Genomic DNA, 57,671 nt, shown 5'->3' on the forward strand with positions numbered 1-57,671 from the left:
CGAATGCGGTGTGTCAGTCAAAGTTTATGTCGACTGACACACCGCATTCGCGAGCAAGCCCGCTCCCACATTGATTTTGTATGATCTGAAGAGTGGGTTTAGAGCCCCTCCACATCCTCGGCCTGCAAGCCCTTCTCGCCCGTCACCACGGCATATTCAACCTGCTGGCCTTCAGCCAACGAACGGTGACCTTCGCCGCGAATCGCGCGGTAGTGCACGAACACGTCCACCCCGTCCTCGCGCTGAATGAAGCCGTAGCCCTTGGCGTCGTTGAACCACTTCACATTGCCGGTTTCGCGCGTTGCCATGTCAGTACCCCCTTGTTTTTATTTTGAACGGCCGAGTATATGACAGCCGCCAAAACTCTCAACTCAACTTTACTTAGCCGCTTTTTTGCCGATTTTCGACGAATACGGCACACTATCGGCCGCCCGAGCAAACGCTCGGTTTTTTCCATTCACGCAGAAGCCGTATGACCCGTTCCCCGTTCCGCCGTCTTGTGTTTGGCACCCTGCGCCGACTGTTGTACCTCTGGGTTCGCTCGGAGACGATCAACCAGTCGTCGTTCACCCTTGACCTCGACCGCAGCCGTCCGGTGTTCTACGTCCTGCAAAACCCTTCGCTGACCGATCTGGCTGTGGTCGACACCGAATGCAGCAAGGCCGGCCTTCCCCGTCCGGTGCTGCCTGTGTCGGTGGGTAACCTGGTGGAACCCGCCGCATTTTTCTACCTGACGCCGGAACCCGACTGGCTCGGCCGTCAGGACAAACGCGGCGCGCCGCCGACCCTGACCCGCCTGGTCAGTGCCCTGAGCCAGAACGCCGCCGAAGACGCGCAGATCATTCCGGTCAGCGTGTTCTGGGGCCAGTCGCCGGACAGCGAGTCGAGCCCGTGGAAACTGCTCTTCGCCGACAGCTGGGCGGTCACCGGGCGCCTGCGCCGGTTGCTGAGCATCATTGTGCTGGGGCGCAAAACCCGCGTGCAGTTCTCCGCGCCGATCCATTTGCGCGAGCTGATCGATCACAACAAGGGCCACGAGCGCACCGTGCGCATGGCCCAGCGGATTCTGCGGGTGCACTTCCGCAACCTGAAAGCAGCGGTGATCGGTCCGGACATTTCCCACCGTCGCAACCTGGTCAAAGGCCTGCTCAATCAGCCACTGGTCAAGCAAGCGATCCTCGACGAAGCCGAGCGTGAAAACATCTCCCCGGAGAAAGCCAAGGCCCAGGCCCTGCGCTATGGCAACGAGATCGCCTCCGACTACACCTACACCGCGATCCGCTTTCTGGAAGTGGTGCTGAGCTGGTTCTGGAACAAGATCTACGACGGGATCAAGGTCAACCACATCGAAGGCGTGCAGAAGGTCGCTCAGGGTCACGAAGTGATCTACGTGCCGTGCCATCGCAGCCACATCGACTATCTGCTGCTGTCCTATTTGCTGTTCCGCAACGGCCTGACCCCGCCGCACATCGCCGCCGGGATCAACCTCAACATGCCAGTAATCGGCAGCCTGCTGCGGCGCGGCGGTGCGTTTTTCATGCGCCGCACCTTCAAGGGCAACCCGCTCTACACGTCGGTGTTCAACGAATATCTGCATACCCTGTTTACCAAAGGCTTCCCGGTGGAGTACTTCGTCGAGGGTGGCCGTTCGCGCACCGGGCGCATGCTGCAACCAAAAACCGGAATGCTCGCCATCACCCTGCGCAGCTTCTTGCGTTCGTCGCGGATGCCGATCGTTTTCATCCCGGTCTACATCGGTTACGAGCGTGTGCTGGAAGGCCGGACTTACCTCGGCGAATTGCGTGGCGCAAGCAAGAAGAAAGAATCGATCTTCGACATCTTCAAAGTCATCGGCGCGCTCAAGCAGCGTTTCGGTCAGGTGGCGGTGAACTTCGGCGAACCGATCAAACTGGCGGAATTCCTCGACAACGAACAACCGGACTGGCGCCAGCAGGAACTCGGTCCGCAGTTCAAACCGGCCTGGCTCAACGAAACCACCCAGCGCCTCGGTGAGAAAGTCGCGCAGCATCTGAACGAGGCGGCGGCGATCAACCCGGTCAACCTTGTGGCCCTGGCATTGCTGTCCACCAGCCGACTGGCCCTGGACGATCGTGCGATGGCACGGGTGCTCGATCTGTATCTGGCGCTGTTGCGCAAGGTCCCGTACTCGCCGCACACCACGCTGCCGGACGGAGACGGCCGGGCACTGATCGAGCATGTGAAGGACATGGACCTGCTTTCCGAGCAGAGCGATGCCCTGGGCAAGATTCTGTATCTTGACGAGCAGAACGCCGTCCTAATGACCTACTACCGCAACAACGTTTTGCACATCTTCGCCCTGCCGGCGTTGCTGGCGAGCTTCTTCCAGAGCGCCTCGCGCATGAGCCGCGAACAGATCCTGCGCTACACCCGAGCGCTCTATCCGTACCTGCAATCGGAGCTGTTCATTCGCTGGTCGCTGGAGGAACTGGATGCGGTGATCGACCAATGGCTCGAAGCGTTCGTCGAGCGAGGTCTGCTGCGTTTTGAGAATGATGTCTACCTGCGCCCGGCGCCGAGCTCGCGGCATTTCGTATTGCTGACCCTGCTGTCGAAAAGCATCGCCCAGACCCTGCAACGTTTCTACATGACCGTTTCCCTGCTGCTCAACAGCGGCCAGAACAGCATCAGTGCCGAAGAGCTGGAAGACCTGTGCACGGTCATGGCCCAGCGCCTGTCGATCCTCCATGGCCTCAACGCCCCGGAGTTCTTCGACAAGAGCCTGTTCCGCCATTTCATCCAGACGATGCTGGATCTGGATGTGCTCAAGCGCGACGAGGCCGGCAAGCTGAGCTACCACGAACTGCTCGGCGAACTGGCCGAAGGCGCGGCCAAGCGGGTGTTGCCGGCGGAGATTCGTTTGTCTATCCGTCAGGTGGCGTTGCATCGCAGTGAAGATGCGGCGGATCAGGCTTAGTTGGAGTCAGTTGTAACTTTCTGACAATAACTATAAGAACAAGGATGTTCTTATAACCTGTCAATTATGGATTAATAGAGACCCACTTGAATCCCGATACGGATATCGCGATGAACCCATTAGAAAACACCAGCAACTACGTCACTCTAACTTTCAGTTTGCCTGAAGACTTTCTACCCCCAGATGATGGCGAAGGCGAAACCTATATAAGCGTGCAAACTGCCAACTCAACCACTCCCATCAAAGTTGCGCAATCCCGCAAACCGGAACTGTATAGCGGGCGTTGGAATTTCTCATTCATGCACAACTATTCCGATGTCAGCGTCAAATACCTTGTCACGATCAGCATGACCCACAACGGCGTTCCACTGCTGATTGACCTGGATTACTTCGTGATTGTCCATCGTGCGCCGCACCGACAAACCCTGCATCTCAGCCCTGTTGGCCGCCTCTACCTGCAGGCGCAAGCGCCTCAAGCGGTTCAACCTGAACACGCAGTCACTGTTGTCGCCCACGAGCACGACGATACGACTGCGCAACTGACGCCAATACATATCAGCGAAGAAATGGCCGAGGCGTTCTATCTGGAATACGACCCGGAGACTGTCGTCCCTGGCAAACGCTATACGCTGACAGCCACTGAAAATGAATACCACAATTCAATTGCGGTATATCCCGGGTCCGTTGTATTGAAACCCTTTAGTAGAATTTGAAAAAAGCGCATATCAAAAGATCCATGGGGCGAAATCACCGGAAAAATCCGTTAAATTGTCGTCGGCGTTCATCTACTTCGGGCGCCAACGACAGGGATTCAACTCATGAAAAAACTCTCGCTTCTGGGGCTTACTGCCTTGCTCGGAGCCTGCCAGACCCTACAACCTGCCGCCAAAACCAGCCTCGATGGCGAAGTCTTCTACCTGCAACGCATCGCTCTGCCGCCCAGCGCCATCTTAAGCGTCAGCTTGCAGGACGTGTCCCTGGCTGATGCGCCTGCCGTGGTCCTCGACGAACAGAAAGACCCGGTCAAAGGCCAGGTGCCGCTGCCGTTTCATCTGAGTTACGATCCAGCGCAGGTCAAACCGGGCCATCGTTATTCAGTCAGCGCACGGATCGAAGTCAACGGAGAGCTGATGTTCATCACCACCGAACATCACGCCGTGCAGCTGGATGGCAGCGACCCGCAGCCATTGAAAGTCCGCGTCGACGCCCCCGCTAATTCTCTATATTGAACAAGGAAGCTGCCATGCTCCGTCCTACCCTTCGCTTCGCCGGCCTGTGCGCAGGCTTGATGATCTCCGCCAGCGCACTGGCGCTGTCACTCAGCGACCTGTCACAAAAAGACGCCACCGGCGGTCTCAAGGATGCCCTGACCCAAGGCGCGCAACTGGCCGTGAAACAACTGGGCACGCCGGGCGGCTTCAGCAACAACCCGGATGTGAAAATCGAACTGCCGGGCAAACTGGGTAAAGTCGCCAGCAAGATGAAGCAGTTCGGCATGGGCGACCAGGTTGATCAGCTGGAAACCAGCATGAACAAAGCGGCTGAAACCGCCGTGACGCAAGCCCAGCCCATCCTGGTGGACGCGGTGAAGAAGATGAGCGTGGAGGATGCCAAGGGCATTCTCAGCGGCGGCAAGGACTCGGCCACTCAGTACCTGAGCAAAACCAGCCGCGAACAGATCCGCGTCAAGTTCCTGCCCATCGTCAAGCAAGCTACCGACCAGGTGGGCCTGGCCAAGCAATACAACTCATTCGCCGGACAAGCCGCGACGCTGGGTGTGGTGGACGCGAAGAACGCCAACATCGAAAGCTACGTGACCGAGCAGGCGCTGAACGGTCTGTTCGAGATGATTGGTAAACAGGAAGAAGCCATTCGACAGAATCCCGCGGCGGCAGCGACGAGTTTGGCGAAGAAGGTGTTTGGGACGTTGTAATTTCGAGCGTCTGAAAGCCGCAAAAAAGCCCGCTGACCTTTACCGGTTCAGCGGGCTTTTTCCGTTTGCGCTATTGCTGCTGCGATCCTTTGATCCTGATCGTGGAACTCAAGCTCAAAAGCTCGCAGCCTTTGGTCGTTACTACAGCGTGTTCAAGCTGATTCCTTTTTTACTCGGAACCACGCCGCATACAGCGCCGGCAAAAACAGCAACGTCAGCGCCGTCGCGACAATCAACCCGCCCATGATCGCCACCGCCATCGGCCCGAAAAACACACTGCGTGATAGCGGAATCATCGCCAGCACCGCCGCGAGGGCAGTCAACACAATCGGCCGGAAACGCCGCACTGTGGCTTCAATAATCGCCTGCCAAGGCTTGAGCCCGGAAGCAATGTCCTGCTCGATCTGGTCCACCAGAATCACCGAGTTACGCATGATCATCCCAGACAGCGCGATGGTGCCGAGCATGGCGACGAAACCGAACGGCTGACGGAACAGCATCAGGAACAAGGTCACACCGATCAAACCCAAAGGCGCCGTCAGAAACACCATTACCGTGCGTGAGAAACTGCGCAATTGCAGCATCAGTAACGTCAGCACCACCACGATGAAAAGCGGCACACCGGCCTTCACCGAATTCTGCCCGCGAGCCGAGTCCTCTACAGTGCCGCCGACTTCCAGCAAGTAGCCGTCCGGCAGTTCGGCGCGGATCGGATCGAGGGTCGGCATGATCTGCTGCACCAGCGTCGCCGGTTGCTCCTTACCGTAAATGTCGGCGCGGACCGTCACGTTCGGCAAGCGGTTGCGGTGCCAGATGATGCCTTCTTCAAAGCCGTATTCCAGCGTCGCGATTTGCGACAGCGCCACGCTGCGACCGTTGTCAGTCGGCACCGCCAGGCTTGGCAGCAATGACAGTTCGGTACGTTCATGCAACGTGCCGCGCAATAGAATCTCGATCAACTCGTTGTCTTCACGGTACTGGCTGACGCTGGAACCGGTCAGAGAGCTTTGCAGGAACTTCGACAGGTTCGCGGTGCTCACTCCAAGCGCCCGGGCGCGGTCCTGATCGACGTTCAGATAAACGACTTTGCTCGGTTCTTCCCAATCCAGATGGACGTTGACCACATGCGGGTTCTCGCGAACCTTGGCGGCCACTTTACGGGCCAGCGCGCGGACTTCCTCGATGTGCTCACCGGTGACCCGGAACTGCATCGGATAGCCAACCGGTGGCCCGTTCTCCAGACGTGTCACCCGCGCACGCAGGGCCGGGAATTGTTCCTTGAGGGCTTCGATCAGCCAGGTGCGCAGGGTTTCGCGCTCTTCGATGGTTTTGGCCAGGACTACAAACTGCGCGAAGCTCGCTGCAGGAAGTTGTTGATCCAGCGGCAGGTAAAAACGTGGCGAACCGGTGCCAACGTAAGCGACATAGTTGTCGATACCGGCGTGATCCTTCAGCAGTGCTTCGAGGCGTTTGACCTCATCTCGGGTGTTGCTCAACGAGGCACCTTCCGCCAGTTTCAGATCGACCATCAACTCCAGACGACCCGATGCCGGGAAGAACTGTTGCGGCACAAAGCGAAACAGGATGACAGAACCGATAAACAACACGGCCGTCAGGACAATGACCGTCTTGCGCCGCCGTACGCACCACTCCACCAGGCGTCTGACGCGCTGATAGAACGGCGTGCCGTAAGGGTCGGGCTGGCCGTCGCCGGTGCCATGTTTGGCTGCATGAATATTCGCCAGATCCGGCAGGAGTTTTTCCCCCAGATAAGGCACAAACACAACAGCGGCCACCCACGAGGCCAGCAACGCGATGGTCACCACCTGGAAGATCGAACGGGTGTATTCGCCCGTACCCGATTGCGCAGTGGCAATTGGCAGGAAGCCGGCAGCGGTGATCAGCGTGCCGGTGAGCATCGGGAATGCGGTGCTGGTCCAGGCGTAACTGGCCGCCTTGATCCGGTCGAAGCCCTGCTCCATTTTGATCGCCATCATTTCCACGGCGATGATCGCGTCGTCCACCAACAACCCCAGCGCCAGTACCAACGCCCCGAGGGAAATCTTGTGCAGGCCGATTCCCAGGTAATACATGCAGGCGAATGTCATCGCCAAAACCAAAGGAATCGCCAGCGCTACCACCATGCCGGTGCGCACGCCGAGGGAGAAGAAACTCACCAGCAGGACGATTGCCAGCGCTTCCACCAGCACCTGAACAAATTCACCGACACTGCTTTTCACGGCGGCGGGCTGGTCGGAGACCTTGCGCAGCTGCATACCGGCAGGGAGATTGTTCTGAATCCGGTCGAACTCGATTTCCAACGCCTTGCCCAGCACCAGAATGTCGCCACCGTCCTTCATGGCCACGGCCAGACCGATGGCGTTTTCCGCCATGAAGCGCATGCTCGGCGCTGGCGGATCGTTGAAACCCCGACGCACATCCGCCACATCGGCGATGCGGAACGTACGATCGCCGACGCGGATCGGGAAGCTCTTGATCTCTTCGACCGTCTGAAAATTCCCCGAGACGCGTAGCTGCAATCGCTCGCTGGAGGTCTCGAAGAACCCGGCGGTGGACACCGCGTTCTGCTCTTCAAGGGCCTGCTGCACCGCCGACAGAGGTAGACCCAGGGTGGCGAGTTTGACGTTGGAGAGTTCGATCCAGATCTTCTCGTCCTGTAACCCGAGCAGATCGACCTTGCCGACATCCTTGACCCGTTGCAGCTGAATCTGCACGCGGTCGGCGTAGTCCTTGAGCACCGCGTAATCAAAACCTTCGCCGGTCAGGGCGTAGATATTGCCAAACGTTGTGCCGAACTCATCATTGAAGAATGGCCCCTGGATGCCCGGTGGCAGGGTCTGACGAATGTCGCTGATCTTCTTGCGAACCTGGTACCAGAGGTCCGGGATTTCCACCGAGTGCATGGAATCGCGGGCGACGAACGTCACTTGGGATTCGCCCGGACGGGAGAACGAAACGATGCGTTCGTACTCGCCGGTTTCCATCAGCTTCTTTTCAATGCGCTCGGTGACTTGACGCGACACTTCCTGCGCCGTGGCCCCTGGCCAGTTGGTCCGAATCACCATGGCCTTGAAGGTGAACGGCGGGTCTTCACTTTGTCCAAGCTTGGTGTAGGACAGTGCGCCGACAATGGCCAGCAAGAGCATCAGGAACAGTACGATCTGGCGATTACGCAGCGCCCATTCGGAAAGATTGAAACCCATCGGGGATTACTCCTTGTCCGCCAGATTGACCACGCGGTTGGAGCGATCCACCGGGCGCACTTGCTGCCCTTCAAGAAGCACATGGACGCCAGCGGCCACCACCCAGTCGCTAGTGTTCAGGCCTTCGAGCACCGGTACGGTTTTCTCGCCGAAGGCACCGACCCGTACCGGGGTTTTCTTCAAGGTATTGTTGGCACTGACGACCCAGACGTAGGTCGCGCCGTTTTCCGCGGTGACGGCCGACAGCGGTACCGACAGCGACACCACGTCGGCGGTCTGGATAAACACCCGGGCGCTCTGGCCGAGTTCAGCGGGGACCTTGCCGGCAGTGAACGCGATGCGGGCGGCAAAGGTGCGCGATTTTGGATCGGCAGCGGGCGACAGCTCACGGATGCGCCCGGCGAAACGTTGGTCGGGTTGGGTCCAGAGTTCGACTGACACTGGCTGACCGACCTTGAAGCGGCCAAAGCTCTGCTCCGGCAAGCTGATCAACACTTCGCGCTCGCCATCGGTCGCAAGGGTAAATACGGTTTGCCCGGCCGCCACCACTTGTCCGACTTCAACCGCGCGCTTAGCCACCACGCCATCCTGAGGCGCACGCAGCACGGCGTAACTGGCCTGATTGGTCGAAACGTTGAATTCGGCTTTGATTTGCTTGAGGCGTGCTTCACCGGATCGGTAAAGGTTTTCGGAATTGTCGTACTGCGAACGGCTAACCATCTGACGGTCCATCAGGGTCTTGTAGCGATCACGTTCGGCACGCACCAGGTTCAGGTTGGCCTCGGCAGCGGCGACCTGCGCACGGGTGGCTTCCAGTTGCAGGCGTACATCCTGAGGATCGAGTTCGGCCAGGGGTTGATCGGCCTTGACCCGCTGCCCCTCTTCGACCAGTCGTCGACTGACTTTACCGCCAATGCGAAACGCCAACTCCGGCTCATAGCGAGCGCGGACTTCACCGGGAAAACTTTCCATCGCCTGGGCCGAAGGCTCTGGCTGCACGACCATGGCCGGGCGAACGGTGACTTGAGGCGCCTCTTCGTGACCACACGCAGACAATAAAAACGCCAGACTAACTGGCAATGCGAGGGGCAAGGCATAGCGGAACATGGTGAAGGACCTTTCGCTAATGGTGCTTGGAATAATTATACTGAGCAGTATGTTATTAATAGCAAACTCACCAGTCCAGTAATAAAAGCGCATATGCCTAACAATCTTTCAGTACCCAACGGCCCGGGCCGTCCCAAGGATCTGGCAAAGCGCCAGGCGATCCTCGATGCGGCGAAAATTCTGTTTCTGAGCAAGGGTTATGCGAACACCAGCATGGACGCCGTCGCGGCCGAGGCCGGTGTGTCGAAGCTGACGGTCTACAGCCATTTCAACGACAAGGAGACGCTGTTCTCCGCCGCCGTGATGGCCAAGTGCGAAGAGCAATTGCCGACGCTGTTTTTCGAATTGCCGGACGGCACTGCCGTAGAAACAGTGCTGTTGAACATCGCGCGTGGCTTTCATCAACTGATCAACAGCGACGAATCGGTGAACCTGCACCGGCTGATGATGACGCTGGGCAGCCAGGACCCGAAACTCTCGCTGATCTTCTTCGAGGCCGGGCCTGAGCGCATGTTGCATGGCATGGAGCGGTTGCTGACCAAGGTTGATCACAGCGGCGCGTTGAGCATCGACAAACCGCGCAATGCGGCCGAGCATTTCTTCTGCTTGCTCAAGGGTGCGGGGAATTTCAGGCTGCTTTATGGCTGCGGCGAACCGCTGACCGGGGATGCGGCCGAGAGCCATGTGCAGGAAGTGGTGGAGTTGTTTATGCGGGCGTATCGGCCTTAGCGATGATCGTTCCCACGCAGAACGCGGGAGTGATCAGTGTTGAGTCAGGGCTTGAGCGCTTTCTTCGGGTAAATGTCATACCGGCTGGATTTACCGTCCAGCGCATGACTTGGCTTCGGCCCTTCGATACACGGCGCCTTGCGCGGGCGCTTGACCACCACCCGGTGGCTGGCCAACGCCAATGCCGCTTCGAGCAGTGCAGGCGCATCCGGGTCATCGCCTACCAGCGGCCTGAACAGGCGCATTTCCTTCTTCACCAAGGCTGTTTTCTCACGATGGGGAAACATCGGGTCGAGGTAGATCACCTGCGGCGGCTCGCCGTCCCAATTGCGCATCACCTCGATCGAATTACCCTTGAGCAAGCGCATCCGCGCCACGATCGGCGCCACGTCAAAGTCTTCCGCGCCGCGTGCCAGGCCATCTTCAAGCAACGCGCCAATCAGCGGCTGACGCTCGATCAGGCTCATCTCGCAGCCCAGGCTCGCCAACACGAACGCATCTTTGCCCAGCCCCGCCGTGGCGTCCAGCACACGCGGACGCACGCCTTGGGCAACCCCGACAGCCTTGGCGATCATCTGACCGCTACCACCGCCGTACAAGCGGCGATGGGCCGCACCGCCCTCGACAAAGTCCACCCGCACCGGCCCCGGCGCGTCCGGGCCCAGTTGTTGAAGCTGCAAACCCTGGTCGCCGACCTGCAAGGCGAACTCACCGTCATCCACCTGCATCGGCAAACCCAGGCGCTCGGCCCATTGTTCGGCCTGTGGCTGAAAAGTCGCGGCCAGGGCCTCGACATGGATGCGGCAGGCCGCAGGTTGCTCAATCATGGGAAAACACGCTCAAAAAATTAATGATCGGCAAAAACGGCCGATAACAAAACTATCGAGCATTTTGCCAGAGCTGAGCGTCGACCGAGAGAAATGTCAGACATTCAACGCACATCGATAGGCTACATCTCGCCCCACGGCGATTTTGGCCTACGAAACTCCCAAGCACTGAGCGGCGTCAGTCACCTGTGGCAGGATTTCTTTGCCCAGGCCCTGGCCGATCAGTCGGGCGATGTCGTACCGGCTTCTCTCAACTTTCCACCGGTCGATCTCGACAGCCCGGTCGAACCCACCGTTGGCAGCGAACTGCTGGCTCATATCATTTCCCAGCGCGAATGCGATGTGAAAGAAACCGAGGTCCGCCCTCCCGAGCCACTGTTCCTGCCGATTGCCGAGTTCGAAATGGACCTGGCCGACAAACCTTTCCCACCGTTCCCGGCACAAGAAATCGTCGCTCAACAGAAACAACAGGACTTCGAAAGTCGCTGGGTCCGCCCGATCGTGCTCACCGCAGGTCAGCCTGTGCCGGAAGCAGGTCCGGCACCGCAACCGCGTCCGCTGCACCTGCCGATCGCCGAATTCGAACTCGATCTGCTGGACAAGCCATTCCCGCCGTTCTCGCCCGAAGAGCTGGTGGAACAACAGAAACAACTCGACTTCGATAACGGCTGGGCTCGCCCGATCGTCCTGCAAAACCTGCGCATCGCCGCCTGACTTTCAATAACAGGCCCTCAGCGACACACCCACCACAACCGCATCGTCAGTCTTTGAACAATTGATTGGCCTGGGCGTACGGCATGGACCGCGACGTGAACCCGAACGTGCCCGACGTCTTGATCTCTTCGGCAGCGCGGAAAAACTCGCCATACGCCGCCAGCGCCAGAGCCGATCCGACGCTAATCCGCTTGACGCCCATTTCGCGCAACTGCTCGACCGTCAGTTTGAGCCCACCGGACATCAGCACGTTGACTGGCTTGGGCGCCACGGCACGGACCACCGCCAACACGTCTTCAGCACTGCGCAGACCCGGCGCATAAAGCACGTCGGCCCCCGCCTCGGCAAACGCCTGCAAGCGGCGAATGGTGTCGGCGAGATCAGGATTGCCGTGCAGAAAGTTTTCCGCGCGGGCGGTCAACATAAAGGCAAACGGCAAGCTGCGAGCGGCTGCCACGGCAGCCTCGATGCGTGCGACAGCATGCTCGAAGCAGTAGATCGGCGCTTCTTCACGGCCGGTCGCATCTTCGATCGAGCCGCCGACAGCGCCGGCCTCTGCCGCACGCAAAATACTCTGTGCGCATTCGGCTGGATCGTCAGCGAAGCCGTTTTCTAGGTCGACGGCTACGGGCAGATCGGTTGCCGCAACAATCGCCCGAACGTTTGCCAGAGTGTCGTCCAGCGTCAGCGCGCCATCGGGGCGGGCGTTGGAAAAGGCGTAACCGGCACTGGTGGTCGCCAGCGCTTCGAAACCAAGGCTGGCGAGCATTTTCGTCGAGCCGGCATCCCACGGGTTAGGAATGACAAAAGCCCCCGCGCGTTCGTGCAGTGCTTTAAACGCTTGGGCTCGAAGGGTTTGCGCATCCATTGGCAGGCTCCTGAAAAGTGCAAGAAATCCGCTTCAGAGCAGGCCAAGTTGCTCGGCAGCGGGCTCTCTGTATAGCTCAGGTAGCGGCGGCAGGCCAGGTAAACGCAGCATCAGTTTTGCGTGGAAACGTTGCGCCAATTTGGCGGCCAGCAGGTTGTCGGCGGTGTGCAGGAAGATATAAGGCGTACGACCCTCTTCGATCCACACGGCGATTTTCTCGACCCACGGCATCAGGAACGGGTCGTTAGCCTCAAGCTGCGGATGGCCAATGAAGCGCACCTGCGGACATTGCGTGAAGGCTGCCGGACGGGGCGGCACCCTGGGCTTTTTCGATTGGGCGTGAAGGACCGAGGGATCGGTCGATGTGCAGCTGAACAGCGCGCGGGGATCGAGGCAGATACGCTCGACACCGCGATCCAGTAGCAGGCGATTGAGCATTCTCTCGGCATCGCCCTTGGCGAAGAAGTCGTCATGCCGCACTTCAACCGCCAGAGGCCGCTCCACAGCATCAATAAAACCGGCAAGCTCCGACAGTCGCTGCGGTGTAAAGCTTTTGGACAGTTGCAGCCACAGCGGTGAAACCCGTTCGCCGAGGGGGCTGAGCAATTGCAGGAAGGTTTCGGCAGCGGTCAATTGTTCGCGCAGGTCACCGCTGTGACTGATGTCACCGGGGAACTTGGCAGTGAAGCGAAAGTGTTCGGGCATGGTCTCGGCCCAACGTTGCACAGTAGTCGCAGCCGGGCTCGCGTAGAAGGTCGTATTGCCTTCCACGGCGTTAAACACTTGGGAATAGAGATTCAGAAACTCAGCGGGTTTGGCGTCTGACGGATAAAGATAATCGCGCCAGGCGTTTTCACTCCAGGACGGACAGCCCAGGTAGTAAGGCAGCATTAGATGTACAGGTCGAGGCCCAGCACATCCGAATCCCAATCGACAAAACCGGCGGTGCTCAGGTAGCTGGCCAGGGCCTTCGCGACACTGCTGCTCATGGCACGGTGATAAAGCATGTCTTGTTGACGGGCGGGGAGATTACTCAAACGTTGCGCAGAGGCTTTGGCAGCGCGGGCAGCCATTTGCTCTTCGGATGGAATTTCCAGCTCGCCGTCAATATCGACGTAGTCGTCATCCGCCACAGGGCCTTTGCGAGGCTTGCGTTTGATGGGGTAGGACTGAGAGGGAACGCCGTCTATACGCATGAGTACATGTCCGGAATCAATGATGGCAGTTTAGTGGCGCAAAACCTACTACGCAAACCGCCGAGTGATAACTAGAACACAGAAAATGGAAAAGGTTTAAAAGCTGGGGATATAAAACGACGATTGGCTGCGTTGCGTAATCCGCCATCGCGGGCAACCCCGCTCCCACAGGGGTTAGCGTAAACCCTGTGGGAGCGAGCTTGCTCGCGATGGGGCCAACTCGGTGCAATGAATTAACGAGCCTTCGGGGTCGCAACCTTATCCCGCAAATAAACCGGCTGAGCCTCATCAGCCACGATCGCCTCACCACGCGCCCAGGCAAAACGCGCCAGGGTCAGCAGGTCCTCAGCGTGAGGCAACATGCCCGCATCCTGCCCGGTCAGGCTGACGGCGATTCGCTCGACATAACCCCAGCCAGTGCCGGCGCCAAACCACTCACCGCTGGCGTCAGCCGGCAACGCGGCCACTTCCGGCGGCAGCACGGCTTCATTGCCAACCAGCCGCATCTCCCCCGCCGTTTCGCGGTAGCAACCCCAATACACTTCGTCCATGCGCGCATCGATGGCGGCCGCCACCTGGCTCACGCCGTGTTCGCGATAAGCCCGCTGCGCCAGCACGGCCAGGTTCGATACTGGTAACACCGGACGATCCAGCGCAAACGCCAGCCCCTGCACCACGCCGATGGCGATCCGCACGCCGGTGAACGCACCCGGACCACGGCCGAAAGCGATGGCATCGACCGCTTGCAGGTTGGTCCCGGCATCCGCCAGCAGTTGCTGAATCATCGGCAGCAGCTTCTGCGCATGCAGGCGCGGGATCACCTCGTAATGGCTCGTGACTTTTCCGTCATGCAGCAAGGCAACGGAGCAAGCTTCAGTCGCGGTGTCCAGGGCCAGCAAGGTGCTCATCGATGTTTCCGTAAGAGAGGTCAGAAAAAGTGCGCCAGTATAAACAACTACGGCCCGCAAGCGGGCCGTAGAAGATGAAGCGATTCAGACTTTTCAGCTCAGTGCTTCAAGCACCTTGCCGGTGATCACTTCAACCGAGCCGACGCCCGCAATGTGGCTGTACTTCGGCTTGCCATCAGTAGCAGCAGACAGCGTCTGGTAGAACTCGACCAGAGGCTTGGTCTGGGAATGGTAGACGGACAGGCGATGACGCACGGTTTCTTCGGTGTCGTCCTTGCGCTGCACCAGTGCTTCACCGGTGATGTCGTCCTTGCCGGCGATTTTCGGCGGGTTGTAGACGGTGTGGTACACGCGGCCGCTGGCCTCGTGAACGCGACGACCAGCGATACGCTGAACGATTTCTTCGTCGTCGACGGCGATTTCGACCACGTGATCCAGCTCCACGCCGGCTTTCACCAGGGCTTCAGCCTGAGGAATGGTGCGCGGGAAACCGTCGAACAGGAAACCGTTGGCGCAATCGGCCTGGCTGATGCGTTCCTTAACCAGATTGATGATCAGGTCATCGGAAACCAGACCACCGCTGTCCATGACGCTCTTGGCGATCAGGCCCAGCTCGGTGCCGGCCTTGACCGCGGCACGCAGCATGTCGCCGGTGGAGATTTGCGGGATACCGAATTTTTCGGTGATGAACTTAGCCTGAGTACCTTTACCGGCCCCGGGAGCTCCCAGCAGAATGACGCGCATCGATGTGCTCCTCAATTTTTTATATAGATAACGTCAGATTCGCCTCGTGGGGCCAATCTCAATAAAAGGGTCGTGACCGCCCAAACGGTCAAAGGCTGATCAAGATACACAGCAGGCCCGGAGCACACAAGCCGCCGAAAGTCGGAGAAACCCGCGCCTGATGTGGCCTTTCGTCGGGGTAACCCTAGTCGCAACCCCATCACTAACTGTCGCCTGGCAGCACTTTTCAAGCCCTCGCCCACAGGCAACTCGACGCTCGCGCCGAGTGCCTTGCCCCACGACGAAAACCTTAGCCGGTATTACGCAAACCGGCGGCAATCCCCGCCACAGACACCAGTAGCGCCTGTTCTACCGGACTGCCCTGTGCCACTTCCTGTTGTCGCGAACGCGCCAACAACTCAGCCTGCAATAGATGAAGAGGGTCGAGGTAAGTGTTGCGCAAGCGGATGAATTCAAGCGTGGCTGGGCTATGTGCCAGTAGCTGCGACTGACCGGTCAGCCCCAAAACCACCGAGCACGCCTGCGACAATAGGTCGCGTAAATGCGCACCCAAAGGGAGCAGATCCGGCTCGACCAATCGCTCATCGTAAGACCGGGCGATATCGGCATCGGCCTTGGCCAACACCATTTCCAGCATATCGATGCGCGTGCGGAAGAACGGCCACTGTTCGCGCATCTGCCCCAGCAGCTCGCCTTCGCCGCGCTCCAGCGCCTTGCTCAGCGCCGCTTCCCAGCCGAGCCACGCCGGCAACATCAGACGCGTCTGGGTCCAGCCGAAGATCCACGGGATCGCCCGCAGGGTTTCAATCCCGCCAGCGCGGCGCTTGGCCGGGCGACTGCCCAGCGGCAAGCGTCCCAGTTCCTGCTCTGGAGTGGACTGTCGGAAATACTCGACGAACTGCGGATTTTCCCGCACCACGGCGCGATAAGCGCTGACACCGTCAGCGGCCAATTCGTCCATCAGATTGCGCCAGGCTGGCTCCGGCGGCGGCGGCGGTAGCAAGGTCGCTTCCAGTACCGCTGCCAGGTACAGATTGAGGTTCTGCTCGGCGATGTCCGGCAGGCCAAATTTGAAACGAATCATTTCCCCCTGCTCGGTGGTACGGAAACGCCCCGCCACCGACCCCGGCGGCTGCGACAGAATCGCCGCGTGTGCCGGGCCGCCGCCGCGACCCACGGTGCCACCGCGACCGTGGAACAACAGCAGTTCCACTTGCTGCTCGCGGCAGATGTCGACCAAGCGCTCCTGCGCCCGATACTGCGCCCAGGCCGCTGCTGTCGTGCCGGCGTCCTTGGCCGAGTCGGAGTAGCCAATCATCACTTCCTGCGGCCCTTGCAGGCGCGAGCGATAACCGGGCAGCAGCAACAGCTTTTCGATTACCGGGCCGGCGTTGTCGAGGTCGGCAAGGGTCTCGAACAGCGGCACCACGCGCATCGGCCGCAACACGCCAGACTCTTTGAGCAGCAGTTGCACGGCCAACACGTCGGAAGCGGCGCCAGCCATGGAGATCACATAAGAACCGAGCGATGCGCCCGGTGCGGCAGCGATTTCCCGGCAGGTCGCCAGCACTTCGGCGGTGTCGGCCGATGGCTTGAAGTACGCCGGCAGTAACGGCCGGCGGTTGTTCAGTTCGCGCATCAAGAAGGTGATGCGCTCTTCCTCGCTCCAGTCCTCGTAGCGCCCCAGGCCCAGGTAATCGGTGATCTCGTTCATGGCCGCTGTATGTCGCGTCGAGTCCTGACGCACATCGAGCCGCACCAGGAACAGCCCGAACGTCACCGCCCGACGCAGGCAATCGAGCAGCGGACCATCAGCGATCACGCCCATGCCGCACTCATGCAGCGAGTGGAAGCACAGCTCCAGCGGATCAAGCAGCTCGCGGTTGTTTTGCAACACATCGGCGGGTGCCGGCGTGGTCTTCGTCAAGGAGGCGTGAGCCCAGCTACGCGTCGCGCGCAGGCGGTCACGCAGCTGTTTAAGCACCGCGCGGTAAGGTTCGGCGCTGTCCCCGGCCTTGGCCTTCAAGTCATCGCTGGCCTGTTGCATCGACAACTCGGCCGCCAGGTGATCGATATCGCGCAGGTACAAGTCCGCGGCCATCCACCGCGCCAGCAGCAAGACTTCTCGGGTCACGGCGGCGGTCACGTTGGGGTTGCCGTCGCGGTCACCGCCCATCCACGAGGCAAAGCGAATCGGCGCTGCCTCCAGTGGGAGGTGCAGGCCAGTGGCGTCATGCAGGGCTTTATCGGCCTTGCGCAAATAGTTGGGGATCGCCTGCCACAGCGAATGCTCGATCACCGCGAAGCCCCATTTGGCTTCATCCACCGGCGTAGGTCGGGTGCGGCGGATTTCTTCGGTGTGCCAGGCTTCGGCGATCAGGCGCTGCAACTTGGTCTGAATCTGCTCGCGTTCGGCAGTGGTCAGATCGCGATGGTCCTGAGCGGCCAGTTGCGCGGCAATGGCGTCGTACTTCTGGATCAGCGTGCGGCGCGCCACTTCGGTCGGGTGCGCGGTGAGGACCAACTCAATCTCCAGCCGACCCAGTTGCCGGGCCAGGGATTCGGCGCCATGACCTTCAGCACTCAGGCGGGCGAGCAGTTCCGGCAGTACCCGCGCCTCGAACGGTGCAGGCTGCGACTCTTCGCGACGGTGAATCAGCTGATATTGCTCGGCGATATTGGCCAGGTTGAGAAACTGGTTGAACGCCCGCGCCACCGGCAGCAACTCTGCTTCGCTCAATTGATTGAGGCTGGCGCTCAGTTCAGCGTCCATCGAACCGCGACGGTCGGCCTTGGCGCCCTTGCGGATTTGCTCGATCTTGTCGAGAAAACCGTCCCCGTACTGTTCACGAATGGTGTTGCCCAACAGCTCACCCAACAGGTGAACATCCTCGCGCAAGCGTGCATCAATATCGGTCATCAGCAGTTCTCCAGCGTAAATCCGGGTGACTTGGTGTCCATGCTCTTGAGTTAGAGAGTGCCGCTGTAAAGCGGTTCTTACAAGCAGACGACGAAGGGAATGCTGTTCGCCCGAGAAAGTTTTGGGATTGGTGGGGGTACATATCCGTTTCTTCGGTAACGGCCGCTAATGGTTCCGCCCTTACGGCGGGTCACTTGGAAAAGCCCCAAGTAACCAAGGGCTCTTGCCCCGCCATTCGGTGCCTCGCCCAGGCTCGGCATGCCCTCACTCCGGCATTGCTCCGGGGGCCCGCCGCCATCGGCCATCCATGGCCGGGGGCGGCTACCGCGGCATCCTTGCCGCGGTGCCCCCTGCGCAACGCCTGCGTTCGGCCTCTGGGAAAGGGGCGGCAGATCTGAAGCCAAAGCAACGGCAACGGCAACGGCAACGGCAACGGCAAAATCAACAGCTTCGCGAGCAAGCCCGCTCCCACATAAAGCAGATCGGCGCACATCTTTTGCTTCTCACCACTCAACAGGCCGAGCGTTAGCTCGCCTGCAGCTTTTGATCTTGATGCACCGCCCCCTCGAGAGGCCGAGTGGAGGTTCTGCGCAGTGGGCAACCCGGCATGGATGGCCGATGGCGGCGGACCCACGGAGCAGGACCGGAGCGAGGGCATGCCGAGCCTAGGCGAGGCACCGAACGAAAGGGGCAAGAGCGTTTGGTTACTTTGCGCTCTTCAAAGTGACTCGCTGTAAAAGCGAAACCGCCAGCAGCCATCACCGAAGCAACGGATATACACCCAAACGTTCACCATAAGACGACGAAGGGACTTTAAACCTTGGGCGTTAAAGCTAGTCTGAAGAGTAAGCCCTACAACGGCTGCCGCCGGCGTTTGCCGGACACTGACAGTGCCTGCCACGAGCAGGTGCGCATTGAGGTCACTATGAAAATCCGCGAGCTTGCCCATCACTGGGAAGAAAACGCCAAGGGTCGCCTGACCGACACCGGATACTCGATTCATCTGGATGTGGAGGCCGCCGCACGGCTGGCGGCCATTATCGATATGTACCCCAAACGACACCCCGAAGAACTGCTCGGCGAGCTGATCGGCGCCGCCCTGGAAGAGCTCGAAAAGAGCTTTCCGTATGTGAAGGGCTCGACCGTCGTGGCCACCGACGAAGAAGGTGATCCGCTGTACGAAGACGTCGGTCCGACTCCGCGTTTTCTCGCCTTGTCCCGTCGTCATTTGCACGATTTGTCGGCCATCGACGACAAACAGAAACACTGATTACCGCACTTCTTTCCCCCTCCCAAAATGCGTACTCCTGGCCCCCTACAGGGCCGGGAATACTGCTGCTTGCGGTAAAAATACCCGGTTTAGAGCATTGTCCGCCCGGTCAAAGTTTTTTGGGCAATGAGCCATATTCTCTGAACTTTCGAAAAACGCCTCGGGTCACACCCATTAACCACGCCTGGGACGGCCGTTTCAAAACACCCCCGGAAATTGAAGGTTGCGGCTCCTTGCCCAGGATGGATTTTTAAGTTTTTCAGGAGTTTTTCCAATGGAGTTGAAGACCATGAAGACCCGAACTGCCAAATCCGCGTTCCCCCCTCTGCGTAGCCTGAAACTGGCTGCACTGGCCATCGGCAGCAGCTTCGTCCTGGCCGGTTGTGCCGGTAACCCGCCAAGCGAGCAATTCGCCGTGACGGAATCGGCGGTCAACAGCGCCGTCAGTGCTGGCGGTACCGAATTCGCGGCAGTGGAAATGAAGTCCGCGCAGGACAAGCTCAAACAAGCCGAAATCGCCATGCACGACAAAAAGTATGACGAAGCCAAAGTCCTGGCCGAACAGGCCGAGTGGGACGCTCGCGTGGCTGAGCGCAAAGCCCAGGCTATCAAAGCTGAACAGGCTGTGAAGGACTCTCAGAAAGGTGTTCAAGAACTGCGTCAGGAAAGCCAGCACACCGTTCAATAAGCGGCCGACACGACGCACTTCTTACTCGACTAAAAGGACGAAACCACCATGCGTAAACAATTGATGATCCCTGCCCTGCTGGCCGCAAGCGTTGCACTGGCCGCCTGCTCCACGCCGCCGAACGCGAACCTGGAACAGGCCCGCACCAACTACACCGGCCTGCAAACCAACCCGCAAGCCAGCAAAGTCGCGGCGCTGGAAACCAAAGAAGCCAGCGATTACCTGGACAAGGCTGACAAGGCTTATCAGGACAAAGAGGACCAGGCCAAGGTCGATCAACTGGCTTACCTGACCAATCAACGTGTTGAAGTGGCGAAGCAGACCATCGCCCTGCGCAACGCCGAAGCCAATCTGAAAAATGCTTCCGCGCAGCGTGCCCAGGCTCGTCTGGATGCCCGCGACGCGCAGATCAAACAATTGCAGGACAGCCTGAACGCCAAGCAGACCGATCGCGGCACCTTGGTGACATTCGGTGATGTGTTGTTTGCCACTGACAGGGCTGATCTGAAGTCCAGCGGTCTGGTGAATATCAACAAACTGGCGCAATTCCTCTCGGAAAACCCTGATCGCAAAGTGATCGTCGAGGGCTACACCGACAGCACGGGCACCGCGAACCACAACCAGTCGCTGTCCGAGCGTCGTGCCGGTTCCGTGCGAACGGCGCTGGTGAAAATGGGCGTTGATCCAGCGCGTATCGTGTCGCAGGGTTATGGCAAAGAATACCCGGTGGCCGAGAACAGCAGCGTCTCGGGTCGTGCAATGAACCGTCGGGTGGAAGTGACCATTTCCAACGACAACCAGCCGGTGATCCCGCGTTCTGCGGTCAGCTCGAACTGAGTTGAACCTGCTGTAACGCAAAAGCCCCGCCTGATCTGATCAGGCGGGGCTTTTGTTTTTAAGATCAAAAGATCGCAGCCTCGTTTCACTCGACAGCTCCTACATAGACCGCGTGCTTTTGTAGGAGCTGTCGAGTGAAACGAGGCTGCGATCTTTTCGGGCGCGCTACGGTTGCAGCTTCTGCGGGGATTCCTCACCCATGCAGCGCACGGCTTTTTTCTTGTTGTTGACCAACACGCCGCTCAGGCCTTTCTGTTCGGTGTCGAACATCACCAACACGCCATCGATGCATTGCGCGACTTGCGGGGCCGGTTCCAGGGAGACTTTGTAGTCTTCACCCGGCACCGTCTTGAGCATGGTGAAGTCGCTGAGCAGCAGCGCATCTTCGGGTTTGGCGAAGTGCAGGAAGCCGTAGAACCACAGGGCCCCAACGGTGCCGAGGATGCTGCAGATACCGGTGATGATCAGCGGGATGGCGTTACGTTCTTCACTCATTGCGGACTCTCTGGTGGTTCATCTTCAGAATTTTTCGGCGCCGGGTAATTCGGGACTTCGCCCAGGCGGCGCAGACCATTGAAATGCTGCGGGTCGTCGAGAAAACGCAACATGACTTTGCGCCAGACCGGGTCGGCGAACGTCTGCACATGACCGCCACGGGTCAGTTGCAGCACCCGCGGCGGCGGCGCAGCTTGATACAGACCGATGCCGTTGGAAAGGGGCACGATCGGATCGTCGATGCTGTGGTAGATCAGTTTTGGCACGCCATTGAGCTGCGCCATGGAATGGATCGCGCTGTCGCCGTCCGGCACCAGCCAGGACAGTGGCACCTGAAACAGCCAGGTCATCCAGGATTGACTCAGAGCAAATTGACCGATACTGCGGTAACTGGCGGGCACGCCGTCGAGGACGAAGGCCTTGAGTTGTTTCTGGCGTTCGGGGTGCTGAACCAGGTAGTGCACGGCCATCGAACCGCCAAGGCTTTGACCCAGCAGGATCAGCGGCTTGCCCTTGACCTCCGGCGCCTGATCGAGCCATTTGAACGCGGCGTCGATGTCCTGGTAGATCTCCGGCAGCGTCGGTTCACCCTCGGACAATCCATAACCGCGATAGTCCAGCAGCAGCACTTGATACCCTTCTTTGGGTAACCACCAGCTCCCCCCAAGGTGCATGGGCAGATTGCCGCCGTTACCGTGCAGATGCAGTACGGTGCCTTTGACCTCGACACCTTTTTTTGCCGGCAACCACCAGCCGTGCAGCTTGAGGCCGTCGGCGGTGGTGAGGGTGACGTCGCGGTATTCGAGTTTGGCTTTTTCCGGGGTAAACAGCTGGCCGGGCTCAGGGTAGAACAGCAGCGAGCTGCAGCCGCTCAAGGTCAGGAGAAGGCAGAAGAAGCCGAGGATTCTCATCCGATGAAACCTCGTGAAGTTTGGTTGGAATACGGACCAAATGTGGGAGCGGGCTTGCTCGCGAATGCGGTTGAACATTCAACATTAATGTCGACTGACACACCGTATTCGCGAGCAAGCCCGCTCCCACATTTGGACGGCGTACACGTTAGAGGATATTGGAGTAATCCGCTTCGATCCGGTCCAGGCTCAAGTGGTTGAGGAAGTTGGAGAAGCACATCCACGCCGACAGCGCGTTCAGGTCACGGAACTGATCCGGCAAATACTTCGGTGGCACCACCAGCCCTTCATCCACCAACTGGCGCAAGGTCCGCATGTCTTCCAGCGTGGTCTTGCCGCAAAACAGCAGCGGTATCTGCTCAAGCTTGCCTTTACGCACGGCCAACTGAATGTAGTTGTAAACCATGATAAAGCCCTTGAGGTAGGACAAGTCTTTGGTAAATGGCAGACCTGTCGGCACCGAACCACGGAAAACCCGACTGGCGTTGCCGTAGCTTTCCGCCATTTCAAAACCTTGCTCGCGGAAGAACTCAAAGATCTGCAGGAAGTCCGCGCCCTCCTCCACCATGTGAATGGCACGGGTGCGGTTGGTCAGTTTGCGCAGGCGGCTCGGGTACGAGGCAAAGGTGATGATTTCCATCAGGATCGCCAGGCCTTCCTGAGTCACCGTCGACGACGGCGGACCTTTGGAGAGGAAGGTGCAGATCGGCTGGTTCAGACCATTGAGCGTGGTGCCCACATGCACCAGCCCTTCATGGACTTCCAGAGCGCGCACGTCTCGGTCGTTGAACATCGCGTCGGCGCGGATCTTGATGTAGTCGGCGCCAGCCGCCGCATCGGCGACGATCCCGTCGGACTCGAATACGCGAATGGTTTCCTCGGCCTCGCCGAATACCTTGTTCAGGCGGGTTTGCAGCAGGTGGACGGCTTCCTTGGCGGTGAGGATTTTCGGTTCGTCCTTCAGGTCGCCACGGCCATCGATATTGTTCAGGTAATCCGAGAGCATCAGGCCCAGGTCGGAAAGGGTCGGATCGCCGGCGTGGAACGCGTCGGAAGCGGCACCGTAAAGCTCCTGTGAAATCAGCCCGAAATCCTCGGTGCCGCGCGCTTCGAGCATGCGCACCACCATGCGGTATTCCTTGCACATGCGGCGCATGATCTGGCCAACCGGGTTGAACTGACCAAGCTGACGGGTGATGTCGCGCTCGATGTTCTGGAATTCCAGCTTCACCTTGCTGGAGTCGAACGCCAGCGGCCGGTTCAGGTAGTAATCGCGGTCCACCGCCGGCATTTCCTTGCCCTTGGCCTTGAGGAAACCCTTGCGGATGTTGTCGTCCCACTTGACTGCATCGAGGACGCGAATCGGCGTCTGCGCCAGCACAATGCGATCGGACAAAATGCGTATCGACTGCTGGTAATCGTCCACCCGAAACTCCTGTAGAAAAACCGTTTACGTGCTGGGTTTATTTGGCTTTGGCCAGGCGCTGATAGCGCACGGCCTCGACGAACACATCGGAATTGGCCGGGTCGTCAAGGTACGCGAAGACCTGGTCCAGATTGTTGTTGATCAACACGCCGTCGCCGTCGTCGGTCTGGAAGCCTTCGCCGCTGAGGACTTTTTGCCTCAGGGCCTGGTTGATCTGCTCGAGGTCGAGGTTATAGACCACCAGCTCATGCTTATCGGTGAGTTCAAAACCCAAGAGAGTGAAATGCCCGCCGAATTGCGCCGGCACCTTCGTCGACAGGTACCAGCGACTGCCATGGCGGGTCACCGTGAAGGGATAGGCTTCACGCTCCTTGGGTTTAGCCTTGAAGTAGCTGACGGCCTGATAGTGATTGTCGCCCAGGCGCGTCAGCTCCAGATTCAGCGGCTCGCCCCAGGCGTTGGTGCTGGTCCATTTGCCGAGCAACCCTTTAGGCGCGGGCTCGCTCGAGGGCAGCGGCTCCTTGAAGGTCACCAGACAGCCGCTGAGCAGCAGGAACGACAAGGCGATCACAACGACACGCCAGGCTTTCATTCAACACTCCCTTTGAACACACGCGGACCTCAAGTGAACACCGCTCCCACAGGGGTGTGGGTTCCTTCAGGGTTACACCGACGCCAATACCAAATGCATGTAGCGAGTCAGGATGCCGAGCATTTCGGCTTCGGCGACAGGCTCGGCATCGTTGAGCAGGCCCTGATATTCCATCCGTCCGATAATCGCCGTCAACACTTTGGCATCCTGTTGTGGCTCGCGGGAACCCAACACCTCGAAAAAATGGCAGGTGCCTTGCAGAAGAATTTGCTGATGCGAGCGCACCAACTCCGCCAGGCGTGGGTTCAACAGGGCCTCCTGACGGAACGCCTGCTCGGCCATCAAGTGTTCGCGACGGTTGTGCAATTGGCGCTGCACATAATCGGCGGTCAGGCGTGCGATATCGTCGGCCAGCTGGGAACGCGACTCGGGGCTGCCATCGCCATAGGCGACCATCTCGCGCAGCAGGCCCTCATTGCTGGCCCACAACTTGGCCATGAACGCCGCGCTGCGTTCCACGTATTGGGCAAAGGTATCGGTGAGCAGGTCATCGATATCCTTGAAATAGTAAGTGGTGGCCGACAGCGGCACACCGGCCTCGGCGGCCACCGCGCGGTGACGCACGGCCCGCACGCCATCGCGCACGACAATGCGCATCGCCGCATCGAGAATGTCCTGTCGACGCTGCTCACTGCCCTGTCGGCTGGCCTTGCGACCCTGGTACTGAACACTTTCAGCGACCGCAGTGGCGACGTCCGCTGCACCCTCTTGAGCAATTGCACGGTTCACGACAGGTATTCCTCTCTTACTTCAAAAGTAACCAATTGATACGTTTGTACCAGACAGGCAATAAAAAGCCGCCTGTTTTAGGCGGCTTTTTTATTGAAACACTTACGCTTGTGGCCGCATGTGCGGGAACAGGATCACGTCGCGGATCGACGGGGAGTTGGTCAGCAGCATCACCAGACGGTCGATGCCGATACCTTCACCGGCCGTTGGCGGCATGCCGTACTCCAGCGCGCGAACGAAGTCGGCGTCGTAATGCATGGCTTCATCGTCGCCGGCGTCCTTGTCGGCCACCTGAGCCATGAAGCGCTCGGCCTGGTCTTCCGCGTCGTTCAACTCGGAGTAGGCGTTGGCGATTTCGCGGCCACCGATGAACAGCTCAAAACGGTCGGTGACATTCGGGTTCTCGTCGTTACGACGGGCCAGCGGCGACACTTCGAACGGGTACTGAGTGATGAAGTGCGGCTGCTCCAGCTTATGCTCGACCAGCTCTTCGAAAATCATCACCTGCAGTTTGCCCAGACCTTCGAAGCCCAGCACCTTGGCGCCGGCCTTCTTGGCGATGGCGCGGGCCTTGTCGATGTCGGTCAGGTCGTCAGCGGTCAGCTCAGGGTTGTACTTGAGGATCGAGTCGAACACCGACAGACGCACGAACGGTTCGCCGAAGTGGAACACTTTGTCGCCGTAAGGCACGTCGGTGCTGCCCAGAACCAGCTGTGCCAGTTCGCGGAACAGCTCTTCGGTCAGGTCCATGTTGTCTTCGTAGTCGGCGTAAGCCTGGTAGAACTCCAACATGGTGAATTCAGGGTTGTGACGAGTCGAAACGCCTTCGTTACGGAAGTTGCGGTTGATCTCGAAGACTTTTTCGAAGCCGCCGACAACGAGGCGCTTGAGGTACAGCTCAGGCGCGATACGCAGGAACATTTCCATGTCCAGCGCGTTGTGGTGAGTCTCGAACGGCTTGGCTGCCGCACCACCCGGGATGGTTTGCAGCATCGGCGTTTCCACTTCCAGGAAGTCACGCTGCATCAGGAAACTGCGGATGTGCGCAATCACTTGCGAACGTACGCGGAAGGTCTGGCGCACGTCTTCGTTGACGATCAGGTCAACGTAACGCTGGCGATAGCGCTGTTCGGTGTCGGTCAGGCCGTGGTGTTTGTCCGGCAGCGGACGCAGGGACTTGGTCAGCAGGCGCACTTCCGTCATTTCGACGTACAGGTCGCCCTTGCCGGAACGCGCCAGGGTGCCAACGGCTGCGATGATGTCGCCCATGTCCCAGGTTTTCACCGAGGCCAGGGTTTCTTCGGACAGGGTTTTACGGTTGACGTAGACCTGAATGCGACCGGTCATGTCCTGGATCACCATGAACGAGCCACGGTTGAGCATGATGCGACCGGCAACCTTGACCGGAATCGCAGCCTCTGCCAGCTCTTCCTTGGTCTTGTCCGCGTACTGTTTCTGCAAGTCTTCGCAGTAGTTGTCGCGGCGGAAGTCGTTCGGGAAGGCATTGCCCTTGGCGCGCTCGGCAGCCAGCTTTTCCTTGCGCAGGGCGATCAGGGAGTTTTCTTCCTGTTGCAGGGCTTGCGGGTCGAGTTCTAGGTCGCTCATGTCTTTAAAAATTCCATCACAGGTTCGTTGCCCCCACCGATGGCAGGGGACTTAAGGTCTTGACTGGCGGTTTACAGGCCTTGCTTCAGGCTGGCCACCAGGTATTCGTCGATATCGCCGTCGAGCACCTTGTCGCAGTCACTGCGTTCGATGTTAGTGCGCAAATCCTTGATTCGCGACGCATCGAGCACGTAAGAGCGGATCTGGTGACCCCAGCCGATGTCCGACTTGGTGTCTTCCAGGGCCTGGGAGGCGGCATTGCGTTTCTGTACTTCCTGCTCATACAAGCGCGCCCGCAACATTTTCATCGCGGTGTCTTTGTTGGCGTGCTGGGAGCGTTCGTTCTGGCAGCTGACCACGGTGTTGGTCGGTACGTGCGTAATACGGACGGCCGAGTCGGTGGTGTTTACGTGCTGACCACCGGCACCGGAGGAGCGGTAGGTATCGATGCGCAGGTCCGACGGGTTGATGTCGATTTCGATGTTGTCATCGATTTCCGGCGACACGAACACGGCCGAGAACGAGGTGTGGCGGCGGTTACCGGAGTCGTACGGGCTCTTGCGCACCAGACGGTGCACGCCGATTTCGGTACGCAACCAGCCAAAGGCGTATTCGCCCTTGATGTGGATTGTGGCGCCCTTGATCCCGGCGACTTCACCGGCCGACAGCTCCATGATGGTCGCGTCGAAACCGCGTTTGTCGGCCCAGCGCAGGTACATGCGCAGCAGGATGTTGGCCCAGTCCTGGGCCTCGGTACCGCCGGAGCCGGCCTGGATGTCCAGGTAAGCGTTGTTGGCGTCCATCTCACCGCTGAACATGCGACGGAATTCGAGTTTTTCCAGGGACTCGCGCAGACGCTCGACTTCGGCAGCGACGTCATCGACGGCAGCCTGGTCTTCTTCTTCGGCGGACATCAGCAGCAGGTCTTTGGCGTCGGCCAGGCCTGTGTGCATTTCGTCGAGGGTTTCGACGATCTGAGCCAGCAGCGACCGCTCGCGGCCCAGCTCCTGAGCGTACGTCGGGTTGTTCCAGACATTCGGATCTTCAAGCTCGCGATTGACTTCAGTCAGACGCTCATGCTTTTGATCGTAGTCAAAGATACCCCCGAATAGTTTCGGAGCGCTCGGACAGGTCCTTGATACTGTTAAGGATCGGGTTGATTTCCATGGCGGGCAGCACTCGTTGGCGAACTTTTGAAAGCCGGCGAGTATAACGTAATCAGGCTGTCACGGCAGCCCGCCTGGCGGCTTTAGGGGCGAATGGTTTTCGCGGTGCTGAGCACTTGTAGCAGCTGCCGAGCCCGCGAGGCTGCGTTCGGCTGCGAAGCAGTCGTAAAGCCGGACAACGCGGTCATTCAGGCAAACCGCGTGTACAGGGTTTGCGAGGACTTCGTCCTCGAACGCAGCCTCGCGGGCTCGGCAGCTGCTACGGGTATCGTGCGTCAGTGGGTTACTCAATCCCCACCTGATTACGCCCATTGTTCTTAGCCAGATACAGCCCCTTGTCCGCCGCCGAGATCAATTGACGGCAATCGCCGCCCGGTTGCGGGGTCATGGTCGACAGGCCGATGCTGATGGTCAGGCTCGAACCTTCTGCCGGGAAAACATGTGGAATCTTTAGCGAAGCCACGGTCTGGCGAAGTTTTTCCGCCACCAGTCGCGCGCCGCCCGGCGAAGTATTGGGCAACACCAGGGCGAATTCTTCGCCGCCATAACGGGCCGGCAGGTCCGAAGGTCGCGCGCTGGCATCACGAATCGCCGTGGACACTTTGCGCAGGGCTTCATCGCCTTCAAGGTGGCCGAAGCTGTCGTTGTAGGACTTGAAGTAGTCGACATCGATCATCAGCAGCGACAGTTGACTCTGGTCACGCAGCGAACGGCGCCACTCAAGCTCCAGGTATTCGTCGAAATGCCGGCGGTTCGACAGCCCGGTCAGGCCGTCTGAGTTCATCAAGCGTTGCAGCACCAGGTTGGTGTCGAGCAACTGCTGCTGGCTGACCCGCAACGCGCGATACGCTGCGTCACGCTGTAGCAACGTCATGTAGGAGCGCGAGTGATAGCGGATGCGTGCCACAAGTTCGATGTTGTCCGGCAACTTGACCAGGTAATCATTGGCCCCGGCCGCAAACGCCGCGCTCTTGATCAGCGGGTCTTCCTTGGTCGACAGGACAATGATCGGGATGTCCTTGGTCGCCGGATGGTTGCGGTACTCGCGCACCAGACTCAAGCCATCAAGACCGGGCATCACCAGATCCTGGAGGATCACCGTCGGTTTGATGCGGATCGCCTGGGCGATGGCCTGGTGCGGGTCGGCGCAGAAGTGGAAGTCGATGTTGCTTTCGTTCGACAACCCGCGGCGCACCGCTTCGCCGATCATTGCCTGATCGTCCACCAACAACACCATGGCGGCGTTTTCGTCGGTTTTAAAGTCGTCGAGCTGTAAATCATTCATGGGCAGTCACCTGAGTACTACTTGGGCCAGATTGCTGTGAAAAGCCTTCATTTTGGGAAAATCTCCAGCAATCGTGGCGCTATCTTTTCCAGTGGGCGAATCTCCACCGCTGCGTCGATGGCCGCTGCCGCCTTCGGCATTCCGTACACCGCGCTGCTGTTCTGATCCTGAGCGATGGTCAGGTAGCCCTGTTGGCGCATGAGTTTAAGCCCCTGTGCGCCATCGCGTCCCATGCCGGTGAGCAAAACACCCACGGCATCGCCGTTCCAGTAATTGGCCACGCTCTCGAAGAACACATCGATCGAGGGCCGGTAGATCTCGTTGACCGGTTCGGCGGTGTAGGCCAGCGTACCGTTTTTCAACAAGCGAATATGATGATTGGTACCCGCCAGCAACACCGTGCCGGCCTGCGGAGGCTCGCCTTCCTGGGCCAGGCGCACATTCAGGCCGCTGGCGCTGCTGAGCCATTCGGCCATGCCGGCGGCGAACACCTGGTCAACATGCTGCACCAGCACGATGGCGGCCGAAAAATCTCGCGGCAACCCCTTGAGCAATACTTCCAGCGCGGCCGGCCCACCTGCCGATGAGCCAATGGCGATCAGGCGCTGGCGCGAAGCCGAACTGCGCAGCGGGCTCGGGGCGGCTCGCTCCCGATTGCCCCGGTCACCGATCAGCCAACCGATGTTGATGATCTTGCGCAGTAACGGGGCCGCGGCCTCTTGGGCATTGCCGGCACCGATGGCCGGCGTATCGACCACATCCAGCGCTCCGTGGCCCATCGCCTCAAACACCCGATGCACGTTCTGCTCGCGGTCGACTGTAACGATGACAATCGCACACGGCGTATCAGCCATGATCCGCCGGGTCGCCTCCACGCCATCCATCACGGGCATGATCAGGTCCATCAGGATCAGATCCGGCGTATTTTCCGCGCAACGCTGCACCGCCTCGGCCCCATTACTGGCGACCCAGACCACCTCGTGTGCCGGATCGAAGGCCAGGGCGCGGCGCAGAGCCTCTACCGCCATGGGCATATCGTTGACGATTGCGATTTTCATGCACGCGCTCCTCCAATGAGCTCAACCACCGCGTCAAGCAGGGCGTCGTCATGAAAACTGGCTTTGGCTAGGTAATAGTCGGCTCCAGCGTCCAGTCCACGGCGACGGTCCTCTTCACGATCCTTGTAAGACACCACCATAACCGGAAGGGATTGCAGGCGATTGTCCCTACGCAATAAAGACACCAGTTCGATGCCATCCATGCGTGGCATATCGATGTCGGTAATCAGCAGATCGAAATTCTCCGAACGCAAGGCGTTCCAGCCATCCATACCGTCCACCGCCACCGCCACGTCGTAGCCGCGATTGAGTAACAACTTGCGTTGCAGCTCACGCACGGTCAGCGAATCGTCGACCACCAGAATCCTTTTTCGAGCCGCTTCAACCACCTGGCTGCCCTGACGGGCAATGCGCTCAAGACGCCCGGTATTGAGCAGTTTATCCACCGAACGCAGCATGTCTTCGACGTCGACGATCAACACCACCGAACCGTCGTCGAGCAGGGCCCCGGCGGAAATGTCCTGCACCTTGCCCAGACGCTCGTCCAGCGGCAAAACGACCAACGTCCGCTCGCCGATAAAGCGCTCGACCGCCACGCCGTAAATCGCCTCGCGCTCGCGAATCACCACCACTTTGAGGGTTTGCTGACTGTTCTGGCTCGCCGGACGCTGCAACAGCTGACTGGCCGCGACCAGCCCGACATGCCGGCCTTCGTGCCAGAAATGCTGACGGCCTTCGACCTGGACAATATCCGCCGGCTCCAGATCGCACATCCGTTCGATGTGGGCCAGCGGAAAGGCATAGGCCTCGTCACCGACTTCCACCACCAGGCTGCGCACCACCGACAGGGTCAGCGGCACTTCGAGATGGAAGCGACTGCCCTCGCCCGCCGCCTGCTCCAGCACGACCGCGCCGCGCACCTGGCGGACCATGTGCTGGACCACATCCAGACCGACGCCGCGCCCGGAGACTTCGGTGACCGTGTCGCGCAGGCTGAAACCCGGTAGAAACAGGAAGGTCAGCAGCTCATCTTCACTCAACTGCGCGGCGGTTTCGGCGGGGGACAATTGGCGTTCGATGATGCTGCGGCGGACCTTTTCCAGATCGACGCCATTGCCGTCATCGCTCAGTTCCAGCACCAACAAACCGGCCTGATGGGAAGCCCGCAAACGGATCAGGCCTTCAGCGGGTTTGCCCGCCAATAGCCGTTGCTCCGGGGATTCGATGCCGTGATCCACGGCATTGCGCAACAGGTGAGTCAGGGGCGCTTCAAGTTTTTCCAACACGTCACGATCGACCTGGGTTTTCTCGCCCTCGATCTCCAGTCGCACCTGTTTACCTAGGCTGCGACCGAGGTCGCGGACCATGCGCTCTTGCCCGGTCAACACATCGGCAAATGGCCGCATGCGGCAAGCCAGCGCGGTGTCATACAACACTTGCGCCCGTTGACTGGCCTGCCAGGCGAACTCATCCAGCTCGGCGTTCTTTTCCACCAGCAATTGCTGAGACTCTGCCAGTAGCCGACGAGCGTCTTCGAGGGCTTCCTGGGCCTCCAGGCTCAAGGCATGTTCCTTGAGGTGGACGTTGAGGTTTTCCAGTGCCCGCAGGCCGTTGTTCTGCATACGCTTGAGGCGTTGCATGGTGGCCAGGTGCGGCTTGAGCCGCAGGGTTTCCACCAGGGATTTGCTCGACAGGTCAAGCAGGCTGTTCAGGCGTTCGGCCGTGACTCGCAGTACCCGCTCGCCGTTTTCGGTGGTGCGTTTGGCCTTGCGCGGCGGCTCTGCGGGTTGCAGTTCGGCGACCGGGATGGGCGTCTCGACCCTGGGCGTCGGTGGTTCGAGCTGAAGTTCCGCCATCACTGGGGCGACAGGCGCAGTGACCGGCGCGGGCGCCGCCATCGGATCAAGCAACAGCGCCATCAAGACCACATAGGCCTCGATTTCCGCAGGTTCAGGGTTGTTGTCCGGCGTCGCAATGCGCGTCAGCAAATCGGTGCCTTGCAACAACGCATCAATGTGCTCGGGCCGCAGGTACAGGTGCCCTTCCTGGGCACTGACCAGGCAATCTTCCATCACATGCGCGACGCTGACCCCGGCATCGACGCCGACGATCCGCGCCGCGCCCTTGAGCGAGTGCGCCGCGCGCATGCACGATTCGAGGTGATCGGCCTGGGTCGGGTCGCGCTCCAGCGCTAGAAGACCTGCGCTCAGCACCAGCGTCTGGGCCTCGGCTTCCAGACTGAACAGTTCCAGCAAAGAGGCGTCGCGCATTTGCTCGGGGGTCATGTAAGGCTCCGGGTCACGGCGGACAGCAGCTGTTCTTCATCCAGCCAACGCAGACTGCGACCTTTGAATTGCAACACGCCACGGGTGTATTTGGCGCTGGCCTGAGTACCAGAGCGGGACGCCGCCTCGAGGACGCGTTCGTCGATGGCGTGAATCCCGTCCACTTCATCCACCGGTACCACCACCGGTCCGCCGTGGGCGGCGATGATCAGCATTCGCGGCATGACCCGCGCGCCGGACGCCACGCTGCTGGCGCCGTCGAGCCCCAGCAATTCCACGAGCGACAGGCACGCCACCAACGCGCCGCGCACATTCGCCACGCCGAGCAAGGCCCGGGAGCGTTGGTGCGGCAGGGAATGAATCGCTTGCAGCGGCGCCACTTCCACCAGACTGCGAGTGGCCAGGGCCAGCCATTCTTCGCCCAGACGGAACATCAGCAGCGAACGGGTTTTCACCTCGCTCTCGACCGCCGTGGAGACTTGCCCGCGGTCTTCCTGATGTAACGCGTAGCGGTCGAGCAAGCGCGTCGCCGCGGCCGAATACACCGCGCAATTGCGGCAGTGAATGTGATCGCTCAGTAGCGGGCAGGACTTGTCGCCGTGGATACCGATGCGGTTCCAGCAGTCGTCGATGGCCTGGGCATCTTCATGGGTGAGGCTAAAGGTGTCGGCGGCGTTCATCGGTTACGCTCACTGTCAGCGGCGCGCTCACTGCGGGCGGCGCGGTCCTGCAATCGTCTGGCTCCCGCCGTGTCGCCCAAGGATTGCAGCAACGCCGCCAGGTGCATCAACGCGTCGGGATGTTGCGGGTCGAGGTACAACGCCTTGCGATAAAAACCCTGAGCCTCCAGGACTCTGCCGCCGACATCGCTGAGCAAGCCCAGCCAGTAAAAGACCTGGGCCACTGGCTCGTGACTGTGCAAATAGCTATCGCACGCGGCGCGGGCCTCGGCACTTTTGCCTTCGTTGGCCAGCGCGGCGATGTTCGCCAGCAGCGTGGCGGTGTCCGGGTTGGCGACTTTCGTCACGACAGGGAGCGGCGCCACCGTTGCGAAGGGCCGGTTGCGAACGGGCGGCGGTGTCACGCTGCCCACCGGTTGGTGCACGGGCAGAGGCGTCGGCACGAACGTCGCAAAATGCTCCGGCTCAGGAGCGCTTTGACGACTGAACGCAAAGGACTGCGCGATGCCGATCGAACGCATGCCGAAACGGCCGAGCAAACTGCCCTCGGCCGGGCCGATAAACAGCACGCCATCCACATGGGTCAAACGCTTGAGCACTTCGAACACTTGTTGCTGGGTCGGCTGATCGAAATAGATCAGCAGGTTGCGGCAAAACACAAAGTCATAAGGCGGCTCGTTGGCCAGCAACGTCGGATCCAGCAGATTGCCGACCTGCAAACGCACTTGTTCAATCACTCGCCCGCTGAGGCGATAGCCCTCGCCTTCGGCGGTGAAATGCCGGTCGCGAAAGGCGATGTCCTGACCCCGGAACGAATTCTTGCCGTACAGCGCGCGCCGGGCTTTTTCCACCGACAACGGACTGACGTCCATGCCTTCGACCTTGAACTGGTGCGGCTGTACCCCGGCATCGAGCAACGCCATGGCGATGGAATACGGTTCTTCACCGGTGGAACACGGCAGGCTGAGAATCCGCAGCGCGCGCATATTGTTGATGTCGCTCAGGCGTTTGGTGGCCAGTTTCGCCAACGTGGCGAAGGATTCCGGGTAACGGAAAAACCAGGTCTCGGGGACAATCACCGCTTCGATCAGCGCCTGCTGCTCGTCCTGCGAACCCTGCAAGGTGTGCCAGTACTCATCGGCCGTCAGCGCGTTGGACGCCGTGCTGCGCTGGCGCACCGCACGCTCGATGATCGCCGGGCCCACCGAGGTCACGTCGAGACCGATGCGCTCTTTGAGGAAATCGAAAAACCGCTGATCGCTGCTCATGGCCGCTCCTCAAACAGCGCCAGGTCCAGCGGCGTCGACGGAAACAACAGCGCGCGAACCTGATCGTCGAGCAAGTCGGCGACCCGCACCCATTGCAGCAAACCCTGGACATCTTCACGCACCGGCCCGAGGTACGGCGCCTGGCGATTGTCCAGGCCATAGGGCTGAAAATCCGCCGGGTTGCAGCGCAAGGTATCGGTGGCCTGTTCCAGAATCAGCCCGAGCAATTGCGCCTCAGCGGTTTCATCCGGACGGTAATTGACCAGCACCAAGCGTGTGCTGGTGCGGGCCTGGGCCGGTTGGCCAAAGGTCAGCGCGCTGAGGTCGATCACCGGCACCACCGCGCCGCGATAGGCGAACACCCCGGCGACCCAGTCCGGTGCGCGGGGAATCTGCTTCAACGGCAGACGCGGCAGCACTTCCGCCACCTCGATAGCCTGCAAGGCATAGCGCTCGTTGCCGATGCGGAACACCAGAAACAATGATTGCAGCGCCGGCTTCACGGCGGTGCGTTGGGCCGTGGATTCGCTCATCAGACTTTGAATCGCGAAACGCCGCTGCGCAGCCCTACGGCCACCTGGCTCAGCTCATCGATGGCGAAACTGGCCTGGCGCAGGGACTCGACGGTCTGGCTGCTGGCATCGCCCAACTGCACCAGCGCGTGGTTGATCTGCTCCGCGCCAGTGGCCTGGGCCTGCATGCCTTCGTTGACCATCAACACCCGCGGCGCCAATGCCTGAACCTGATGGATGATCTGCGACAACTGCTCGCCGATTTGCTGCACCTCGGACATACCACGGCGCACTTCTTCAGAGAACTTGTCCATGCCCATGACCCCGGCCGACACCGCAGACTGAATCTCGCGCACCATCTGCTCGATGTCGTAGGTGGCGACGGCGGTCTGGTCAGCCAGACGTCGCACTTCGGTGGCGACCACGGCAAAACCGCGGCCGTATTCACCGGCCTTTTCGGCTTCGATGGCGGCGTTGAGGGACAGGAGATTGGTCTGGTCGGCGACCTTGACGATGGTCACCACCACCTGATTGATGTTGCCGGCCTTCTCATTGAGGATCGCCAGTTTGGCGTTGACCAGATTGGCCGCGCCCATCACCGAGTGCATGGTCTCTTCCATCCGCGCGAGGCCTTGCTGCCCGGAACCGGCGAGCACCGAGGCCTGATCGGCGGCGGTGGAGACTTCGATCATCGTGCGCACCAGATCCCGCGAAGTGGCCGCAATCTCACGGGACGTTGCGCCGATTTCGGTGGTGGTGGCGGCAGTTTCGGTGGCGGTCGCTTGCTGTTGCTTGGAGGTGGCAGCGATCTCGGTCACCGAGGTGGTGACCTGCACCGAGGAACGCTGGGCCTGGGACACCAGGGACGTCAGCTCGGTCATCATGTCGTTGAAGCCGGTTTCCACGGCGCCGAATTCGTCCTTGCGCGCCAGGTTCAGACGACCGCTGAGATCGCCGGCACGCATTATTTCGAGGATCTGCACAATGCGGTTCATCGGTGCCATGATCGCGCGCATCAACAAAAGACCACACAACCCGGCACTAAGGACTGCGACCAGCAACGAAATGCCCATGATCAGCTTCGCCGCTGCTACCGATGAAATGATCGAGTCAGTGGCCGCCTCAGCCGATTCCCTGTTGAATTCAATGAGTTCATCCAGCTGTTTTCGGCCGGCAGCCCATGCGGGGGTCAACTGTTCGGCGAGTATGCGACGGGCCTGCTCGAAGTCCTTATGCTGGTAGACATCGAGTACCTCTTCGAGCAGCTTGTCATATTGATCGTGCAGCTTTTCAAACTCCTCGAATCTTGCCTGATCATCTTTCTCGAAAATGGTACCCCGGTAGCTGGCCATCGAGCGTTGCAGCCTTTCCTCAATACCCTTGTACAGATCCTTGTCAGCCTGGGTCATGTCTCGACCGCCCCCCAGCCCGATCAGTTGCTGGGTCAGCACGTAATCATCGACCCAGGCACCGCGAATCAGGGAACTGTAGTGAATCCCGGGAACACTGTCCAAGCGCACAACGTTCTCACTGGACTCAATCGACAGTAAACGGGAATACGACACGACGACCATCAGCAACATGATGGCGATAATCACCGCAAAGCTCGCCAAGATGCGTTGGCGCAACGTCCAGTTCTTCACAGTCAGTCCTCGAGGGGCATTTTAAATGCTGCGGAGTATAGCCGAGGGCGGGGTTGCATCTGGAAAGGGTTGCGCGCCACTTCTCATTCCCGGCAAAAACAGCCGGAATTGGCCCTGAGGGGGGGCATGTAGCGCGACTGAAGGCGGCCTGCTGACTTACACGGAAGCCTGACGCACCTGCTTTTCCAGCTCAGCCTTCAACCCCGGCTCAAGCTTGAGCTGGCGTGCAAGCTCATCGAGGTAGGATTTCTCCATGAAGCTCTCTTCATCCACCAACATCACACTGGCGATGTACATCTCGGCGGCCATTTCCGGCGTGCTGGCGGCGCGGGCGACGTCGGCCGGGTCCAGCGGCTTGTTGAGTTCGGCGTGCAACCAGTGCTGCAACTCCTGATCATTATCGAGCTTGGTGAACTCGCCTTCGATCAGCGCACGCTCACGCTCATCGACATGGCCATCAGCTTTAGCGGCAGCCACTAGCGCTTTGAGAATCGCCTGGCTGTGCAGCTCGACTTGCTCTGCTGGCAAACGATCAAGGGTTTGAGGTTCGCTTCTTGTATTAGAAAGTGGTGCGGTGCCCTGCTGAGCCTGCCAGTTGCCATACGCCTTGTAGGCAATCACGCCCAACGCAGCCAGGCCGCCATAAGTCAGGACCTTGCCGCCGACACTGCGCCCTTTCTTGCTGCCCAGCAGCAAACCCATGGCACCGGCCGCCAACGCCCCGCCGCCTGCGCCCGAAAGCAAACCGCCGAGGCCGCCCGAACCACCACTGCCGCCGAGCAATCCACCCAAGCCACTGCCAGAGGCCTTGTTTTGTGAGCCGCCGGCCTTGTTCTGCAACATGTCCTGACCTGACTTGAGTAGCTGATCGAGCAATCCACGCGTGTTCATTTGCCGCCTCCAAAAAAGGGGTTAACCGGATCAATAAGGCCATCAGCCTAGATCGAAAGTGCCCAGCATCCGGGGGCGAGAGTGCTTCTAGATGTTGCGCAGCGCCGTTCATCTGCCCACGGCCCTTCAGAAAAATGGATATACACTCAAGCAAATCTATAAAAACCGCCCACCGGGTACTTTCTCCATGATGACCTTGCGTCAGATCCGTCACTTCATCGCCGTGGCCGAGACCGGCTCAATCTCCGCCGCCGCGCAAACCGCGTTCATTTCTCAGTCCACCTTGACCCTGGCCATCCAGCAACTGGAGCAGGAAATCGGCGTCGGCCTGTTCAACCGTCACGCCAAGGGCATGACGCTGACCCACCAGGGCCACCAATTCCTACGTCAGGCGCACCTGATTCTGGCGACGGTGGACAACGCCAAACGCAGCCTGCAACAGAGCACCGATCAGGTCGCCGGGCAGTTGATCATCGGCGTGACCAGCCTGGTGGCCGGTTACTACCTTGCGGATCTACTCACCCGCTTCCAGCGCGCCTACCCCAACGTCGAGATCCGGGTGATGGAGGACGAGCGCCCATACATCGAGCACCTGCTGGTCAGCGGCGAGATCGATGTTGGCGTGCTGATCCTCTCCAACCTCGAGGACCGCCACGCCTTGCAGACCGAAGTGCTGACCCACTCGCCCCATCGGTTATGGCTACCAGCCCAGCATCCACTGCTGGAACACGACAGCATCAACCTCGCCGACGTGGCTCGCGAACCGTTGATTCAGCTGAACGTCGATGAAATGGATCGCAATGCGCAACGCATGTGGGCGGCGGCTTCGCTGCAACCGCGTATCACCTTAAGAACAGCGTCGACGGAAGCGGTCCGAAGCCTGGTGGCAGCGGGTTTGGGCGTGTCGATCCAGCCAGACATGACCTATCGCCCATGGTCACTGGAGGGCGACATCATCGAAGCGCGACCAATAGCGGACTTGAGCCAGACCCTCGACGTCGGCCTGGCCTGGCGTCGCGGCACCGCGCGCCCAGTGCTGGTGGACCCGTTCCTGACCGTCGCCCGTGAACAACCCCACGGCGGGCGCAAGCCATCTATTTAATCGAACGCCACCTTCAGTATTTAGAATTTGTCGACCTCGGGTCTGAGCACTAGTCTTGCTGCATCTATAAGACGGCCGGGCCCCAGTCACAGGGAGCAGCATGGCCACACAAGAAAAGAGAACCCGAAAAATGGCTGGCGCGCAGACCCCGTTGTTTACCGCGTTGTTGATCGACGGCGAATTGGTCGCGGGCCAGGGGTTTGTCGAGCCGATCCTCAACCCGGCCACCGGGGAAGTGCTGGCCCACATCGCCGAAGCCAGCACCGAACAAGTCGAAGCCGCGATCCTCGCCGCCCACCGCGCCTTCGCCGGCTGGTCGCGGACCACGCCGCAACAACGCTCGAACCTGTTGCTGGACATCGCCAACGCCATCGAAAAACAAGCCGACCTCCTCGCCCGTCTCGAATCGCTGAACTGCGGCAAGCCGTTGCACCTGGCGCGTCAGGATGACTTGAGCGCGACGGTCGATGTGTTCCGCTTCTTTGCTGGTGCCGTGCGTTGCCAGACTGGCCAGCTCAGCGGCGAATACCTGCCGGGCTACACCAGCATGGTCCGCCGCGATCCGATTGGCGTGGTCGCCTCGATTGCGCCGTGGAACTACCCGATCATGATGGCCGCGTGGAAAATCGCCCCAGCCCTGGCCGCCGGCAACACGCTGGTGTTCAAACCATCCGAACACACGCCACTGTCGATTCTGGCCCTGGCACCGGCGCTGGCCGAGATCCTGCCGCGCGGTGTGATCAACATCATTTGCGGTGGCGGTGAAGGCGTCGGCAGCCACTTGGTCAGTCATCCTAAAGTGCGCATGGTGTCGCTGACCGGCGATATCGTCACCGGGCAAAAAATCCTCCAAGCCGCGGCGAAAACCCTGAAACGCACTCACCTCGAACTCGGCGGCAAGGCCCCGGTGATCGTCTGCAACGATGCCGACATTCAAGCCGTGGTCGAAGGCGTGCGTACTTACGGCTATTACAACGCCGGCCAGGATTGCACCGCAGCGTGCCGAATTTATGCACAGGCCGGGATTCATGATCGCTTGGTGGCCGAACTCGGCGCGGCGGTCAGCAGTTTGCGCTTCGCCGGCAAGCGCGACGCCGACAACGAGATCGGCCCGCTGATCAGCACCCGCCAACGCGACCGCGTGGCCAGTTTTGTCGAACGCGCCCTCGGCCAGCCGCACATCGAGCGCGTGACCGGCGCGGCGGTGCATTCCGGTGCCGGCTTCTATTACCAGCCGACGTTGCTGGCCGGTTGCAAGCAAGGCGATGAAATCGTCCAGCGCGAAGTGTTCGGGCCGGTGGTCACCGTGACCCGTTTCGATCAGCTCGAACAAGCCGTGGACTGGGCTAACGACTCGGAATACGGCCTCGCCTCCTCGGTCTGGACCCAGAACCTGGACAAGGCGATGCAGGTCGCGGCGCGCTTGCAGTACGGCTGCACCTGGATCAACAGCCATTTCATGCTGGTCAGCGAAATGCCCCACGGCGGCCTGAAGCGTTCGGGCTACGGCAAAGACTTATCCAGCGATTCGCTTCAGGACTACAGCGTGGTGCGGCACATCATGGCCCGCCACGGCCAGCATCTCTGACTACGCTTATAACAAGCCGCTAACGGCATGCTTCACCACGCTCAAAACTGCCCCGACCATAATTAAAGAAGAGGGAAACCCCATGTTCGTGCACAAGACCGCACTGCTCAGTGCAATCACCACCGCGCTGCTGGCCAGTGCCAGTATCCAGGCCGCCGAACCGCTGAAAGCCGTTGGCGCCGGCGAAGGTCAGCTGGATATTGTGGCCTGGCCTGGCTACATCGAACGTGGCGAAAGCGACAAGGCCTACGACTGGGTCACCGGCTTCGAAAAGGAAACCGGCTGCAAGGTCAACGTCAAGACAGCCGCCACTTCCGATGAGATGGTCAGCCTGATGTCCAAGGGTGGTTACGACCTGGTGACTGCATCCGGCGATGCCTCCCTGCGGTTGATCGCCGGCAAGCGTGTGCAGCCGATCAACACGGCGTTGATCCCGAACTGGAAGAACATTGACCCTCGTCTCAACGATGGCGCTTGGTATGTCGTCAATAAGCAAACCTACGGCACCCCGTACCAATGGGGCCCGAACGTGTTGATGTACAACACCAACATCTTCAAAACAGCGCCGGACAGCTGGAGTGTGGTGTTCGAAGAACAAACCCTGCCGGACGGCAAGTCCAACAAGGGTCGGGTCCAGGCCTACGACGGCCCGATCTACATCGCCGATGCGGCGCTTTATCTCAAATCGAAACAGCCGGAACTGGGCATCAAAGACCCGTATCAGCTCAACGAAGCGCAATACAAAGCGGCGCTGGACCTGCTTCGCAAGCAACAGCCCTTGATCCACCGCTACTGGCATGACGCGACGGTCCAGATGAGTGACGTCAAAAACGAAGGCGTGGCGGCGTCCAGCACCTGGGGTTACATGGTCAACGGCTTGGTGGCGGACAAGCAGCCGGTTGCCTCGGTCATTCCAAAAGAAGGTGCAACGGGTTGGGCCGACACCACCATGCTGCACGCCGAAGCCAAGCACCCGAACTGCGCTTACAAGTGGATGGACTGGTCGCTGCAACCGAAAGTCCAGGGTGACCTGGCGGCATGGTTCGGTTCGTTGCCGGCGGTTCCGGCCGGGTGCAAGGAGAGTGAATTGTTAGGCGCCGAGGGCTGCAAAACCAACGGTTACGATCAATTCGACAACCTGGCCTTCTGGAAAACTCCGCAGGCTGAAGGCGGCAAGTTCGTGCCGTATAGCCGCTGGACCCAGGATTACATCGCGATCATGGGCGGTCGCTAAGCCCCCTGTAGCAGCTGCCGAGGCACGAGGCAGCGTTGCGTGTCCGCAGGACCGCCCCCAGGGCCGCTGCGCAGCCCGACGCAGCCTCGTACCTCGACAGCTGCTACGACGCTGTTCATTAAGTTTCAGTTTTTCAGAAGTCCAGGCTGGGGTCGCTGTGAGGACCCTCGCCTTTTTGGAGCACCGCACCATGACGCTTGCAGTCCAGTTCACCAACGTTTCCCGTCAGTTCGGCGAAGTGAAGGCCGTTGACCGGGTTTCCATCGATATCCAGGACGGCGAGTTCTTTTCCATGCTGGGCCCTTCCGGCTCGGGCAAAACCACCTGTCTGCGTCTGATCGCCGGTTTCGAACAACCGAGTGCAGGCTCTATCCGTATTCACGGCTTCGAGGCCGCCGGGCTGCCGCCGTATCAGCGTGACGTGAACACCGTGTTCCAGGATTACGCGCTGTTCCCGCACATGAACGTACTCGACAACGTCGCCTACGGTTTGAAAGTCAAAGGCGTCGGTAAAACCGAACGCCAGAAACGCGCCGAAGAAGCCCTCGACATGGTCGCCCTTGGTGGTTACGGCGAGCGCAAACCGGTGCAACTGTCCGGCGGTCAGCGCCAGCGTGTGGCCCTGGCCCGCGCCCTGGTCAATCGTCCGCGAGTGCTGCTGCTCGATGAACCGTTGGGCGCCCTTGATTTGAAGCTGCGCGAGCAAATGCAGGGTGAACTGAAGAAGCTGCAACGCCAGCTCGGCATCACCTTCATCTTCGTCACCCACGACCAGACCGAAGCGCTGTCGATGTCGGATCGTGTGGCGGTGTTCAACAAGGGGCGCATCGAGCAGGTCGATACCCCGCGCAACCTGTACATGAAACCGGCTACAACCTTTGTCGCCGAATTCGTCGGCACCTCCAACGTGATTCGTGGCGATCTGGCGAAGCAGTTGAGCGGCAATCCACAGCCGTTTTCGATTCGCCCGGAACACGTGCGTTTCGCCGAAGGGCCGCTGGCCAGCCATGAAATCGAAGTCAGCGGCTTGCTCCATGACATTCAGTACCAGGGCAGCGCCACCCGCTATGAAGTGAAACTGGAAAACGGCCAGACCCTGAACATCAGCCAGGCCAACGTTCAGTGGCTGGACGTCAGCGCGCAACATCAGACCGGACAACGCATCAGCGCGCGCTGGGCACGGGAAGCGATGATCCCGCTGCACGACAACATTGTCGGCGGGGTGTGAGATGAACAGCGTGGTTCTCCCTCAAACCCCGGCCGGCGGCTCGCCGTTGCGCAGGTTTTCCAACCTGCTGTATCGCCGGCCGAACCTGTACCTGTCGATGCTGCTGGTACCGCCGCTGCTCTGGTTTGGCGCGATCTACCTCGGTTCGCTGCTGATTCTGCTGTGGCAAGGTTTCTACACCTTCGATGACTTCACCATGGCGGTCACGCCCGACCTGACCCTGGCGAACTTCGCTGCGCTGTTCCAGCCGTCGAACTTCGACATCATCCTGCGCACCTTGAGCATGGCCGTCGTCGTCTCGATCGCCAGCGCCATCGTCGCGTTCCCGATTGCCTACTACATGGCGCGCTACACCACCGGCAAAACCAAGGCGTTTTTCTACATCGCGGTGATGATGCCGATGTGGGCCAGTTACATCGTCAAGGCGTATGCCTGGACGTTGCTGCTGGCCAAGGGCGGCGTGGCACAGTGGTTCGTTCAGCACCTGGGGCTTGAGCCGGTTTTGCAGTTCATTCTGGGCATTCCGGGCGTCGGCGGCAGCACCTTGTCGACCTCGCACCTGGGGCGCTTCATGGTGTTCGTCTACATCTGGCTACCGTTCATGATCCTGCCGATTCAGGCCTCGCTGGAGCGTCTGCCGCCGTCCTTGCTGCAAGCCTCGGCCGACCTCGGCGCCAAGCCACGCCAGACCTTCATGCAAGTGACATTGCCGCTGTCGATTCCAGGCATTGCGGCCGGTTCGATCTTCACCTTTTCGCTGACCCTGGGCGACTTCATCGTGCCGCAACTGGTGGGCCCTCCGGGTTACTTCGTCGGCAGCATGGTGTACGCCCAGCAAGGCGCGATCGGCAACATGCCGATGGCCGCCGCCTTCACGTTGGTGCCGATTGTGTTGATCTCCATTTACCTGACTATCGTGAAACGACTGGGGGCCTTCGATGCGCTCTGATGCAAAAAAACAAAGGCCAGAAACCCACCGGGAGAAAGCATCGCTCGGCCTGCGCATCGCGGCCTGGGGCGGGTTGGTGTTTTTGCACTTCCCGATCCTGATCATCTTCCTGTACGCCTTCAACACCGAAGACGCGGCGTTCAGTTTCCCGCCCAAGGGCTTCACACTGAAGTGGATCGGCGTGGCGTTCTCCCGTCCCGACGTACTGGAAGCGATCAAGCTGTCGCTGCAAATCGCCTCCGTCGCAACGTTGATTGCGCTGGTCCTCGGCACGCTGGCATCGGCGGCGTTGTACCGCCGGGATTTCTTCGGCAAGCAAGGCATCTCGCTGATGCTGATCCTGCCGATTGCCTTGCCGGGGATCATCACCGGTATCGCGTTGCTGGCGACCTTCAAGACGCTGGGCATCGAGCCGGGGATGTTCACCATCATCGTCGGTCACGCGACCTTCTGTGTGGTGATCGTCTACAACAACGTCATCGCCCGGTTGCGGCGCACTTCGCACAGTTTGATCGAGGCCTCGATGGACCTCGGCGCCGACGGCTGGCAGACCTTCCGCTACATCGTCCTGCCGAACCTTGGCTCGGCGTTGCTGGCCGGCGGCATGTTGGCGTTTGCCCTGTCGTTCGACGAAATCATCGTCACCACCTTCACCGCCGGCCATGAACGCACCCTGCCGCTGTGGCTGTTGAACCAGCTCAGCCGCCCACGGGACGTGCCGGTGACCAACGTCGTCGCGATGCTGGTGATGATGGTGACCATGTTGCCAATCCTCGGCGCCTATTACCTGACCCGTGGCGGCGAAAGCGTTGCGGGCAGTGCCGGGAAATAACGAACAACGACTACTCCCTGTAGGAACCGACTCTAAAGTGGGAGCGGGCTTGCTCGCGAAAGCGGTGTGTCAGGCACCATCAATGTTGAATGTGATGGCCTCTTCTCGAGCAAGCCCGCTCCCACTTTAGAGTCGGTTCCTACAGGGGAAAAACAACAGTTCCGAAGAGGACAAAGCCATGCAAACCAAACTCTTGATCAACGGCCAACTGATCGACGGCGAAGGCCCCGCCCAACCGGTGTTCAACCCGGCCCTCGGTCGTGTGTTGGTCGAAATCAACGAAGCCAGTGAAGCCCAGGTCGATGCCGCCGTGCGTGCCGCCGACAGCGCCTTTGAAGGCTGGTCGCAAACCACGCCGAAAGAACGTTCGCTGCTGCTGCTCAAACTCGCCGACGCCATCGAAGCACACGGCGAAGAACTGGCCAAACTGGAGTCGGACAACTGCGGCAAACCTTACAGCGCCGCGCTGAACGACGAGATCCCAGCAATTGCCGACGTGTTCCGTTTCTTCGCCGGCGCCAGCCGTTGCATGAGCGGTTCGGCGGGCGGTGAATACCTGCACGGCCACACCTCGATGATCCGTCGCGACCCGGTCGGCGTGATCGCGTCCATCGCACCGTGGAACTACCCGCTGATGATGGTCGCCTGGAAAATCGCGCCGGCCCTCGCGGCGGGTAATACCGTGGTGCTCAAGCCGTCGGAACAAACCCCGCTGACTGCGCTGCGTCTGGCGCAACTGGCGTCGGATATTTTCCCGGCCGGCGTGCTTAACCTGGTGTTCGGTCGTGGTCCTACAGTCGGCAGCCCACTGGTCACGCACCCGAAAGTGCGCATGGTCTCGTTGACCGGTTCGATCGCAACCGGTTCGAACATCATTTCCAGCACCGCCGACAGCGTCAAACGCATGCACATGGAATTGGGCGGCAAAGCCCCGGTGATCATCTTCGACGACGCCGACATCGACGACGCCGTGGAAGGCATCCGCACCTTCGGTTTCTACAACGCAGGCCAGGACTGCACCGCCGCCTGCCGCATCTACGCGCAGGAAGGCATCTATGACAAGTTCGTCGAGAAACTCGGCGAGGCGGTCAGCAGCATCAAGTACGGTCTGCAGGATGATCCGTCGACCGAGCTGGGCCCATTGATCACCGCCCAACATCGCGACCGCGTGGCCGGGTTTGTCGAGCGCGCGGTGGCGCAGCCGCATATCCGCTTGATCACCGGCGGCAAGGCTGTCGAAGGCAATGGCTTCTTCTTCGAACCGACTGTGTTGGCCGACGCGCAACAGGACGATGAAATCGTCCGCCGTGAAGTGTTCGGGCCGGTGGTGTCGGTGACCAAATTCACCGATGAAGCGCAGGTACTCGGTTGGGCCAACGATTCGAACTACGGCCTGGCATCGTCGGTATGGACCTCCGACGTCGGTCGCGCGCATCGCCTGTCGGCGCGTTTGCAGTACGGCTGCACGTGGGTGAATACGCACTTCATGCTGGTCAGCGAAATGCCGCACGGCGGTCAGAAACTATCCGGTTATGGCAAGGACATGTCGATGTACGGGCTGGAGGACTACACCGTCGTTCGGCATGTGATGTTCAAGCATTAAAAAAGCTTCGCGAGCAGGCACATTCCCCTGCTCGCGATGGCCTCACCGCAACACAAAACAATAACCACCGATCCGGGCAGCGCCGTCATGGCCCTGTCACGGTTTCGGACATCCGAAATCTGCCGATTTTCCGGAGCTAACACACCATGAGTGCATCACCCGATCTCTCTGCAGCCGTTGCCGACAGCGACGCCGAGCAACTGCGCAAGCTGGGTTACACCTCGAACTTCAATCGCACCATGAGCCTGTGGGAAAACTTCGCCCTGGGCTTCACTTATCTCTCTCCGGTCGTAGGGGTTTATACCCTGTTCGGCTTGTGCCTCGCCGCCGGTGGGCCACCGATGTTCTGGGCTTATTTGCTGGTCGGATGCGGCCAGTTGCTGGTGTGCCTGATCTTCGGTGAAGTGGTCTCGCAGTTCCCGATTTCCGGCGGCGTGTACCCGTGGGCTCGCCGCTTGGTGGGCAAGCGCTGGGCGTGGATGGTCGGCTGGATCTACTCCATCGCCCTGTGCGTCACCATCGCCGCCGTTGCGGTGGGCGCCGGTCCGTACCTGGCCGCCATGATGGGCTTTGAACCGAGCAACAACACCAACATCGTCATCGCACTGTTCCTGACCTTGTTCGCCACCCTGGTCAACCTCAGCGGCACCAAAGTGCTGGCGCGGATCGCCATGTTCGGCTTCCTCTGCGAACTGGTTGGTGCGGTGATCGTCGGCCTTTATTTGCTGATCTTCGAGCGCCATCAATCGATCAGTGTGTTGTTCAACACCTTCGATATCAGCGTTGATGGCTCCTACCTTCCGGCGTTCCTCACCGCCTCGCTGGCAGGGATGTTTCTGTACTACGGCTTCGAGGCCTGCGGCGATGTGGCCGAAGAAACCCCGAACCCGAGCAAGCAGATCCCGGTGGCCATGCGCATGACCATCTACATCGGCGGCATCGCGGCGATGTTCGCCTGCCTGGCGCTGATCCTCGCCGTGCCAGACATGCAAGCAGTGATCAACGGCACCGACAAGGACCCGGTGACCACCATCCTCAACAACGCCTTCGGCCCGGTCGGTTCGAAAGTGGTGATGGGCGTGGTCATGATTTCCTTCATCTCCTGCGTCATCAGCTTGCAGGCGGCGGCGAGTCGTCTGCTGTATTCCTATGCTCGGGATGAAATGATCATCGGCAGCTCACTGCTGAAGAAGATCTCTCCTACGACTCAGGTTCCGGTTGCGGCACTGTTCGTGTCCGGTGTCCTGCCGGCGCTGATCATTGTGCTGGGCTTCTTCCTGCAGGATGCCGTGGCAACCATCGTCAGCTTCGCAGCCATCGGCATCTACCTGGCGTTCCAGATGATCGTGCTCGCCGCGTTGTATGCGCGCATGAAGGGCTGGAAACCGAGCGGCAAATTCACCCTCGGCGCCTGGGGTTGGGCAGTGAACATCGGCGCGCTGGTCTATGGCGTCGGCGCCATCATCAACATGGCCTGGCCGCGCACGCCGGATGCGGCGTGGTACATCAACTACGCGATGGTGTTGAGTACTGCGATCGTGATTGGGTTGGGGCTGGTTTATATGTGGCTTGCCAAGCCGTATGACCACCATGGGACTGCGCCTGCGGGGGACGCTTGGAAGGTTGGTCGATAAGGGTAATTACCCAGCCCGCAGTGATGCGGGCTGGGTTTGAGGTGTTAGATCGGTAGGGGTTTGGAGAGAATTTCGAATTCGTCCATCAGCAGATGGATTTCGGTGCTGGAATTAGGTTCGCCGCTGATAGCAACGTCCTCGATAATCTTTGGTGCTAAATCTCTCGCCCTTTGGAAGGGCTCACCTAAAAGTTGTGCGAAATAGTTGGTGTCTTCGCCTTTTTCGTACTTATCCATGTTGAGTTTCTCTCTGAGGCTCTTGGCCACCAAGTCGCCTGGAGAGTGCTTTCCAACCGCTCGAAATGGCTTTCGATTGAAACCGAAGTGCAGAAGCAGCCAAAACTCAAAACAGGGGTAGGAAGCGATGACTTTGATTTTCGGATGAGGCCTCGCCAGATTTATTGCTCGTTCAAAACACAGATGTGTATCGCGATCCAATGCACAAAACACCTTGTCGAAGCATTTCTGGCGGGCTATTGCTGTTTCTACAATGCCGCTTGGGTGTGTGACGCCACAGTGGGAAATTTCCACTTGAGCTTTGGCGCGAAAATGAAATGCAGCCTCCTCCAGATATCGTTTTCCTGACTTGCTGTCTTCACAGAGGATCAACACTTTGGGTTGAGGCTTGAACCGCGGTGCCTTTCGATCAAATAGTCGTATCGAACGCGCCATGATCAACCCCGCCTTATCAGTGGTAACCCGCGATAACGGCCTTCAAAGTAGCGTTTCTCGACATCCTCCCCTTCCCGTCCTTCAAAGTCGTAAACAGAAAAAAGGCAGGTTGCACCGTTAGCGTCTCTTTCGGTGATCCAGAACTGATCGCGGCGAAGCGCTTTGGCGTTCATTAGATGAGTGTCGTGAGTGGTAAAGATCAGTTGATTCTCCAACCCACTGTCCAGGTGTTTCTCAATCAAGTCCCCGACTATTGAGGGATGAAGGCTGCTGTCCAACTCATCGACAGACAGTATCCCGCTACCATCGGCGTGATTGATCATGAACCAGGGCAGCCAGAATCCAACCAGGTTTTTCGTACCGCCTGACTCCTCGGAAAAATCAAACTCCGCCTGGCCTAAAAGACTCGTATGCGTCAGGGTCACTTTGTCTTTTTGGGCTGCTGCGAAGAACTCTTTCAGTGTGAGTTTTTTGGTGCGTTGAACAGACTCTGCGTCTTCGGTGTTGAGCCGGATCGCTGACACCGGGATATCCACTTCTTTTAGAAAGTCTCGTAAATAATGTGTGTAATCCGATGCCATCCGAAGAAATCTGATGGACGCTGCTGACAACCCCATCATGTTGTTCTGCTCAATAACGAGTAGACCGGTTTGAAACCAGCTAAACGGCGCCCGCAACTGAGTCAACTCTTCGCTACTGTTCGCAACCGCCTGCGAAATAAACAACATCTTGGGACTCGTCAGACGCCGCCAAGCGTTGTGCACCTCTTTACCGCCCTCAAGGCTTGAGCCAAAAACATAATGCTCCCCCTCATCAACAAAACGACGTGAATACAACAGCGTTTCCTTACCTTTGGGATAGGAAACCAATTGTTCCTCGATAATCCGCTGCGCAGTCATGCGCAGAACAAACCGATATCGGATCCCGCGTTGAATGAAGTTGTACTCAAAAGAACTGGGTTCGTTTTGAAGTTGCGGGTCAAAACGAAATGGCGAGACCGGTAGCGGCTCATCATTTGATGAAGGTATCGAAGCGAGCAAACTCCCCATGATCCCCATCGCCCGGATAAGCGAAGACTTACCGGATGCGTTCGGTCCGTAAATCGCCGCCACCTTCAATAAATCAGGCAGTTTTTCTCCATTTACGATTGGTGTGAACACGTTGCGCTTTTTGCTCAAGCACGGCGTCGCAGCCATGGACAGGGTTTGTTTGTCACGGAAGGAGCGATAATTGGAAACTGAAAATTCGATCAACATGTAGCAAACCTGCAGTTCGTTCCTGAATGCAGGAAAAACTATAGGAAAAACCACGGCTGTGATGCTGCTTGACTGCACCTCATGCAAAAATAGGCAATTCCTACAGATCGAACCTTCCGGCATAGACACCGATTCCTACAGCATGCGGCGCCAAGGTAGACTTGGCGCCGCGAGCGCCTGAACGATAGGCTTCAACCCGTCGCTGCAAAATCAGTGACCCGGGGTCGAAGCCGGCAAATCATCAACATGGCGCATCCGCGCCCCCATAGAACTGGGGCAATTTTTGCCTTTCAGCTTCGCTTTATGGTGGGCCGTGTGGCGCGGGCCTCTTGGCTTACATGTTGATCGAGAATGTCCCGACTTCGAACGCCGCACGGTCCGCCACCTAAATCTGTCGAAGGATTAGTGGCGGCTCCTTTTTCAACATGGAGTCGAAAAATGCTTACGCACACACCAAATCCGTCTGAAATGCATCCGCATTTCACCCCTACCATCTTCACCCGCCACAACCGCTTCCTCCATGCCTTCATGCCTTCATGCAGGACAACCAAGCCTGGTTCTGCGTCCAGGATCTCGGTCGTTTGATGGGCCGCCCGATGGACCAACGCCTCACCCTGAAACTCGATCCGGACCAGCGTCGATACGTCTGGCTGCTCAAGAACGGCAAAACGGTCGAATCGCTGATGGTCAGCGAATCAGGGATGTACGCCCTATTGATTCACCATTTTGTCCCGGAAAACCGAAACCTGCGCCAATGGCTGAGCAACGAAGTCATACCTTCGCTGCGTGAGTCGAAAGCGACATCTGTGGATAACATTCCAAGCCTGAGTTCATTGCAGTGGGCAGGCATCTCGGTGCCGCTGTTGCATTGGCAGCATCAAGCGTGGATCAAGTGGCGGGACATGCCTGATCTGATGCAGGCACAACGGCCGTTCACGATCGTGGGCACTTGCAGTTGAAGGTAGAGTGAAAAAATGAAAAAGGGGCGGACTTCACAGTCCGCCCCTTTTGGTTTGAATACGCCTGTTCAATCTCCCGCAAGAGCAATCCGCAGCCATGAGCAAACCGCGCATCACCAGCCAAAGCGTCACTGAAGTGATTCCAAGTGATAGCGCCTTTTCAGAAAAGTATCTGCAACAAACCATCGAGCAAAAAAATATCGCGGCTCGTCGCCAAGCAATCCACGAAGGCATCATCGACGCCGATACTGGCAAGCTGACCCGCCTGGCCACCGTAAAAGCCAAATGGCTTTCACGGTAACCATCCTCGGTCAAAACCTCGAAACACTCCTCATCGCATCCACCAGGTACCGCATCGCAATCTGGTCGCTTTCCGACAGCTCCCGATAGCGCTCTAGCAACTTCATCTCATCCGAACTGAGCCTACGCCTTCGGCGCACAGTGGTCAGGCAAGGAAAGATTCCCAGCAACTGGGTGATGCCTTGTACTTTCGTCATGGACGATGTCCTTCTATAAGCCCGAGAAAACTTCAAAAACCGCATCGCCCTCTCCTTCTTGTTAGTCGCCGGCCTGAAGGGCAGAAACCGGTCATGACCACAGAATAGAAACTATCCGGGCGCTGAAAAGCGTTTTTAGAGTAATTAGTCGAAAAAAGCAGAAATGCCCTATAAATCAGAAAGTACTGTCGGAAAACTTAACCGACATTTCTTGTTTCATTGCCACGAAGCCAAAGTGCTACCAATCATTTTTTCTACACAACCGAACGGTTTAAGCTATTTGTTATCTGTTTAATGTCCGTTGCGTTTGGCCGAAGGCATGTCCGAACCTTTATTTTTGATCCAGCACGTGCCAGGAACGGCACGGGATTGTTCACGACAGGTTGAACTTATGCACCGCAGGAATTTGCTCAAAGCATCCATGGCCATCGCTGCCTATACCGGATTATCAGCCACCGGCCTGCTGGCTTCGTGGGCCTGGGCCGGTACCGGCGCGGCGGATGGCGAAGCTCAGGCGTTCGACTTCGAAGCGCTGAAGATCCAGGCCAAGCAGCTCGCCGGCAATCGCTATCAGGACACCAAGCAGGTGCTGCCGCCGACCCTGGCGACCATGACGCCGCAGAACTTCAACGCGATCCGCTACGACGGCAACCACTCGCTGTGGAATGACCTCAACGGTCAGCTGGATGTGCAGTTCTTCCACGTGGGCATGGGATTCAAGCAACCGGTGCGCATGTACAGCGTCGATCCCAAGACGCGTCAGGCGCGAGAGGTACATTTTCGCCCTTCCCTGTTCAACTATGAAAAAACCACGGTCGACACCAAACAGCTCACGGGCGACCTGGGGTTTTCCGGGTTCAAGCTGTTCAAGGCCCCGGAGCTGGACCAGCACGACGTGTTGTCTTTCCTTGGCGCTAGCTATTTCCGTGCGGTCGATGCCTCGGGCCAGTACGGTCTGTCGGCTCGCGGCCTGGCGATCGATACCTATGCCAAGAAGCGTGAAGAATTCCCGGACTTCACCAAGTTCTGGTTCGAAACGCCCGACAAGGACAGTACCCGCTTCGTGGTCTACGCCCTGCTGGACTCGCCGAGCGCCACCGGTGCCTACCGTTTCGACATCGACTGTCAGGCCAGCCAGGTTGTCATGGGCATCGACGCAAACATCAATGCGCGCACCGCCATCGAACAACTGGGCATCGCGCCGATGACCAGCATGTTCAGCTGCGGCACCCATGAACGACGCATGTGCGACACGATTCACCCGCAAATCCACGACTCTGATCGCCTGGCCATGTGGCGCGGCAACGGTGAGTGGATCTGCCGCCCGCTGAACAACCCGGCCACCCTGCAATTCAATGCCTTCGCCGACACCGATCCAAAAGGTTTCGGCCTGGTGCAGACCGATCACGAGTTCGACAGTTATCAAGACACCGTCGACTGGTACAGCAAGCGTCCGAGCCTGTGGGTAGAACCTACGACCGCGTGGGGCGAAGGCTCTATTGATCTGATGGAAATTCCCACAACCGGCGAAACCCTGGATAACATCGTCGCGTTCTGGACCCCGAAGAAACCGGTCGCGGCCGGCGACTCACTGAACTACGGATACAAGCTGTACTGGAGCGCACTGCCACCGGTCGGCACGCCGTTGGCGCGGGTCAACGCCACTCGTTCGGGCATGGGCGGTTTCATCGAAGGCTGGGCACCTGGCGAGCATTACCCGGAAGTTTGGGCTCGACGGTTTGCCGTGGACTTCACGGGTGGCGGTCTGGACCGCTTGCCTGAAGGCGCAGGGATCGAGCCGGTGGTTACGTGCTCGAATGGGCAAGTGAAGGATTTCAACGTGCTGGTGCTGGATGACATCAAGGGTTACCGCATTACCTTTGACTGGTACCCGACCAATGACAGCGTGGCGCCGGTGGAGCTGCGGTTGTTCATTCGCACCAATGACCGGACGTTGAGTGAGACCTGGTTGTACCAGTACTTCCCGCCTGCACCTGAGAAGCGCAAATACACCTGACAGCTGCAGAAATGCAAAAGCCCCGGTCAACTCGACCGGGGCTTTTTGGTTTTACAGCATCAATCAGTCGCGCAAATCCGACTCATGAATCGGCTGTTCACGATGGGTGGCCCGCTGATACTGCGCCGGCCAGATGGCCTTGCGTCCACCCAGGTCATCATCGGCATGCAGCGGCCAGTACGGATCACGCAGCAGCTCACGGGCGAGAAAGATGATGTCAGCCTGGCAGGTCCGCAGAATGTGCTCGGCCTGTGCCGGCTCGGTGATCATTCCTACCGTGCCGGTGGCAATACCTGACTCTTTGCGCACACGTTCGGCGAAACGGGTTTGATAACCGGGACCTGTAGGAATCTCGGCGTTGGCCGCCGTACCGCCCGACGAGACGTCAATCAGGTCTACCCCCAACGCGTGGAGGCGTCGCGCCAGCTCCACGGTTTCATCCGGATTCCAGCCGTCCTCCACCCAATCGGTGGCCGACACCCGCACGAACAGCGGTAGCTCTTCAGGCCACACCGCACGCACCGCTTCGGTGACTTGCAACACCAGCCGGATGCGATTCTCGAATGAACCACCATATTGATCGCGCCGCTGATTGCTCAGGGGCGAAAGAAACTGATGCAGCAGGTAGCCGTGGGCGGCGTGTATTTCCACCACTTTGAAACCGGCGGTCAGTGCTCGCTGGGCCGACGCAACAAAAGCCTGAATGACCTCAGCGATCTCGCCATCCTCGAGCTGCTTGGGGTGGGTGTGCTGCGGGTCGAAAGCAATCGGCGAAGGGCCCACCGGGATCCAGCCACCGTCTTCGGGTTTGACGCTGCCATGTTTGCCGATCCACGGCCGATGGGTGCTGGCCTTACGCCCGGCGTGGGCCAACTGAATGCCGGCCACGGCGCCTTGAGCCGCAATGAAGCGAGTGATGCGCTGCAACGGTTCGATCTGTTCATCGTTCCACAGGCCGAGGTCCTCGGCGGTGATGCGCCCGTCGGCCGTGACCGCCGTGGCTTCGGTAAACACCAGGCCGGCCCCGCCGACAGCGCGGCTGCCGAGGTGGACCAGGTGCCAGTCATTGGCCAGTCCATCTACGCTGGAGTACTGGCACATCGGCGACACCGCAATGCGGTTGAGCAGGGTCAATTGGCGAAGGGTATAGGGTTCAAGCAGCAGACTCATGGGGCACCTCTCGAATCAGTGGGCAGGCTCCAGGGTTCTGTTTGAAAAGTCGACGAGTGACAGGAAAAAGGTGCAGCACCCGCCCCCGCGGGCAAAAAATTCGACAAGACGTCACAAGGATAATCAAGCAGTGCTTAGAGACTAGTCGACATCGGGGGATGGTGGAGGGTTCAGATGGATTGGGTGCCAGAAGTTCGCATCAACGCGGCTCGATATGGGCAATCATCAACTGCACCGTCTCGTTGCCACGGAACTCGTTGAGGTCGAGTTTGTAGGCCAATTCCACCCATTTGATGGTCGGATTCGGCCAGATGTCGCGGTCGATTCCGAAGGCAATGCCATCCAGCTTCACCGAACCACATTCACTCTTCAGCACCACTTTGAGGTGCCGCTCGCCGACCACTCGCTGCTCGACCAACTGGAACACGCCGTGGAACAGCGGCTCCGGGAAGTGCTGCCCCCAAGGTCCGGCATGGCGCAGGGCGCGGGCCAGTTCCAGGTGGAATTCCTCGACCGCCAGGGTGCCGTCCGACAGCAATCGACCCGTCAGGTCTTCTTCGCGCAATTGCCTACGCACTTCCGCGTCAAAGGCTTCGGCAAACAACGGAAAATTCGCTTCCGGCAGCGTCAGGCCGGCTGCCATCGCATGGCCGCCGTATTTGCTGATCAGATTCGGATGCTGCGCCGCCACCACGCTCAACGCGTCGCGAATATGAAACCCCTGAACCGAACGCCCCGAGCCCTTGAGCAAGCCATCGCCGGCATCGGCAAAGGCAATGGTCGGACGGAAATAGCGATCTTTCATACGCGACGCGAGGATTCCGATGACACCCTGGTGCCACTCGGGATCGAACAGGCACAAGCCGAACGGCATCGACTCGACCGGCAAATCCTTCAGTTGAGCCAGCGCTTCACGCTGCATGCCCTGCTCAATGGATTTACGGTCCTGGTTCATGCCGTCGAGTTGAGCGGCCATTTCACGCGCCAGACCAGCGTCTTCGGTGAGCAGGCATTCGATGCCCAGGCTCATGTCATCCAGACGCCCCGCCGCGTTCAGACGTGGGCCAACAATGAAACCCAGGTCAGTAGAGGTGATGCGCGTGTGGTCACGCTTGGCGACTTCGAGGATCGCCTTGATCCCCGGCCGTGCGCGCCCGGCGCGAATCCGTTCCAGGCCTTGGTGCACCAGAATCCGGTTGTTGGCATCCAGCGGTACCACGTCGGCGACGCTGCCCAGCGCCACAAGGTCCAGCAACTCGCCGATGTTCGGCTGCGGCTTGCTCTCGTACCAGCCGAGGCTGCGCAAACGCGCACGCAGGGCCATCAGCACATAGAAAATCACCCCGACGCCGGCCAGCGCCTTGCTCGGAAACTCGCAACCCGGCTGGTTCGGATTGACGATGGCATCGGCCAGCGGCAACTCGTCACCGGGCAAGTGGTGGTCGGTGACCAGCACCTGGAGCCCGGCCTTTTTCGCCGCCGCCACGCCTTCAACGCTGGAGATACCGTTGTCCACAGTGATCAGCAACTGTGGTGTACGGGTCAGGGCCACTTCAACGATTTCCGGCGTCAGGCCGTAGCCATACTCAAATCGGTTCGGCACCAAATAGTCGACGTGCGCCGCGCCCAGCAGGCGCAAGCCCAACATGCCCACGGTACTGGCCGTCGCGCCATCGGCGTCGAAGTCACCGACGATCAGAATCCGCTGACGCTGTTCGAGCGCCGTCACCAGCAAATCCACCGCTGCATCGATGCCTTTGAGTTGCTGATACGGAATCAACCGCGCCAGGCTCTTGTCCAGTTCAGCCTCGGACAGCACGCCCCGCGCCGCGTACAGACGGGTCAGCAGCGGCGGCAGATCACCGAGGAATGGCAGGGTGTCGGGCAACAGGCGAGGTTCGATGCGCATGGGGTGACAGGTGCTTCTCTTGAATACGTAGGATAAAAGCGGATAACGCGGACCAGCAGCGAATAATCAGCCGCGCTCGCCGCTCAGCCATTGCAACTGGACTTCATGCTGACCACGGTCGTCGGTGACGAAAATCGTCCCTTCGCTGATCATCACGTCCCACTTGATAACCCGGGGCATGTCTTTGGCCAGGGTTTCCAGCACGTCTTGCGGGACCGCAGCGATGTGCACGTTTTTCAGGTTCTTGATCGCCGGGATCACTTTGGTTTCCCAGACACGCAGGCTGCCATAGGCCAGCAGACTGGTGCGTTCGGTGCGACGCGAGCACCAGGTCAGGCGATCGGCGTCTGGCTGGCCGACTTCGATCCAGTGCAGAACGCGGTCGTCCAGGCTCTTTTCCCACAGGGCAGGTTCGTCCACGTCTGACAGACCGCGACCGAACGACAGCTGCTCGTTGTACCAAAAGGCGTAGGCCAGCAGTCGCACGGTCATACGCTCTTCAGTCTCCGAAGGGTGACGGGCGATGGTCTGCTTCACGCTCTCGTACACGCTGCGGTCAAGGTCGGTAAGGTTCAGTTCAAACTTGTAGGTCGTGGACGGCTGGGCCATGAACGGGCTTCTTGATACGGGGAAAGGCGGCAAGTCTAACCGATGCGGTAGGCAATCCACGAATTGAAGGCGATCAACCTTGGTCGTCTGACGTCCGGCTATGTTAAAACCCTGTATTCGCTCAGCCTTTGTCCTACAGGATCCAGCATGCCGCTCACCGGAAAACCGCTCTCAGGTCTGAAAGTCATTGAATTGGGTACGCTGATCGCCGGGCCGTTTGCCTCGCGCATTTGCGGCGAGTTCGGTGCCGAGGTGATCAAAATCGAGTCCCCCGATGGCGGCGATCCGTTGCGCAAATGGCGAAAACTGTATGAAGGCACCTCGCTGTGGTGGTTCGTCCAGGCGCGCAACAAGAAGTCCCTGACCCTGAACCTCAAACACCCCGAAGGCTTGGCGATTCTGAAAAAACTGCTCAGCGAAGCGGACATTCTGATCGAGAATTTTCGCCCGGGCGTGTTGGAAAAACTCGGTCTGGGCTGGGAAGTCTTGCACGCTCTGAACCCGAAACTGGTGATGGTGCGCCTCTCGGGTTTCGGTCAGACCGGCCCGATGAAAGATCAACCAGGCTTTGGCGCCGTCGGTGAATCCATGGGCGGTCTGCGCTACATCACCGGGTTCGAAGACCGGCCACCGGTGCGCACCGGTATTTCCATCGGTGACTCGATTGCCGCGCTCTGGGGCGTGATCGGTGCGCTGATGGCGTTGCGTCATCGCGAGGTTAACGGTGGACTCGGCCAAGTGGTGGATGTGGCGCTGTATGAAGCGATTTTCGCCATGATGGAAAGCATGGTCCCGGAGTTCGACGTGTTCGGCTTCATCCGCGAGCGCACCGGCAACATCATGCCGGGCATTACGCCCTCCTCGATCCACACCAGTGCCGACGGCA

51 protein-coding genes and 1 pseudogene (1 of these 52 running past the window's edge) are annotated in these 57,671 nt (G+C 59.5%); 21 read left to right on the top strand and 31 right to left on the bottom strand.

From position 1 onward, the window contains the following. Positions 1–98 precede the first annotated feature (98 nt). Positions 99–308 (bottom strand): cold-shock protein, encoded by a 210-nt coding sequence (locus tag FQ187_RS22930; protein WP_149631216.1) that lies wholly within the window; start codon positions 306–308, stop codon positions 99–101. A gap of 164 nt (positions 309–472) precedes the next feature. Here FQ187_RS22930 and plsB point away from each other — a divergent pair, with 164 nt between their 5' ends. The 4 genes from plsB (at position 473) to FQ187_RS22950 (ending at position 4,889) form a co-directional block, all read left to right on the top strand. After that, positions 473–2,956: a glycerol-3-phosphate 1-O-acyltransferase PlsB gene (plsB, locus tag FQ187_RS22935; protein WP_149631217.1), complete on the top strand. Its 2,484-nt coding sequence runs from the start codon at positions 473–475 to the stop codon at positions 2,954–2,956. Positions 2,957–3,042: 86 nt separating this feature from the next. Beyond that, complete coding sequence (locus FQ187_RS22940; RefSeq protein ID WP_149631218.1) at positions 3,043–3,669, top strand: hypothetical protein; 627 nt, start codon at positions 3,043–3,045, stop codon at positions 3,667–3,669. A gap of 105 nt (positions 3,670–3,774) precedes the next feature. Beyond that, positions 3,775–4,185, top strand: coding sequence for a YbaY family lipoprotein (locus FQ187_RS22945; RefSeq protein WP_149631219.1), 411 nt, complete (start codon positions 3,775–3,777; stop codon positions 4,183–4,185). Positions 4,186–4,199: 14 nt separating this feature from the next. Further along, positions 4,200–4,889 (top strand): DUF4197 domain-containing protein, encoded by a 690-nt coding sequence (locus tag FQ187_RS22950; protein WP_149631220.1) that lies wholly within the window; start codon positions 4,200–4,202, stop codon positions 4,887–4,889. 152 nt (positions 4,890–5,041) lie between these two features. Here the strand turns inward: FQ187_RS22950 and FQ187_RS22955 are convergent, their stop codons facing one another. Both FQ187_RS22955 and FQ187_RS22960 read right to left on the bottom strand, forming a co-directional pair. Beyond that, positions 5,042–8,113, bottom strand: a complete 3,072-nt coding sequence (locus tag FQ187_RS22955; protein ID WP_149631221.1) for an efflux RND transporter permease subunit — start codon at positions 8,111–8,113, stop codon at positions 5,042–5,044. A gap of 6 nt (positions 8,114–8,119) precedes the next feature. Next, the gene (locus tag FQ187_RS22960) at positions 8,120–9,220 is read right to left on the bottom strand and encodes an efflux RND transporter periplasmic adaptor subunit (protein WP_149631222.1); all 1,101 of its coding nucleotides are present in this window, start codon (positions 9,218–9,220) and stop codon (positions 8,120–8,122) included. A 93-nt stretch (positions 9,221–9,313) separates the two neighbouring features. Between FQ187_RS22960 and FQ187_RS22965 the strand changes: the two genes are divergently transcribed. Next, the gene (locus FQ187_RS22965) at positions 9,314–9,949 is read left to right on the top strand and encodes a TetR/AcrR family transcriptional regulator (RefSeq protein ID WP_149631223.1); all 636 of its coding nucleotides are present in this window, start codon (positions 9,314–9,316) and stop codon (positions 9,947–9,949) included. 44 nt (positions 9,950–9,993) lie between these two features. On the opposite strand, the gene FQ187_RS22970 is transcribed toward FQ187_RS22965, so the two are convergent. Further along, positions 9,994–10,776, bottom strand: coding sequence for a class I SAM-dependent methyltransferase (locus FQ187_RS22970; protein ID WP_149631224.1), 783 nt, complete (start codon positions 10,774–10,776; stop codon positions 9,994–9,996). A gap of 93 nt (positions 10,777–10,869) precedes the next feature. Here FQ187_RS22970 and FQ187_RS22975 point away from each other — a divergent pair, with 93 nt between their 5' ends. Next, complete coding sequence (locus FQ187_RS22975) at positions 10,870–11,490, top strand: energy transducer TonB (protein WP_095128118.1); 621 nt, start codon at positions 10,870–10,872, stop codon at positions 11,488–11,490. A 46-nt stretch (positions 11,491–11,536) separates the two neighbouring features. Here the strand turns inward: FQ187_RS22975 and FQ187_RS22980 are convergent, their stop codons facing one another. The 6 genes from FQ187_RS22980 to ppc all read right to left on the bottom strand — a co-directional run bounded on the left by FQ187_RS22980 (position 11,537) and on the right by ppc (position 18,126). Next, the gene (locus FQ187_RS22980; protein ID WP_149631225.1) at positions 11,537–12,358 is read right to left on the bottom strand and encodes an isocitrate lyase/phosphoenolpyruvate mutase family protein; all 822 of its coding nucleotides are present in this window, start codon (positions 12,356–12,358) and stop codon (positions 11,537–11,539) included. A 33-nt stretch (positions 12,359–12,391) separates the two neighbouring features. After that, the gene (locus tag FQ187_RS22985; RefSeq protein ID WP_149631226.1) at positions 12,392–13,249 is read right to left on the bottom strand and encodes a DUF72 domain-containing protein; all 858 of its coding nucleotides are present in this window, start codon (positions 13,247–13,249) and stop codon (positions 12,392–12,394) included. Then, positions 13,249–13,554: a hypothetical protein gene (locus tag FQ187_RS22990; RefSeq protein ID WP_008156859.1), complete on the bottom strand. Its 306-nt coding sequence runs from the start codon at positions 13,552–13,554 to the stop codon at positions 13,249–13,251. Before FQ187_RS22990 ends, FQ187_RS22985 begins: the two co-directional genes overlap by 1 nt. Before the next feature lie 233 nt (positions 13,555–13,787). Further along, positions 13,788–14,462, bottom strand: a complete 675-nt coding sequence (gene tsaB / locus FQ187_RS22995; RefSeq protein WP_149631227.1) for a tRNA (adenosine(37)-N6)-threonylcarbamoyltransferase complex dimerization subunit type 1 TsaB — start codon at positions 14,460–14,462, stop codon at positions 13,788–13,790. 93 nt (positions 14,463–14,555) lie between these two features. Further along, positions 14,556–15,206, bottom strand: a complete 651-nt coding sequence (gene adk / locus FQ187_RS23000; protein WP_134418737.1) for an adenylate kinase — start codon at positions 15,204–15,206, stop codon at positions 14,556–14,558. Positions 15,207–15,495: 289 nt separating this feature from the next. Further along, on the bottom strand, positions 15,496–18,126 hold the full coding sequence (gene ppc / locus FQ187_RS23005; RefSeq protein ID WP_149631228.1) for a phosphoenolpyruvate carboxylase: 2,631 nt from the start codon (positions 18,124–18,126) through the stop codon (positions 15,496–15,498). Between the two features lie 925 nt (positions 18,127–19,051). On the opposite strand from ppc, the gene FQ187_RS23015 reads away from it, so the two are divergent. From FQ187_RS23015 to FQ187_RS23025, 3 genes are all read left to right on the top strand, one after another. Next, the gene (locus tag FQ187_RS23015; RefSeq protein WP_149631262.1) at positions 19,052–19,396 is read left to right on the top strand and encodes a pilin assembly protein; all 345 of its coding nucleotides are present in this window, start codon (positions 19,052–19,054) and stop codon (positions 19,394–19,396) included. A 274-nt stretch (positions 19,397–19,670) separates the two neighbouring features. Further along, the gene (locus tag FQ187_RS23020; protein WP_149631230.1) at positions 19,671–20,084 is read left to right on the top strand and encodes a DUF4398 domain-containing protein; all 414 of its coding nucleotides are present in this window, start codon (positions 19,671–19,673) and stop codon (positions 20,082–20,084) included. A 48-nt stretch (positions 20,085–20,132) separates the two neighbouring features. Continuing rightward, entirely contained in the window at positions 20,133–20,921 is a 789-nt protein-coding gene (locus FQ187_RS23025; protein WP_134418898.1) for an OmpA family protein, read from the top strand. A 165-nt stretch (positions 20,922–21,086) separates the two neighbouring features. On the opposite strand, the gene FQ187_RS23030 is transcribed toward FQ187_RS23025, so the two are convergent. The 15 genes from FQ187_RS23030 to FQ187_RS23105 form a co-directional block, all read right to left on the bottom strand. Further along, positions 21,087–21,416, bottom strand: a complete 330-nt coding sequence (locus FQ187_RS23030; RefSeq protein WP_149631231.1) for a hypothetical protein — start codon at positions 21,414–21,416, stop codon at positions 21,087–21,089. Then, positions 21,413–22,327: an alpha/beta hydrolase gene (locus FQ187_RS23035; RefSeq protein ID WP_149631232.1), complete on the bottom strand. Its 915-nt coding sequence runs from the start codon at positions 22,325–22,327 to the stop codon at positions 21,413–21,415. The genes FQ187_RS23030 and FQ187_RS23035 overlap by 4 nt, the downstream gene beginning before the upstream one ends. 148 nt (positions 22,328–22,475) lie before the next feature. Beyond that, complete coding sequence (locus tag FQ187_RS23045) at positions 22,476–23,753, bottom strand: flavohemoglobin expression-modulating QEGLA motif protein (RefSeq protein WP_129441557.1); 1,278 nt, start codon at positions 23,751–23,753, stop codon at positions 22,476–22,478. A 37-nt stretch (positions 23,754–23,790) separates the two neighbouring features. Then, a complete protein-coding gene (locus FQ187_RS23050; RefSeq protein WP_149631233.1) occupies positions 23,791–24,345 on the bottom strand; it encodes a hypothetical protein in 555 nt (184 codons plus the stop codon). A 72-nt stretch (positions 24,346–24,417) separates the two neighbouring features. Continuing rightward, positions 24,418–25,134 carry a TetR/AcrR family transcriptional regulator gene (locus tag FQ187_RS23055; RefSeq protein ID WP_046048164.1) on the bottom strand — a complete coding sequence of 239 codons (717 nt, stop codon included), beginning with the start codon at positions 25,132–25,134 and terminating at the stop codon, positions 24,418–24,420. 102 nt (positions 25,135–25,236) lie between these two features. Then, positions 25,237–26,739: a lysine--tRNA ligase gene (lysS, locus tag FQ187_RS23060; RefSeq protein WP_128870052.1), complete on the bottom strand. Its 1,503-nt coding sequence runs from the start codon at positions 26,737–26,739 to the stop codon at positions 25,237–25,239. A gap of 71 nt (positions 26,740–26,810) precedes the next feature. Beyond that, a protein-coding gene (gene prfB / locus FQ187_RS23065) for a peptide chain release factor 2 (protein ID WP_149631234.1) occupies positions 26,811–27,906 on the bottom strand; the annotation gives its coding sequence in 2 pieces (ribosomal slippage) (positions 26,811–27,833 and positions 27,835–27,906; 1,095 coding nt in all). Positions 27,907–28,188: 282 nt separating this feature from the next. Continuing rightward, positions 28,189–29,190, bottom strand: coding sequence for a PleD family two-component system response regulator (locus tag FQ187_RS23070; protein ID WP_149631235.1), 1,002 nt, complete (start codon positions 29,188–29,190; stop codon positions 28,189–28,191). A 47-nt stretch (positions 29,191–29,237) separates the two neighbouring features. Continuing rightward, a complete protein-coding gene (locus tag FQ187_RS23075) occupies positions 29,238–30,248 on the bottom strand; it encodes a chemotaxis response regulator protein-glutamate methylesterase (RefSeq protein ID WP_149631236.1) in 1,011 nt (336 codons plus the stop codon). Next, positions 30,245–32,533, bottom strand: a complete 2,289-nt coding sequence (locus FQ187_RS23080; protein ID WP_149631237.1) for a hybrid sensor histidine kinase/response regulator — start codon at positions 32,531–32,533, stop codon at positions 30,245–30,247. Before FQ187_RS23080 ends, FQ187_RS23075 begins: the two co-directional genes overlap by 4 nt. Beyond that, on the bottom strand, positions 32,530–33,213 hold the full coding sequence (locus FQ187_RS23085; RefSeq protein ID WP_149631238.1) for a chemotaxis protein CheW: 684 nt from the start codon (positions 33,211–33,213) through the stop codon (positions 32,530–32,532). Before FQ187_RS23085 ends, FQ187_RS23080 begins: the two co-directional genes overlap by 4 nt. After that, complete coding sequence (locus FQ187_RS23090; RefSeq protein WP_149631239.1) at positions 33,210–34,481, bottom strand: protein-glutamate O-methyltransferase CheR; 1,272 nt, start codon at positions 34,479–34,481, stop codon at positions 33,210–33,212. The genes FQ187_RS23085 and FQ187_RS23090 overlap by 4 nt, the downstream gene beginning before the upstream one ends. Then, positions 34,478–35,014 carry a chemotaxis protein CheW gene (locus FQ187_RS23095; protein WP_149631240.1) on the bottom strand — a complete coding sequence of 179 codons (537 nt, stop codon included), beginning with the start codon at positions 35,012–35,014 and terminating at the stop codon, positions 34,478–34,480. Before FQ187_RS23095 ends, FQ187_RS23090 begins: the two co-directional genes overlap by 4 nt. Beyond that, entirely contained in the window at positions 35,014–36,636 is a 1,623-nt protein-coding gene (locus FQ187_RS23100) for a methyl-accepting chemotaxis protein (protein ID WP_149631241.1), read from the bottom strand. The genes FQ187_RS23095 and FQ187_RS23100 overlap by 1 nt, the downstream gene beginning before the upstream one ends. Before the next feature lie 156 nt (positions 36,637–36,792). Next, complete coding sequence (locus FQ187_RS23105) at positions 36,793–37,527, bottom strand: tellurite resistance TerB family protein (RefSeq protein WP_149631242.1); 735 nt, start codon at positions 37,525–37,527, stop codon at positions 36,793–36,795. A gap of 187 nt (positions 37,528–37,714) precedes the next feature. Between FQ187_RS23105 and FQ187_RS23110 the strand changes: the two genes are divergently transcribed. From FQ187_RS23110 to FQ187_RS23145, 8 genes are all read left to right on the top strand, one after another. Next, a complete protein-coding gene (locus tag FQ187_RS23110) occupies positions 37,715–38,629 on the top strand; it encodes a LysR family transcriptional regulator (RefSeq protein WP_149631243.1) in 915 nt (304 codons plus the stop codon). 130 nt (positions 38,630–38,759) lie between these two features. Then, positions 38,760–40,217, top strand: coding sequence for a gamma-aminobutyraldehyde dehydrogenase (locus FQ187_RS23115; protein ID WP_149631263.1), 1,458 nt, complete (start codon positions 38,760–38,762; stop codon positions 40,215–40,217). Between the two features lie 82 nt (positions 40,218–40,299). Then, positions 40,300–41,451, top strand: coding sequence for a putative ABC transporter substrate-binding protein YdcS (ydcS, locus tag FQ187_RS23120; protein ID WP_149631244.1), 1,152 nt, complete (start codon positions 40,300–40,302; stop codon positions 41,449–41,451). 190 nt (positions 41,452–41,641) lie between these two features. Beyond that, the gene (locus FQ187_RS23125; protein WP_149631245.1) at positions 41,642–42,679 is read left to right on the top strand and encodes an ABC transporter ATP-binding protein; all 1,038 of its coding nucleotides are present in this window, start codon (positions 41,642–41,644) and stop codon (positions 42,677–42,679) included. A 1-nt stretch (position 42,680) separates the two neighbouring features. Continuing rightward, a complete protein-coding gene (locus FQ187_RS23130) occupies positions 42,681–43,628 on the top strand; it encodes an ABC transporter permease (protein WP_149631246.1) in 948 nt (315 codons plus the stop codon). Further along, positions 43,618–44,460 (top strand): ABC transporter permease, encoded by an 843-nt coding sequence (locus FQ187_RS23135; protein ID WP_149631247.1) that lies wholly within the window; start codon positions 43,618–43,620, stop codon positions 44,458–44,460. Before FQ187_RS23130 ends, FQ187_RS23135 begins: the two co-directional genes overlap by 11 nt. Positions 44,461–44,638: 178 nt before the next feature. Continuing rightward, positions 44,639–46,063 (top strand): gamma-aminobutyraldehyde dehydrogenase, encoded by a 1,425-nt coding sequence (locus tag FQ187_RS23140; protein WP_149631248.1) that lies wholly within the window; start codon positions 44,639–44,641, stop codon positions 46,061–46,063. A 146-nt stretch (positions 46,064–46,209) separates the two neighbouring features. Beyond that, complete coding sequence (locus FQ187_RS23145) at positions 46,210–47,697, top strand: APC family permease (protein WP_149631249.1); 1,488 nt, start codon at positions 46,210–46,212, stop codon at positions 47,695–47,697. A gap of 44 nt (positions 47,698–47,741) precedes the next feature. On the opposite strand, the gene FQ187_RS23150 is transcribed toward FQ187_RS23145, so the two are convergent. Both FQ187_RS23150 and FQ187_RS23155 read right to left on the bottom strand, forming a co-directional pair. Beyond that, complete coding sequence (locus FQ187_RS23150) at positions 47,742–48,368, bottom strand: RloB family protein (protein ID WP_149631250.1); 627 nt, start codon at positions 48,366–48,368, stop codon at positions 47,742–47,744. A 2-nt stretch (positions 48,369–48,370) separates the two neighbouring features. Then, positions 48,371–49,624: an ATP/GTP-binding protein gene (locus FQ187_RS23155; RefSeq protein WP_149631251.1), complete on the bottom strand. Its 1,254-nt coding sequence runs from the start codon at positions 49,622–49,624 to the stop codon at positions 48,371–48,373. A gap of 438 nt (positions 49,625–50,062) precedes the next feature. Here FQ187_RS23155 and FQ187_RS23160 point away from each other — a divergent pair. Both FQ187_RS23160 and FQ187_RS23165 read left to right on the top strand, forming a co-directional pair. Next, positions 50,063–50,583: pseudogene (locus FQ187_RS23160) on the top strand (Bro-N domain-containing protein). Between the two features lie 97 nt (positions 50,584–50,680). Continuing rightward, positions 50,681–50,884 carry a hypothetical protein gene (locus tag FQ187_RS23165; RefSeq protein ID WP_129441514.1) on the top strand — a complete coding sequence of 68 codons (204 nt, stop codon included), beginning with the start codon at positions 50,681–50,683 and terminating at the stop codon, positions 50,882–50,884. 10 nt (positions 50,885–50,894) lie between these two features. Here FQ187_RS23165 and FQ187_RS23170 read toward each other — a convergent pair whose 3' ends face one another. Continuing rightward, positions 50,895–51,080, bottom strand: a complete 186-nt coding sequence (locus FQ187_RS23170; RefSeq protein WP_129441512.1) for a hypothetical protein — start codon at positions 51,078–51,080, stop codon at positions 50,895–50,897. A gap of 391 nt (positions 51,081–51,471) precedes the next feature. Here FQ187_RS23170 and FQ187_RS23175 point away from each other — a divergent pair, with 391 nt between their 5' ends. Next, on the top strand, positions 51,472–53,097 hold the full coding sequence (locus FQ187_RS23175) for a glucan biosynthesis protein D (RefSeq protein ID WP_149631252.1): 1,626 nt from the start codon (positions 51,472–51,474) through the stop codon (positions 53,095–53,097). 63 nt (positions 53,098–53,160) lie between these two features. Here FQ187_RS23175 and FQ187_RS23180 read toward each other — a convergent pair whose 3' ends face one another. The 3 genes from FQ187_RS23180 to FQ187_RS23190 form a co-directional block, all read right to left on the bottom strand. Then, positions 53,161–54,267, bottom strand: a complete 1,107-nt coding sequence (locus tag FQ187_RS23180; protein WP_149631253.1) for an NADH:flavin oxidoreductase/NADH oxidase — start codon at positions 54,265–54,267, stop codon at positions 53,161–53,163. A 199-nt stretch (positions 54,268–54,466) separates the two neighbouring features. Then, positions 54,467–56,176, bottom strand: a complete 1,710-nt coding sequence (gene recJ, locus FQ187_RS23185) for a single-stranded-DNA-specific exonuclease RecJ (RefSeq protein WP_149631254.1) — start codon at positions 56,174–56,176, stop codon at positions 54,467–54,469. A 66-nt stretch (positions 56,177–56,242) separates the two neighbouring features. After that, positions 56,243–56,785: a YaeQ family protein gene (locus FQ187_RS23190; RefSeq protein WP_008151638.1), complete on the bottom strand. Its 543-nt coding sequence runs from the start codon at positions 56,783–56,785 to the stop codon at positions 56,243–56,245. 147 nt (positions 56,786–56,932) lie between these two features. Here FQ187_RS23190 and FQ187_RS23195 point away from each other — a divergent pair, with 147 nt between their 5' ends. Then, on the top strand, positions 56,933–57,671 hold the 5' portion of the coding sequence (locus FQ187_RS23195; RefSeq protein WP_149631255.1) for a CaiB/BaiF CoA-transferase family protein. Its footprint extends 461 nt past the window's final position; the window shows 739 of its 1,200 coding nt (coding positions 1–739); it begins with the start codon at positions 56,933–56,935; its stop codon lies beyond the right edge, outside the window.

It is taken from the genome of Pseudomonas sp. ANT_J28, from assembly GCF_008370005.1.
GTDB lineage: Bacteria > Pseudomonadota > Gammaproteobacteria > Pseudomonadales > Pseudomonadaceae > Aquipseudomonas > Aquipseudomonas frigoris.

Coding starts and splice junctions, on each gene's coding strand:
- FQ187_RS23095 (WP_149631240.1), bottom strand. CDS start 35,014: ATGAGCGAATCCACGGCCCAACGCACCGCCGTGAAGCCGGCGCTGCAA.
- FQ187_RS22975 (WP_095128118.1), top strand. CDS start 10,870: ATGTCAGACATTCAACGCACATCGATAGGCTACATCTCGCCCCACGGC.
- ydcS (WP_149631244.1), top strand. CDS start 40,300: ATGTTCGTGCACAAGACCGCACTGCTCAGTGCAATCACCACCGCGCTG.
- FQ187_RS23105 (WP_149631242.1), bottom strand. CDS start 37,527: ATGAACACGCGTGGATTGCTCGATCAGCTACTCAAGTCAGGTCAGGAC.
- FQ187_RS23020 (WP_149631230.1), top strand. CDS start 19,671: ATGGAGTTGAAGACCATGAAGACCCGAACTGCCAAATCCGCGTTCCCC.
- FQ187_RS22945 (WP_149631219.1), top strand. CDS start 3,775: ATGAAAAAACTCTCGCTTCTGGGGCTTACTGCCTTGCTCGGAGCCTGC.
- FQ187_RS23170 (WP_129441512.1), bottom strand. CDS start 51,080: ATGACGAAAGTACAAGGCATCACCCAGTTGCTGGGAATCTTTCCTTGC.
- FQ187_RS23075 (WP_149631236.1), bottom strand. CDS start 30,248: ATGAAAATCGCAATCGTCAACGATATGCCCATGGCGGTAGAGGCTCTG.
- recJ (WP_149631254.1), bottom strand. CDS start 56,176: ATGCGCATCGAACCTCGCCTGTTGCCCGACACCCTGCCATTCCTCGGT.
- FQ187_RS23140 (WP_149631248.1), top strand. CDS start 44,639: ATGCAAACCAAACTCTTGATCAACGGCCAACTGATCGACGGCGAAGGC.
- FQ187_RS22970 (WP_149631224.1), bottom strand. CDS start 10,776: ATGATTGAGCAACCTGCGGCCTGCCGCATCCATGTCGAGGCCCTGGCC.
- FQ187_RS23115 (WP_149631263.1), top strand. CDS start 38,760: ATGGCTGGCGCGCAGACCCCGTTGTTTACCGCGTTGTTGATCGACGGC.
- FQ187_RS22965 (WP_149631223.1), top strand. CDS start 9,314: ATGCCTAACAATCTTTCAGTACCCAACGGCCCGGGCCGTCCCAAGGAT.
- FQ187_RS22955 (WP_149631221.1), bottom strand. CDS start 8,113: ATGGGTTTCAATCTTTCCGAATGGGCGCTGCGTAATCGCCAGATCGTA.
- FQ187_RS23190 (WP_008151638.1), bottom strand. CDS start 56,785: ATGGCCCAGCCGTCCACGACCTACAAGTTTGAACTGAACCTTACCGAC.
- plsB (WP_149631217.1), top strand. CDS start 473: ATGACCCGTTCCCCGTTCCGCCGTCTTGTGTTTGGCACCCTGCGCCGA.
- FQ187_RS23150 (WP_149631250.1), bottom strand. CDS start 48,368: ATGGCGCGTTCGATACGACTATTTGATCGAAAGGCACCGCGGTTCAAG.
- adk (WP_134418737.1), bottom strand. CDS start 15,206: ATGCGCGTCATTCTGCTGGGAGCTCCCGGGGCCGGTAAAGGTACTCAG.
- FQ187_RS22950 (WP_149631220.1), top strand. CDS start 4,200: ATGCTCCGTCCTACCCTTCGCTTCGCCGGCCTGTGCGCAGGCTTGATG.
- ppc (WP_149631228.1), bottom strand. CDS start 18,126: ATGACCGATATTGATGCACGCTTGCGCGAGGATGTTCACCTGTTGGGT.
- FQ187_RS22960 (WP_149631222.1), bottom strand. CDS start 9,220: ATGTTCCGCTATGCCTTGCCCCTCGCATTGCCAGTTAGTCTGGCGTTT.
- FQ187_RS23145 (WP_149631249.1), top strand. CDS start 46,210: ATGAGTGCATCACCCGATCTCTCTGCAGCCGTTGCCGACAGCGACGCC.
- FQ187_RS23070 (WP_149631235.1), bottom strand. CDS start 29,190: ATGAATGATTTACAGCTCGACGACTTTAAAACCGACGAAAACGCCGCC.
- FQ187_RS23050 (WP_149631233.1), bottom strand. CDS start 24,345: ATGAAAGCCTGGCGTGTCGTTGTGATCGCCTTGTCGTTCCTGCTGCTC.
- FQ187_RS22930 (WP_149631216.1), bottom strand. CDS start 308: ATGGCAACGCGCGAAACCGGCAATGTGAAGTGGTTCAACGACGCCAAG.
- tsaB (WP_149631227.1), bottom strand. CDS start 14,462: ATGAGCACCTTGCTGGCCCTGGACACCGCGACTGAAGCTTGCTCCGTT.
- FQ187_RS23125 (WP_149631245.1), top strand. CDS start 41,642: ATGACGCTTGCAGTCCAGTTCACCAACGTTTCCCGTCAGTTCGGCGAA.
- FQ187_RS23155 (WP_149631251.1), bottom strand. CDS start 49,624: ATGTTGATCGAATTTTCAGTTTCCAATTATCGCTCCTTCCGTGACAAA.
- FQ187_RS23080 (WP_149631237.1), bottom strand. CDS start 32,533: ATGACCCCCGAGCAAATGCGCGACGCCTCTTTGCTGGAACTGTTCAGT.
- FQ187_RS22980 (WP_149631225.1), bottom strand. CDS start 12,358: ATGGATGCGCAAACCCTTCGAGCCCAAGCGTTTAAAGCACTGCACGAA.
- FQ187_RS23030 (WP_149631231.1), bottom strand. CDS start 21,416: ATGAGTGAAGAACGTAACGCCATCCCGCTGATCATCACCGGTATCTGC.
- FQ187_RS22985 (WP_149631226.1), bottom strand. CDS start 13,249: ATGCTGCCTTACTACCTGGGCTGTCCGTCCTGGAGTGAAAACGCCTGG.
- lysS (WP_128870052.1), bottom strand. CDS start 26,739: ATGAGCGACCTAGAACTCGACCCGCAAGCCCTGCAACAGGAAGAAAAC.
- FQ187_RS22990 (WP_008156859.1), bottom strand. CDS start 13,554: ATGCGTATAGACGGCGTTCCCTCTCAGTCCTACCCCATCAAACGCAAG.
- FQ187_RS23180 (WP_149631253.1), bottom strand. CDS start 54,267: ATGAGTCTGCTGCTTGAACCCTATACCCTTCGCCAATTGACCCTGCTC.
- FQ187_RS23165 (WP_129441514.1), top strand. CDS start 50,681: ATGAGCAAACCGCGCATCACCAGCCAAAGCGTCACTGAAGTGATTCCA.
- FQ187_RS23090 (WP_149631239.1), bottom strand. CDS start 34,481: ATGAGCAGCGATCAGCGGTTTTTCGATTTCCTCAAAGAGCGCATCGGT.
- FQ187_RS23130 (WP_149631246.1), top strand. CDS start 42,681: ATGAACAGCGTGGTTCTCCCTCAAACCCCGGCCGGCGGCTCGCCGTTG.
- FQ187_RS23025 (WP_134418898.1), top strand. CDS start 20,133: ATGCGTAAACAATTGATGATCCCTGCCCTGCTGGCCGCAAGCGTTGCA.
- FQ187_RS23085 (WP_149631238.1), bottom strand. CDS start 33,213: ATGAACGCCGCCGACACCTTTAGCCTCACCCATGAAGATGCCCAGGCC.
- FQ187_RS23035 (WP_149631232.1), bottom strand. CDS start 22,327: ATGAGAATCCTCGGCTTCTTCTGCCTTCTCCTGACCTTGAGCGGCTGC.
- FQ187_RS23110 (WP_149631243.1), top strand. CDS start 37,715: ATGATGACCTTGCGTCAGATCCGTCACTTCATCGCCGTGGCCGAGACC.
- FQ187_RS23175 (WP_149631252.1), top strand. CDS start 51,472: ATGCACCGCAGGAATTTGCTCAAAGCATCCATGGCCATCGCTGCCTAT.
- FQ187_RS23135 (WP_149631247.1), top strand. CDS start 43,618: ATGCGCTCTGATGCAAAAAAACAAAGGCCAGAAACCCACCGGGAGAAA.
- FQ187_RS23015 (WP_149631262.1), top strand. CDS start 19,052: ATGAAAATCCGCGAGCTTGCCCATCACTGGGAAGAAAACGCCAAGGGT.